Annotated in this window: 50 protein-coding genes, 1 pseudogene and 1 riboswitch; of the genes and pseudogenes, 18 read left to right on the forward strand and 33 right to left on the reverse strand. The window is 70.3% G+C overall.

The window, feature by feature from the left end; genetic code table 11:
* The 6 genes and pseudogenes from U9J66_RS23970 to U9J66_RS23995 all read right to left on the reverse strand — a co-directional run.
* A pseudogene (locus U9J66_RS23970) lies at positions 1–267 on the reverse strand (endolytic transglycosylase MltG); the annotation flags it as partial.
* Complete coding sequence (ruvX, locus tag U9J66_RS23975) at positions 264–752, reverse strand: Holliday junction resolvase RuvX (RefSeq protein WP_014911016.1); 489 nt, start codon at positions 750–752, stop codon at positions 264–266. The pseudogene U9J66_RS23970 and the gene ruvX, both read right to left, overlap by 4 nt.
* A 547-nt stretch (positions 753–1,299) precedes the next feature.
* Entirely contained in the window at positions 1,300–3,966 is a 2,667-nt protein-coding gene (gene alaS, locus U9J66_RS23980; protein WP_326338828.1) for an alanine--tRNA ligase, read from the reverse strand.
* 300 nt (positions 3,967–4,266) lie between these two features.
* Positions 4,267–4,818 (reverse strand): hypothetical protein, encoded by a 552-nt coding sequence (locus tag U9J66_RS23985; RefSeq protein ID WP_161112306.1) that lies wholly within the window; start codon positions 4,816–4,818, stop codon positions 4,267–4,269.
* Between the two features lie 112 nt (positions 4,819–4,930).
* Positions 4,931–5,221: a hypothetical protein gene (locus U9J66_RS23990; RefSeq protein ID WP_161110177.1), complete on the reverse strand. Its 291-nt coding sequence runs from the start codon at positions 5,219–5,221 to the stop codon at positions 4,931–4,933.
* On the reverse strand, positions 5,218–5,610 hold the full coding sequence (locus tag U9J66_RS23995) for a DUF948 domain-containing protein (protein ID WP_014908791.1): 393 nt from the start codon (positions 5,608–5,610) through the stop codon (positions 5,218–5,220). Before U9J66_RS23995 ends, U9J66_RS23990 begins: the two co-directional genes overlap by 4 nt.
* A gap of 391 nt (positions 5,611–6,001) precedes the next feature.
* Here U9J66_RS23995 and U9J66_RS24000 point away from each other — a divergent pair, with 391 nt between their 5' ends.
* Entirely contained in the window at positions 6,002–7,579 is a 1,578-nt protein-coding gene (locus U9J66_RS24000) for a serine/threonine-protein kinase (RefSeq protein ID WP_326338829.1), read from the forward strand.
* A gap of 27 nt (positions 7,580–7,606) precedes the next feature.
* Here the strand turns inward: U9J66_RS24000 and U9J66_RS24005 are convergent, their stop codons facing one another.
* Positions 7,607–8,971, reverse strand: a complete 1,365-nt coding sequence (locus tag U9J66_RS24005) for a replication-associated recombination protein A (RefSeq protein WP_014911843.1) — start codon at positions 8,969–8,971, stop codon at positions 7,607–7,609.
* Positions 8,972–9,017: 46 nt separating this feature from the next.
* Positions 9,018–11,048 (reverse strand): SpoIIE family protein phosphatase, encoded by a 2,031-nt coding sequence (locus tag U9J66_RS24010; protein WP_161110179.1) that lies wholly within the window; start codon positions 11,046–11,048, stop codon positions 9,018–9,020.
* Between the two features lie 574 nt (positions 11,049–11,622).
* Between U9J66_RS24010 and U9J66_RS24015 the strand changes: the two genes are divergently transcribed.
* Positions 11,623–11,763: a hypothetical protein gene (locus U9J66_RS24015; RefSeq protein ID WP_014911413.1), complete on the forward strand. Its 141-nt coding sequence runs from the start codon at positions 11,623–11,625 to the stop codon at positions 11,761–11,763.
* Between the two features lie 73 nt (positions 11,764–11,836).
* Here U9J66_RS24015 and aspS read toward each other — a convergent pair whose 3' ends face one another.
* Together aspS and U9J66_RS24025 are read right to left on the reverse strand one after the other, a co-directional pair.
* Positions 11,837–13,606 (reverse strand): aspartate--tRNA ligase, encoded by a 1,770-nt coding sequence (gene aspS, locus U9J66_RS24020; RefSeq protein ID WP_081536436.1) that lies wholly within the window; start codon positions 13,604–13,606, stop codon positions 11,837–11,839.
* Positions 13,607–13,794: 188 nt separating this feature from the next.
* On the reverse strand, positions 13,795–14,478 hold the full coding sequence (locus U9J66_RS24025) for an MBL fold metallo-hydrolase (RefSeq protein WP_326338833.1): 684 nt from the start codon (positions 14,476–14,478) through the stop codon (positions 13,795–13,797).
* Between the two features lie 454 nt (positions 14,479–14,932).
* On the opposite strand from U9J66_RS24025, the gene U9J66_RS24030 reads away from it, so the two are divergent.
* Positions 14,933–16,165 carry a DUF349 domain-containing protein gene (locus U9J66_RS24030; protein WP_014912189.1) on the forward strand — a complete coding sequence of 411 codons (1,233 nt, stop codon included), beginning with the start codon at positions 14,933–14,935 and terminating at the stop codon, positions 16,163–16,165.
* Positions 16,166–16,250: 85 nt separating this feature from the next.
* On the opposite strand, the gene U9J66_RS24035 is transcribed toward U9J66_RS24030, so the two are convergent.
* From U9J66_RS24035 to pyrR, 14 genes are all read right to left on the reverse strand, one after another.
* Entirely contained in the window at positions 16,251–16,916 is a 666-nt protein-coding gene (locus U9J66_RS24035; protein WP_161110181.1) for a DUF11 domain-containing protein, read from the reverse strand.
* A gap of 157 nt (positions 16,917–17,073) precedes the next feature.
* Positions 17,074–18,267, reverse strand: coding sequence for a methionine adenosyltransferase (gene metK, locus U9J66_RS24040; protein WP_014912028.1), 1,194 nt, complete (start codon positions 18,265–18,267; stop codon positions 17,074–17,076).
* A gap of 278 nt (positions 18,268–18,545) precedes the next feature.
* Positions 18,546–19,748: a bifunctional phosphopantothenoylcysteine decarboxylase/phosphopantothenate--cysteine ligase CoaBC gene (gene coaBC, locus U9J66_RS24045; protein ID WP_014909775.1), complete on the reverse strand. Its 1,203-nt coding sequence runs from the start codon at positions 19,746–19,748 to the stop codon at positions 18,546–18,548.
* 118 nt (positions 19,749–19,866) lie between these two features.
* The gene (gene rpoZ, locus U9J66_RS24050; RefSeq protein WP_017535137.1) at positions 19,867–20,133 is read right to left on the reverse strand and encodes a DNA-directed RNA polymerase subunit omega; all 267 of its coding nucleotides are present in this window, start codon (positions 20,131–20,133) and stop codon (positions 19,867–19,869) included.
* Between the two features lie 116 nt (positions 20,134–20,249).
* A complete protein-coding gene (gene gmk, locus U9J66_RS24055; RefSeq protein WP_017535136.1) occupies positions 20,250–20,840 on the reverse strand; it encodes a guanylate kinase in 591 nt (196 codons plus the stop codon).
* 326 nt (positions 20,841–21,166) lie between these two features.
* Positions 21,167–21,490: an integration host factor, actinobacterial type gene (gene mihF / locus U9J66_RS24060; protein ID WP_014909177.1), complete on the reverse strand. Its 324-nt coding sequence runs from the start codon at positions 21,488–21,490 to the stop codon at positions 21,167–21,169.
* A 372-nt stretch (positions 21,491–21,862) separates the two neighbouring features.
* Positions 21,863–22,570, reverse strand: a complete 708-nt coding sequence (gene pyrF / locus U9J66_RS24065; RefSeq protein ID WP_326338835.1) for an orotidine-5'-phosphate decarboxylase — start codon at positions 22,568–22,570, stop codon at positions 21,863–21,865.
* A gap of 297 nt (positions 22,571–22,867) precedes the next feature.
* Positions 22,868–23,803 (reverse strand): dihydroorotate dehydrogenase, encoded by a 936-nt coding sequence (locus tag U9J66_RS24070; RefSeq protein ID WP_161110183.1) that lies wholly within the window; start codon positions 23,801–23,803, stop codon positions 22,868–22,870.
* 75 nt (positions 23,804–23,878) lie between these two features.
* Positions 23,879–24,778, reverse strand: a complete 900-nt coding sequence (locus U9J66_RS24075; protein ID WP_017535134.1) for a dihydroorotate dehydrogenase electron transfer subunit — start codon at positions 24,776–24,778, stop codon at positions 23,879–23,881.
* A gap of 83 nt (positions 24,779–24,861) precedes the next feature.
* The gene (carB, locus tag U9J66_RS24080) at positions 24,862–28,170 is read right to left on the reverse strand and encodes a carbamoyl-phosphate synthase large subunit (protein ID WP_326338836.1); all 3,309 of its coding nucleotides are present in this window, start codon (positions 28,168–28,170) and stop codon (positions 24,862–24,864) included.
* Between the two features lie 15 nt (positions 28,171–28,185).
* Positions 28,186–29,328, reverse strand: a complete 1,143-nt coding sequence (carA, locus tag U9J66_RS24085; RefSeq protein WP_014912569.1) for a glutamine-hydrolyzing carbamoyl-phosphate synthase small subunit — start codon at positions 29,326–29,328, stop codon at positions 28,186–28,188.
* A 44-nt stretch (positions 29,329–29,372) separates the two neighbouring features.
* Positions 29,373–30,674, reverse strand: coding sequence for a dihydroorotase (locus U9J66_RS24090; RefSeq protein WP_014911684.1), 1,302 nt, complete (start codon positions 30,672–30,674; stop codon positions 29,373–29,375).
* A 173-nt stretch (positions 30,675–30,847) separates the two neighbouring features.
* Entirely contained in the window at positions 30,848–31,756 is a 909-nt protein-coding gene (locus tag U9J66_RS24095) for an aspartate carbamoyltransferase catalytic subunit (protein WP_017535131.1), read from the reverse strand.
* Entirely contained in the window at positions 31,756–32,427 is a 672-nt protein-coding gene (gene pyrR, locus U9J66_RS24100) for a bifunctional pyr operon transcriptional regulator/uracil phosphoribosyltransferase PyrR (protein ID WP_017535130.1), read from the reverse strand. The genes U9J66_RS24095 and pyrR overlap by 1 nt, the downstream gene beginning before the upstream one ends.
* 501 nt (positions 32,428–32,928) lie before the next feature.
* On the opposite strand from pyrR, the gene bldD reads away from it, so the two are divergent.
* Both bldD and U9J66_RS24110 read left to right on the forward strand, forming a co-directional pair.
* The gene (bldD, locus tag U9J66_RS24105; RefSeq protein WP_013154123.1) at positions 32,929–33,423 is read left to right on the forward strand and encodes a transcriptional regulator BldD; all 495 of its coding nucleotides are present in this window, start codon (positions 32,929–32,931) and stop codon (positions 33,421–33,423) included.
* Positions 33,424–33,706: 283 nt separating this feature from the next.
* Positions 33,707–34,315, forward strand: a complete 609-nt coding sequence (locus tag U9J66_RS24110) for a GNAT family N-acetyltransferase (protein WP_108914145.1) — start codon at positions 33,707–33,709, stop codon at positions 34,313–34,315.
* Here the strand turns inward: U9J66_RS24110 and metF are convergent.
* Positions 34,233–35,162: a methylenetetrahydrofolate reductase [NAD(P)H] gene (gene metF, locus U9J66_RS24115; protein WP_014912167.1), complete on the reverse strand. Its 930-nt coding sequence runs from the start codon at positions 35,160–35,162 to the stop codon at positions 34,233–34,235. The two genes, U9J66_RS24110 and metF, sit on opposite strands and share 83 nt — an antisense overlap.
* Before the next feature lie 411 nt (positions 35,163–35,573).
* Here metF and U9J66_RS24120 point away from each other — a divergent pair, with 411 nt between their 5' ends.
* The 4 genes from U9J66_RS24120 (at position 35,574) to U9J66_RS24135 (ending at position 40,164) form a co-directional block, all read left to right on the forward strand.
* Entirely contained in the window at positions 35,574–36,650 is a 1,077-nt protein-coding gene (locus tag U9J66_RS24120; protein WP_017535128.1) for a polyprenyl synthetase family protein, read from the forward strand.
* A gap of 148 nt (positions 36,651–36,798) precedes the next feature.
* A complete protein-coding gene (locus tag U9J66_RS24125; RefSeq protein ID WP_042283759.1) occupies positions 36,799–38,082 on the forward strand; it encodes a DUF418 domain-containing protein in 1,284 nt (427 codons plus the stop codon).
* Between the two features lie 67 nt (positions 38,083–38,149).
* Positions 38,150–39,043 (forward strand): SDR family oxidoreductase, encoded by an 894-nt coding sequence (locus U9J66_RS24130; RefSeq protein ID WP_161110185.1) that lies wholly within the window; start codon positions 38,150–38,152, stop codon positions 39,041–39,043.
* A gap of 149 nt (positions 39,044–39,192) precedes the next feature.
* On the forward strand, positions 39,193–40,164 hold the full coding sequence (locus tag U9J66_RS24135; protein ID WP_326338840.1) for a zinc-binding dehydrogenase: 972 nt from the start codon (positions 39,193–39,195) through the stop codon (positions 40,162–40,164).
* Positions 40,165–40,173: 9 nt separating this feature from the next.
* Here the strand turns inward: U9J66_RS24135 and thiE are convergent, their stop codons facing one another.
* Together thiE and U9J66_RS24145 are read right to left on the reverse strand one after the other, a co-directional pair.
* A complete protein-coding gene (gene thiE, locus U9J66_RS24140; protein ID WP_326338842.1) occupies positions 40,174–40,845 on the reverse strand; it encodes a thiamine phosphate synthase in 672 nt (223 codons plus the stop codon).
* Positions 40,846–40,921: 76 nt separating this feature from the next.
* On the reverse strand, positions 40,922–41,281 hold the full coding sequence (locus tag U9J66_RS24145) for an Rv2175c family DNA-binding protein (protein WP_014909486.1): 360 nt from the start codon (positions 41,279–41,281) through the stop codon (positions 40,922–40,924).
* A gap of 118 nt (positions 41,282–41,399) precedes the next feature.
* Positions 41,400–41,510: riboswitch (TPP riboswitch) on the forward strand.
* Here U9J66_RS24145 and thiO point away from each other — a divergent pair.
* The 7 genes from thiO (at position 41,479) to thiI (ending at position 49,521) form a co-directional block, all read left to right on the forward strand.
* Positions 41,479–42,747, forward strand: a complete 1,269-nt coding sequence (gene thiO / locus U9J66_RS24150) for a glycine oxidase ThiO (protein WP_326338845.1) — start codon at positions 41,479–41,481, stop codon at positions 42,745–42,747. (Overlaps the previous riboswitch by 32 nt.)
* Positions 42,738–42,950: a sulfur carrier protein ThiS gene (thiS, locus tag U9J66_RS24155; RefSeq protein WP_041561629.1), complete on the forward strand. Its 213-nt coding sequence runs from the start codon at positions 42,738–42,740 to the stop codon at positions 42,948–42,950. Before thiO ends, thiS begins: the two co-directional genes overlap by 10 nt.
* A 3-nt stretch (positions 42,951–42,953) precedes the next feature.
* The gene (locus tag U9J66_RS24160) at positions 42,954–43,742 is read left to right on the forward strand and encodes a thiazole synthase (RefSeq protein ID WP_014912804.1); all 789 of its coding nucleotides are present in this window, start codon (positions 42,954–42,956) and stop codon (positions 43,740–43,742) included.
* Between the two features lie 302 nt (positions 43,743–44,044).
* A complete protein-coding gene (gene pknB / locus U9J66_RS24165) occupies positions 44,045–46,009 on the forward strand; it encodes a Stk1 family PASTA domain-containing Ser/Thr kinase (RefSeq protein ID WP_014911144.1) in 1,965 nt (654 codons plus the stop codon).
* 137 nt (positions 46,010–46,146) lie between these two features.
* Positions 46,147–46,812, forward strand: a complete 666-nt coding sequence (locus U9J66_RS24170) for a response regulator (RefSeq protein WP_161110188.1) — start codon at positions 46,147–46,149, stop codon at positions 46,810–46,812.
* A 177-nt stretch (positions 46,813–46,989) separates the two neighbouring features.
* Complete coding sequence (locus tag U9J66_RS24175; RefSeq protein WP_014910132.1) at positions 46,990–48,015, forward strand: 6-phosphofructokinase; 1,026 nt, start codon at positions 46,990–46,992, stop codon at positions 48,013–48,015.
* A 216-nt stretch (positions 48,016–48,231) separates the two neighbouring features.
* A complete protein-coding gene (gene thiI, locus U9J66_RS24180) occupies positions 48,232–49,521 on the forward strand; it encodes a tRNA uracil 4-sulfurtransferase ThiI (RefSeq protein WP_014908828.1) in 1,290 nt (429 codons plus the stop codon).
* Between the two features lie 77 nt (positions 49,522–49,598).
* Here thiI and aroF read toward each other — a convergent pair whose 3' ends face one another.
* The gene (aroF, locus tag U9J66_RS24185) at positions 49,599–50,645 is read right to left on the reverse strand and encodes a 3-deoxy-7-phosphoheptulonate synthase (protein ID WP_014912155.1); all 1,047 of its coding nucleotides are present in this window, start codon (positions 50,643–50,645) and stop codon (positions 49,599–49,601) included.
* Positions 50,646–51,007: 362 nt separating this feature from the next.
* Here aroF and U9J66_RS24190 point away from each other — a divergent pair, with 362 nt between their 5' ends.
* Positions 51,008–51,652, forward strand: coding sequence for a molybdopterin-dependent oxidoreductase (locus U9J66_RS24190; protein ID WP_326338848.1), 645 nt, complete (start codon positions 51,008–51,010; stop codon positions 51,650–51,652).
* Positions 51,653–51,658: 6 nt separating this feature from the next.
* Here the strand turns inward: U9J66_RS24190 and macS are convergent, their stop codons facing one another.
* Genes macS through U9J66_RS24205 form a run of 3 tightly spaced genes read right to left on the reverse strand, consistent with a single transcriptional unit; the run spans position 51,659 to position 54,525 of the window.
* The gene (macS, locus tag U9J66_RS24195) at positions 51,659–52,756 is read right to left on the reverse strand and encodes a MacS family sensor histidine kinase (protein WP_442789872.1); all 1,098 of its coding nucleotides are present in this window, start codon (positions 52,754–52,756) and stop codon (positions 51,659–51,661) included.
* A 51-nt stretch (positions 52,757–52,807) separates the two neighbouring features.
* Positions 52,808–53,731 carry a hypothetical protein gene (locus tag U9J66_RS24200; protein WP_326338849.1) on the reverse strand — a complete coding sequence of 308 codons (924 nt, stop codon included), beginning with the start codon at positions 53,729–53,731 and terminating at the stop codon, positions 52,808–52,810.
* Complete coding sequence (locus U9J66_RS24205) at positions 53,728–54,525, reverse strand: alpha/beta hydrolase (protein WP_014909495.1); 798 nt, start codon at positions 54,523–54,525, stop codon at positions 53,728–53,730. Before U9J66_RS24205 ends, U9J66_RS24200 begins: the two co-directional genes overlap by 4 nt.
* A 417-nt stretch (positions 54,526–54,942) precedes the next feature.
* On the opposite strand from U9J66_RS24205, the gene U9J66_RS24210 reads away from it, so the two are divergent.
* Positions 54,943–55,773 carry a lysophospholipid acyltransferase family protein gene (locus U9J66_RS24210; RefSeq protein ID WP_017535119.1) on the forward strand — a complete coding sequence of 277 codons (831 nt, stop codon included), beginning with the start codon at positions 54,943–54,945 and terminating at the stop codon, positions 55,771–55,773.
* 84 nt (positions 55,774–55,857) lie between these two features.
* On the opposite strand, the gene U9J66_RS24215 is transcribed toward U9J66_RS24210, so the two are convergent.
* Together U9J66_RS24215 and U9J66_RS24220 are read right to left on the reverse strand one after the other, a co-directional pair.
* Positions 55,858–56,805, reverse strand: coding sequence for an ROK family glucokinase (locus tag U9J66_RS24215; protein WP_326338850.1), 948 nt, complete (start codon positions 56,803–56,805; stop codon positions 55,858–55,860).
* Positions 56,806–56,928: 123 nt separating this feature from the next.
* Positions 56,929–57,399, reverse strand: a complete 471-nt coding sequence (locus tag U9J66_RS24220; protein ID WP_326338851.1) for a hypothetical protein — start codon at positions 57,397–57,399, stop codon at positions 56,929–56,931.
* Between the last annotated feature and the right edge of the window lie 272 nt (positions 57,400–57,671).

Genomic DNA, 57,671 nt, shown 5'->3' on the forward strand with positions numbered 1-57,671 from the left:
CGCTTCGCCCTCGGCGGGCGGCCCGGGCCTGCGTCGGCGGCCGGGGGCCGGGGGGCCACCGGGGATGTCGCCGGTGGGCGGCCCCGCGCGACGGGCGGCGGCCGGGGGCTCCGCCCAGGGGTTCGGAGCCGGCTCGGGCCGAGCCCTACGGCCACGCGACGGGGGTTGCGTGGGAAGAGGATCGGTGAGCGGGTCGTAGTCGTAGCCGTCCTGACGGTCGGCACGGCCACGGTAGGGACTATCGGGGTAGTCATCCCTGTCGGTCATGAATCTCCCTGGCTGGCACGGACGATCTCGCCCGGAGGGTGGCCTGTCGACCGTTCCTGGTCCAAGGCGCTCTGCAAAAGCACGGTGGCCGCCGCCTGGTCGATGACGGAACGGCGGGCACGACCGCCTTTGGCCCCCTTCCGACCGAAGGACGCGCCGGAGAGCAGGTGCCCTTGCGCGGTCACCGTGGTGAGCCGTTCGTCCACGAGCCTGACGGGGACGGGGGCGAGGAGTCGGGCCAAGGAGTGCGCGAACTCGCGGGAGGACCGGGCCGCGGGCCCCTCCTTGCCGGACAGTGATGCAGGGTAGCCCACGATGACCTCGCGGGCCTCCCGTTCCAGAACGAGGACGGCGATGCGCTCGACGTCCCCACGACCGCGCGGGACCGTCTCCACAGGGCTGGCGAGCATACCGCTCGGATCGCTGACCGCGACCCCGATGCGCGCGTTACCAGGGTCGATCGCCAGGCGTACACCGTGTCTCACGAGGACGTCTCCCCCCGGGCGGGGGCATTGCTCAGAGGAGCTGTGCGGTCGACGGCACAGCACCGCTGTCGGGAAAACCTCAACACGGTGGTCCTGTTCATCATCTGGATCGCGGGAATCGCCGCGCAGAAAGCCATGTGATCGGCTGTGACGCGCCACAGTATGCCCGATTCGATGACGGCGCGCAGCCCGGGACGTGGACCTTCCCCTCGCGGAGCCGGCGGATCGGGCGTCGGTTCCCCGACGGGCCGATCACGTCGGGGCCCGAGGCGGACACGTACCGTCCGAGTGTAGGTCACCCCGGCCCCGGGGGAGGTGGAGGAGCGTTCACGAGGGGTGTCCGTTCTCGGGCGACGCGTCCGGAGAAAGGGGTGGCGGCGGAGCGCAGGCCGGCGTCGTCGTCCCCCGCGAAGAGGGACGACGACGTCGACGAGGTGACCGACACCACCCGTTCGTTCGGGGCCGTCCGTGCCACGGACGGCCCCGGTACGTTCGTCCGGCTACTCCGCGCGGCCGGTCGAGGGCCGCGCGGAGAACACCCACGGGGTCAGAAGGAGGCCACCCGGGCCTCGACCGCGCGCAGGGCCTCGTCGGCCTTGGCCGGGTCGCTGCCGCCGCCCTGGGCGATGTCCGGCTTACCGCCGCCACCGCCGCCGAGGGCGCGGGCGGCCACGCCGACCAGCTCGCCCGCCTTGATCCCGGCCTTCTGCGCGGCCTTGTTCGCGGCGACCACCACGACGGGACGGTCCTTGGGGACCGCGGTCATCGCGACGACGACGGGCTCCTCCTCGCCGAGCCGGCCGCGAACGTCCAGCACCAGCTTGCGCAGGTCGTCGCCGGAGGCGCCTTCGGGCGCCTCGGTCGCCACGACCAGGGCCGAACCGTGCCGGCGGGCACCTGAGGCGATCTCGCCCGCGGCCTGGAGCACCTGGGCCGCGCGCAGCCTCTCGATCTCCTTCTCCGCCGAACGCAGACGGGAGACCATGGCGTCGATCCGCTCGGGGAGCTCCTCGCGCGGCGTCTTGAGCTGCTCGGAGAGCTGACCGACCAGCGCCGACTCCTTGGACAGGCGCTTGAAGGCGTCCGCGCCCACGGCCGCCTCGACACGGCGAACGCCCGAACCGATGGAGGACTCCCCCAACAGCTTGACGATGCCGAGCCTGGAGGTGGACCCCACGTGCGTACCACCGCACAGCTCGATCGAGTAGTCGCTCATCTCGACCACGCGCACACGGTCGCCGTACTTCTCGCCGAACATGGCCAGAGCGCCCATGTCGAGCGCCTCGTCGAGGCTCTTCTCCTCGGTCCGCACCGCGATGTCGTCGGACAGGACGGTGTTGACCTCCTCCTCGACCTCGTTGATGCGCTCGGCGCCCAGGGCGTTGTCGGCCGTGAAGTCGAAGCGCAGTCGGCCGGGGCGGTTCTCCGAACCCGCCTGTCCGGCGGAGGGGCCCAGCGCGTTGCGCAGCGCCGAGTGGATGAGGTGGGTCGCGGAGTGGGAGCGTTCGATCGCCCGACGACGGTCGACGTCGATCCGCGCGCGCACCGCGTCGTCCAGGACGATCTCTCCCGAACGCACGGTGCCGCGGTGCATGAACAGGCCGGGCAGCGGCTTCTGGACGTCCTCGACGTCCACCACCCCGCGCCCGTCCACGGTCAGGGTGCCGGTGTCGGCGATCTGACCACCGCTCTCGGCGTAGAACGGGGTGCGGTCCAGCACGATCTCGACCTTGTCGCCCTCCTTGGCCGAGGGCACGCCCTCGCCGTCGACGACGATCCCGCGCACGCTCGACTCGCTCTCGGTGTCGCTGTAGCCGAGGAAGTCGGTGTCACCGGCGTTCTCGTGCAGGCCGGCGTACAGGGAGATGTCGGCGTTGCCGAGCTTCTTGGCCTTGGCGTCGGCCTTGGCCGTGTCGCGCTGGCGCTGCATGAGCTCGCGGAAGGCGGTCTCGTCCACGCTCAGCCCCTGCTCGGCCGCCATCTCCAGGGTGAGATCGATGGGGAAACCGTAGGTGTCGTGGAGCTGGAAGGCGTCGGCGCCGGAGAAGACCGTGCCCCCCTGGGCACGCGTGCGCTCGGCCGCGCGACCGAACAGGGTGGTGCCCGCGCGCAGGGTGTCGGCGAAGTTCCTCTCCTCGGTGTCGATCACACCGTGGACGACGTCGGCCTTGTCCAGCAGGTCGGGGTAGATGTCCTTCATCGCGTCGATGCTGACGGCGGTCAGATCGTGCAGGAAGAACGTGTCGGTGCCCGAGAGCAGGCGCAGGTTGCGGATGGAGCGGCGCAGGATGCGGCGCAGCACGTATCCGGCCTTCTCGTTGCCCGGCTTGACGCCGTCGCCGACGAGCATGACGGCGCTGCGGACGTGGTCGGCGACCACGCGGAGCATCACGTCGCGCTCGTGGTCATCGCCGTAGACGGAGCCGGTCAGCTCCGCGGCGCGGTGGAGCACCCGACCGATGATGTCGGTCTCGTAGATGTTGTCGACGCCCTGGAGGACCGCCGCCAGGCGCTCCAGACCCATGCCGGTGTCGATGTTCTTCTTGGGCAGCTCGCCGAGGATCGGGTAGTCCTTGCCGCTGCCCTCACCCCGCTCGTACTGCATGAAGACGAGGTTCCAGATCTCGATGTAGCGGTTCTCGTCCGCCGCGGGTCCACCCTCGACCCCGTACTCGGGGCCGCGGTCGTAGAAGATCTCGGAGCAGGGACCACAGGGGCCGGGCACGCCCATGTCCCAGTAGTTCTCCTCCTTGCCCATGCGCTGGATGCGTTCGGGGTCGACCCCGACGTCCTCGCGCCAGATCCGCTCGGCCTCGTCGTCGTCGAGGTAGACCGTGACCCAGAGGCGCTCCGGGTCGATGCCGAAGCCGCCCTCCTCGACGGGGGAGGTGACCAGTTCCCAGGCCAGCGGGATGGCCCTCTCCTTGAAGTAGTCGCCGAAGGAGAAGTTGCCGAGCATCTGGAAGAAGGTGGCGTGCCGGGAGGTCTTGCCGACCTCCTCGATGTCCTTGGTCCGGATGCACTTCTGCACGCTGGTGGCCGTGTCGTAGGAGGGCGTGCGCTGGCCCAGGAAGTAGGGCTTGAAGGGGACCATGCCCGCCGGTACCAGCAGCAGGGTCGGGTCCTCGGCGATCAGGCTTGCCGAGGGCACCACGGTGTGTCCCTTCTTCTCGAAGAAACCGAGGAAGCGGCGCACGATCTCTGCCGTCTCCATTGATGCCCTCCTGTGCTTGGCTCCGCCGCTGCTGTGGCGACGTCGTGTCCCTTCACGGGACCGTGATCACGCGTGGTCGATAGGGGCCCATCGTAGAGGGAACCGCCACGCGCGCGTGCATGGTTTCGTCTCGACCACCGGGGGTCCGTCATCGTTGACAACGGCGGCGGTCCACTTGTTCCCCCAGGCTATCGCCGTCGGGTGGTGCGCCCTTACCGTCGGGGCTCCGCCGCCCGTGAACGCGGAAGGGCCGCACCCCGGGGTGCGGCCCTTCGTGGTCGTCGCCTCGCGTGTCCTCGATCAGTGGACCCCGGGTCCCGGCGGCCCGGCTCCGGCCGTACCGAGTCCGTAGTAGGCGCGTGTGATCGGCAGGAGCATCAGGACGATCATCCCGATCGCGAAGAGCAGCGGGACGATCGCGCCGAATCCACCGGTCACGATGGAGAACAGCAGGATCAGGGCGGCCAGGATGTGGAAGACCACGATCGTCCACAGGATCGCCGCGCTGCGACGCCCCATCAGCGACGCGAGCACGATGGACAGGACGCCGTAGACGAACGGGATCAGTCCCAGGAGCCCGAAGAGGGCCCCGGCCTCGGAGGCCGTCAGGGGCAGTCCGTTCTCCTGCATCCCGCGCAGGAACTCCCTGCCCACGTCTCCGCCGCCGGCGGCCAGTCCCGCGACCCCCCACATGAGGAGGCCGAGGAGCAGACCGCAGGCGCCGCCGACGAACATCAGGACGCGCACGGTGATCGCGGTGCCGGGCATGGCGGGGGCCGGCGGCGGCCCTCCCGGCGGGTACGGGCCCGGCTCCCCCTGGTAAGGGCCGCCCGGCGGTTGCGGCGGATACATGATGTACGCCTCCGTCCGATCCAACGGTTGCACCGAAACCTTCTAGAAGGTTCTGTACCCATAGAGGTCGGGGAGGAGACGATCCCGGTCGTCCGCCGCTCCCGGAGGGCGGTCAGAGGCGCGGACGCTCCCGCCCCTCGGACTCGGAGGGGGTACCGCCACGCGGGAGCCGACGTTCCGGACCCGAGGCGTACCGCCTGAGCAGCTCGTCCTCCTCCTGACGGACCGCCTCGGCAAGGTCCTCGTTGAGTTCGCGCAGGGCGCCCTTGTACTCGCCGACGCGGCCCTCCACCCGTTCGGCGATCCCTCCGGGGGTCAGGGCGTTGCGCGCGCGGTTGACGCGGTGGACCACGTAGCCGCCGACGACGGCGCCGGCGGCGAGATAGAACAGTCGGCCGATCATCCGTCGGCCTTCCGACGGCTGCCCCGCATGACGGCCAGGGCCTTCCTGCGCCCCAGGACACGACGCAGGGCGTAGGAGAACGAGGCGACCTTCACCAGGGGGCCGGTGAACACCGAACGGGTCAGCGCGGTCATCGTGGAGACGTCCTCGGAGGAGGCCTGCACGTTGGCGGTGATCTCCTCGACCCGTTCCAGGGAGTTCTGGGTCCGTTCCACGGTGGAGGCCACGTCGTCCAGCAGCGGCGGGGTCCGTTCGCCCAGTTCGGAGACGACCTTGGTGGTCTCGTTGATGAGCTTGATCAGTTTGACGAGCGCCACGCACAGGAACGTGGCCAGCACCGCCCAGACCACCGCGGCGACGAGCGCGGCGACCTCTCCTCCGGTCAGCATTGAGGCTCCGTAGGCAGATAGCAGGGTTGCTTCGAGGGTGTGCGAGCGTGCCAGGAGCGTGCGAGGCGCCCACAGGGCACACGAGGGGTGGGGGACCGGGCCGTACCCGACGCGGGTTCCCCGGCCGTGTCCGATGCCGAGCCCGGAACGGGCCGGGGAACGGGCCGGTTTCGGCCGACCCTATCGTGTCACTCGGTGGGACGCGCGGGTACGCCACGGCGTGCCCCGGCCCGATGCGGAGATCGGTGTCGATGTTCTCGATCGCCGTCGAGAGGCGGGATACTCGTCTCTCCTCCCGAACTTCCGAATGGGAATCATTACAGAGCGGGATCTTCACTACGATGTCCGGACACCAGCCTTCCACAGGCCCGGCAGCACCGACAGGACACCCATGAGCCCTCGTTCTCGCCGAGAGATCTCCGTACTGGTACCCCCGGATCTCGCCCCCCTCTATCCGGACGACCCGTCTCGGATCGGCCCCTACCTGGTCCTGGGGCGTCTCGGCCAGGGGTCCACCGGTACGGTCTACGCCGCGGTGGACGCCTCCTCCCAGAACGCCGGCGACCGACTGATCGCCGTGAAGACGCTGAAGAACCTCGCCCCCGACCGGAAGAACCCCTTCCCGGGCCTGGCCGAGCGTCTACGACGGCTCTCCTCGGTCGATCCCGAGCGCGTGGTCACCCCTCTGACCTTCGACGCCCACGCCGACCCGCCCTGGCTGGCCATGTCCTACCTGGCCGGAGAGCGGCTCTCCCACTACGTGACCAAGCGGGGCGGCCTGGGATTCGGGAAACTGATCGCGCTGTCCATCGGCGTCGCCGAGGGGTTGGCCTCCCTGCACGGGCGCGGGGTGCACCACGGTTCGCTCCGCCCGAGCGAGATCCTCCTGGAATCGCGTGGACCGCACATCATGGAGTGCGCCGTCGCCGCCGACGCCGAGCGTCTGCGCGGATCGGGCGCCACGTGGCTGAGCCCCGAACGCTACCGGGGCGGGCCCGCGACGGCCGCCGCGGACGTGTTCGCCTGGGGCGCGGTCGTGGCCTTCGCCGGGACCGGACGGCTGCCCTTCGGCACGGGTGAACCCGAGGAGATCGCCGAGCGCGCGGCGGCGGGGTCGTTCGAACTGGAGAGCCTCCACAAAGGACTCCGGCCGGTGGTGGAACGGGCCCTGGATCCCGACCCCTCGCGCAGGCCGGGCCTGCGCGAGGTGATCGGCGCGGTCATCGCCGTCTGGCGGGCGGAGAACATCGATGAGGACGTCTCCCCCTCCCCCGGCGACCGCGAGGAGATCAACCGCGCCCTGGCCCGTGAGTGGCACGCGGTGGAGCCGCCCGCCCGGGTACCCGAGGTGATCCGATTGGAGGGGCGCGCCCCTCGAGAGCGATCCGGCCGGACCCTCTTCCTCTTGAGCGCGGCCGGTCTGGCCCTGGTCCTGATCGGTGGCGCCGTCTGGGGGGTCTCCCGACTGTTCGTCGGCGGCGCCGAGGCGGATCCGGTCTCCGAGGAGGAGGACACCGAGGTCGCCGAGGACACCGGGGAGACGGTCGAGGAGGCCCCCTCGACCCTCGTGGTCCGCTTCGATCCGGCCGAGCAGGAGGAGCCCGAGCCCGGGGTCGAGGAGCGTGCCTGGGTGTACACGCCGGTCTCCCGGGAGGGAGAGATCCCGCGCGGTCAGGGTGTGCCCTCCCACGAGGCCTGGGCCGAGCAGTGGGAGGAGGCGGGCGATCCGGGCGAGGCCGTCATCCGTCCCGACGCCGAGGTCCTGTGCGCCAGGTTCTGCGCCGCTCCCGACCACGTCTTCCTCGACGAGGAGGCGCGAGGCACCTGGAAGCAGACCGGCGCCGACCTCATCGACCATCTGACCTGGGGTCCGGTGATGATCGTGGAGATCACCTTCGCCGAGGACGAGGACGAGGACGAGGACGGCCCCCGTGAGGTCGTCCGGGTGACCGAGTTGTTCGCGGACTGATCCCGCCCGGAGGGAGCGTGTTCCGGATCAGCGGTCGCCGCCCCGGAGCACCTCCTTGATCCTCTGTAGGACCTCGCCCAACCGGCGTTCCGTGCCGTGCCGCGTGGGCCGGTAGTACTCGCGTTCGGTGAGCCCGTCAGGAGCGTGCCGTTGCGGCGCCACCCCGCCGGGGAAGTCGTGCGCGTAGCGGTAGCCCTGTCCGTGTCCGAGGTCCGCAGCGCCCTTGTAGTGGGCGTCGCGCAGGTGGGCGGGGACGGGGCCGGCCCGGCCGGCGCGCACGTCCGCGATGGCCTCGTCGATGGCGGTGATGATCGCGTTGGACTTGGGGGCCAGGCTGATGTGGACGACCGCCTGGGCCAGGTTGATCCGGGCCTCGGGCATACCGATGAGCTCGACCGCCTGGGCCGCCGCGACCGCGGTCTGTAGAGCGGTGGGATCGGCCATGCCCACGTCCTCGCTGGCGTGCACGACCAGGCGCCGGGCGATGAACCTGGGGTCCTCCCCCGCCTCCACCATGCGGGCCAGGTAGTGCAGGGCCGCGTCGGGGTCGGAGCCGCGCATGCTCTTGATGAACGCGCTGATCACGTCGTAGTGCTGGTCGCCGGAGCGGTCGTAGCGGACCGCGTGGCGGTCGACGGCGCGTTCCACGTGGGCGGCGGTGATCTCCACCGGAGCCCGTTCCTCGGACGTCTCGTCGCCGGAGGAGGTGGGCGGGCCCGCCACCAGGGCGGCCGCCTCCAGGTAGGTCAGTGATCGGCGTCCGTCGCCCCCCGCCAGTCGCACGAGGTGCTCGAAACCCTCCTCGGTGAGGGTGTGGCGCCCCTCCAGCCCACGTTCGTCGACGAGCGCCCGCTCGACCAGGGCCCGGACGTCATCGTCGTCGAGCGACTCCAGGGAGAGCAGGAGCGAGCGGGACAGCAGGGGGCTGACCACCGAGAAGAAGGGGTTCTCCGTGGTGGCGCCGATGAAGCTGACCCAACGGTTCTCCACCGCGGGCAGCAGGGCGTCCTGCTGCGTCTTGTTGAAGCGATGGACCTCGTCCACGAACAGCAGGGTGCGCGTGCCGTTCATACCCATGCGGCGTTTGGCCTCGTCGACGACGGCGCGCACGTCCTTGACCCCGGCGTTGACCGCCGACAGCTCCACGAAGCGACGTCGGGTCACCCGGCTGACGACGGTGGCCAGCGTGGTCTTTCCGGTGCCGGGAGGGCCCCAGAGGAAGACGGACATGGGCGCGTCGTCCTCGACCAGGCGGCGCAGCGGGCTGCCCTCGCCCAGCAGGTGACGTTGGCCCACGACCTCGTCGAGGGTACGGGGCCGCATGCGCACGGCCAGCGGCTCCTGTCCCCTGGCCGCCTCGGCACCGGCATCGTCGAACAGTGTTTCGGACACCCACCCAGAGTAGGCGAGACCGTGGGCGGCTCCGGCCGTCCCGGGATCAGCCGGGGGAGACCGAGAGGTTCTCGGGGCTCTCGGCCTGTTCGGGCGGGGGCGTGGCGCGCGGGGTCATCCGGGTGATCAACAGGGCGATGTCGTCACCGCGTCCGGCCGGTGCCATCTCCGCCAGGACCTGGGCCGCGGCCGTGGGGTCCTCACCGTGCTCGGCGAGGGCCTCCCCCACCTGGGCCAGGCCGTCCTGCATGGTCACCTCCGAGCTCTCCACGAGCCCGTCGGAGCACAGCAGCAGAGTCGTCCCCGGGGCCAGCACCCGCGTGGTGACGGTGTACTCGGTGTCGGGCAGGACCCCCAGGGGCGGTCCGGTCTCGGGCGACCACAGTTCGTAGGAGCCCTGGGTGGCCAGGACCGCCGGGGGCTGTCCGGCCCAGGCCGCCTGCATGACACCGCTCCCACGGTCGACCACCAGGTAGCCGCAGGTGGCGAAGACGATCTCACCGGTCTCGGTGAGCAACCGGTTGGTCTCGCCGAGGACGACACCGGGGTCGGACTGGTTGGTGGCGTAGGCGCGGAAGGCCACACGGATCTGCCCCATGGCGGCCGCCGCCTCGACACCGTGACCCTGGACGTCGCCGACGAGCAGCCCCACCTTGTTGTCGGGCAGTTCTATGACGTCGTAGAAGTCGCCGCAGATCCGCCACTCGGCCCGCGAGGGCAGGTACTTGGTGGCGATGTCCATGTCGGGGAAGCTGGCGACCTGGCGGGGCAGCATGCGTCGCTGGACCGCGTCGGCCAGCTCCAGTTCGGCCTGCTGGGCCTTGATCCGCTGGAGGGCCTGTCCGGCCAGCCCGGCGAAGGTGAGCATGAGGGCGCGCTCGTCGCGGCTGGCGTGGTGGGGGCGGTCCCACACCATCTGCCACACGCCGAGGGCGACCTTGCCGTCCCCGAAGATCGGCACGGTGGCCCAGGCCTGACCGCGTATGGAGCGCATCATCTCGACGGCGGCGGGAAAACGGCTGACGATCTCGGCGCGGCTCTCGAAGAACCGGGGCTGGCGGTCCTGGATGACGGCGCCCATCGGGTAGTCGGTGTCGTCGGCGCGACGACCGTCTATCCGGGTGACGTTGCCGCGTTCCAACGCGCTGGGCGAGGCGCGCAGCACCCCGTCGTCGACGTAGAGGGCGGCCGCGCTGAAGCCGCCGAAGATGGGCAGGAACTCCTCGCTGAGCAGGTCCATGACCTTGTCCACGGTGGTGGCCGAGACGAGTTTGGAGGACAGCTCGGTGACCAGACGACCGTGTTCGGCCTCGGTGCGGCGACGGTCGGCGAGCCTGCGCACCAGCTGGACGTGTTCGGTGACGTCGTCGACGATCCCGACCAATCTGGCGGGGTCGCCCGGGACGTAACGGGCGCGCACGTGCAGGGAGCGCTCGTCGCCCAGACGGTCGAAGACCCGGAAGCGCTGTTCGTAGTCGCGTCCGGCGAAGGAGGCGGACATGGCGTCGCGCACCCGGGCGGTGTCGTCGGGGTGGATGCGTTCCAGGATGCTCTCCAGGTCCCCGTCGTTCCCGGCCAGGAGGGAGCCGAGCGGGGTGGGGCCGAACAGTTCGCGGATCCGGCCGGATCCCAGGTCCAGGCTCCACAGGACGGAATCGGAGTTGTCCGTGCGCAGGTCGCCGACGACCCGCAGATCCGCCTCCTCGGTCGAGAGGGTGTGGAACAGGACGACCACCGACTCCGGTCCGGGCTCCTCCCGCAGGGGCCGGATCTGGACCTCGACCATCTGGGAGAACTTGTCGGTGACGGACAGCCGGAGACGGACACGACGGGGTTCCCCGGCGAGGGCCTTGTGCTGGGCGCGGGCCCCGCGTTCGGCCTCCTCGGCGTCCAAGAGCGCGAACCAGGCCGTTCCGATCAATTCGTCGGCGTCACGCCCGAACAGTTCGGTGAACGCGTGGTTGGCGTGCCGGATCACGCCGTCCGCCGCGGTCAGGGCCATGGGCTCCGGAGCGTGGCGGAAGGCCCCCGCGAGAACAGCCTCGGAGCCATCGCCTGAAGCGCTTTTTCCGTTCACGTATGACTCATCCTCATGTCGTCTCGGACGTCACATCCGCGCTCAGGCGCGGTCACCCCTGGAACGTTCCGATTCGGCTCATTGTAATGTCCGAAAGCAGACCCGGCCCGGGTAGGGGCCGGGGCGGACACGCCGGTGTCCCTCTCCCCTCGGTCGCGCCACCTCGCCCTACCGGTGTCGACCGTCCGACGACGCGGTGGATTTACGGTCGATTCCTTCCTCGGGCTCGCTCCCGGCCGACCTCGAGGCATGAATCGTTACGCTCGCGTGACTCGGTGGCGCACAAATGCACTCCATTCCCACCTCACCCTCGAATGGGGTGGATACCACTGATGCACCGTCTTCACTCCAGGACGCGTGCGATTCACGGTGTGGGAGGGTGATTCGCCCTCAACCGTAGGGGATGGCGGCCCCGGCCGCATCCGAGCTCGCCGCACTTCCCCATTCCGGTCGGGTTCTTTGACCCTTTAATCACCGCTTTCACCTCGGTGACCGAATGTGGAAAGTTCAAAGGAAGGTCATTACGGGCACCGAACCTGAAGCGGAGAACTCGCCGAACCCAACGAGGACGCGCATGCACCCTGTATCCCGCCATCCCGTCCCGAGGATCCCCCTCGACGGCATCACCCGGAACTGGACCTGCCGGCTCTGTAGCCACAGCAACCCCGACGACGAGGACATCTGCTGCCAACAGTGCGGAGGGGTCAAGCGCTGAGCCCTCTCCACGACGACGGGGCGGTACACGGGTCGACCCGCGCACCGCCCCGGTGGGACCGGAGTGAGCGGTCCTACTTCTTCTTCGTCTCCGGAGGCAGGACGGTCCGGATGTGGACGTCGCGCAGCTGCTGCTCCGAGACCTGGGCGGGCGCGCCCATCATCAGGTCCTGGGCGTTCTGGTTCAGCGGGAAGGCGATCGTCTCGCGGATGTTGGGCTCGTCGGCCAGGAGCATGACGATGCGGTCGATCCCGGGCGCGATGCCGCCGTGCGGCGGGGCACCGAACTTCAGGGCCTTGAGCATGCCGCCGAACTCCTCCTCGACGGTCTCCTTGTCGTAGCCGGCGATCTCGAAGGCCTTGTACATGATCTCGGGCGAGTGGTTCCGGATCGCGCCGGAGGACAGCTCGACGCCGTTGCAGACGATGTCGTACTGCCAGGCGAGGATGTCCAGCGGGTCCTGGTTCTCCAGCGCGTCCATCCCGCCCTGGGGCATGGAGAAGGGGTTGTGGCTGAACTCGATGTGGCCCTCGTCGGAGCGCTCGAACATCGGGAAGTCCACGATCCAGCAGAAGCGGTAGCACTTCTCCGCGAAGTGCCCCGCGCGCCGACCGGCCTCGACCCGGACCGGGGCCATGATGCGGTTGATCTCCGCGTCGTCCTCGCTGGCGCAGAAGAACAGCCCGTACCCGGGGCCCGCGCCCAGGGTGGTCAGCAGTTCCTCTTCGATCTCGGTGACGAACTTGGCGATCGGACCGGTGAGCTCGTTGTTCTCGCCGACCTTGAGCCAGGCCAGACCCTTGGCGCCCTGCTCGACGGCGTAGTCGCCGATGCCGTCGAAGAACTTGCGCGGCTTGTCGCCGACCTCGGGCACCGCCAGCGCGCGGACCTTCTTGCCCGCGAAGGCGCGGAAGTCGGTCTTGTCGAAGAGGGCGGTGACGTCGAGCATCTTCATCGGCACGCGCAGGTCGGGCTTGTCGGTGCCGTACCACTCCAGGGCGTCCCGGAAGGCGATCCGCGGGTACGGGGAGGTGATCTCCCAACCCTCGGAGAACTCACGGAAGACGTCGGTCATGACCTTCTCGATGACCTCGAAGACGTCCTCCTGCTCGACGAAGCTCATCTCGACGTCGAGCTGGTAGAACTCGCCCGGCGAACGGTCGGCGCGGCTGTCCTCGTCGCGGAAGCAGGGCGCGATCTGGAAGTAGCGGTCGAAGCCGGAGACCATGAGCAGCTGCTTGAACTGCTGCGGCGCCTGGGGCAGCGCGAAGAACTCGCCCGGGTGCAGACGCGAGGGCACCAGGAAGTCGCGGGCGCCCTCGGGGCTGGAGCTGGTGAGGATGGGGGTCTGGAACTCGTTGAAGCCCAGGTCCGTCATCTTCTTGCGGATGGAGGCCACCACCTGCGAGCGCAGCATGATGTTGCGGTGCATCCGCTCCCGGCGCAGGTCCAGGAAGCGGTAGGTCAGCCGGCGCTCCTCGGAGGTGTTGTCCTCGGGGAAGACCGTCAGGGGGAGTTCCTCGGTGCTGCCGAGGACCTCGACCTCTTCGGCCTCGATCTCGATCTCGCCGGTGGGCAGGTTGGGGTTGACGTTCTCCTGGCTGCGCGCGGCGACCTGGCCCGTCACCCGGACCACCGTCTCCTTGGGGAGACGGCTGAGCTGCTCGAAGACCGGGGACTCGGGGCGCGCCATGAGCTGGGTGACGCCGTAGTGGTCACGCAGATCGACGAAGAGCAGACCACCCAGATCCCGGCGGTTGTGCACCCAGCCGGAAAGGCGCACCTGCTGCCCGACGTGCTCCTTACGGAGCCGACCACACGTATGAGTCCTGTAACGATGCATGAGTTACCAAGTCCACTAACTACACAGCTGGGTGAGGATGCCTGAGAGCCCGGTTCCGGACCCGGCTGAAGGCATGGCATGCCCCCTGAACATCTGGAATCCTACCGCCAACCGCGCCGCCCGGCCCCAGGATCGGTTCCGGGCGACGAAGGGCCGACATGGCGAAGCGGTCGGGCCGCTCCGTCCCCTCAGGAACGGTCGGCGATGTCGCGCAGATAGGGGTTGGTGGCGCGCTCGCGTTCCACGGTGGTGCCGGGGCCGTGCCCGGGCAGGATCCGGGTGTCGTCGGGCCGTGCCAGGACCGAGCGGGTCAGGCTGCCGTTCATCGCCTCGGCGTCCCCACCGGGGAAGTCGGTGCGGCCGATCGAACCGGCGAAGACCAGGTCCCCGGCGAACATGACGGGGATGCCGTCCTCGGGGGTCACCGTGTAGACGACCGATCCGGGGGTGTGGCCCGGCGTGTGTTCGACGACGAACTCCATCCCGGCCGAGGTCAGGGTGTCCCCGTCCTCGACCCGGCGCAGGTCGGAGGGCGACGGGTAGGGGCCGGGGCCGAGCAGCATCCGGAGCTGGGCGGCGAAGCCGGCGTCGACCCCCGCGGCGGGCTCCTCCAGCAGACCGTGGTCGGCCTCGTGCAGGTACACCGGGACCTCGTGGGCGTCGCCGATCTCCGCGGCCGACCAGACGTGGTCGAAGTGACCGTGGGTGAGCAGGATCGCGGCGGGGGTCAGTTCGTGTTCGGCCAGGACCTTGTCCACCTGTCCGGTGGCCTCCTGGCCGGGGTCGACGATGACGCAGTCGCCGCCCGGGGCCGGTGCGATCACGTAACAGTTCGCTGAGAGCGGCCCGCTGGGGAGCGCGGCGATGAGCACGGCGTGGTCGTCCTGTCCTGGGTCGTTCGTGATGGTGGGCCGCCCGTACCGGACGGGCCCGGGCCTCCTGTGGGGAGAGAGCCTACCGAGACGGTGCGATGGCGGCCACTCGAAAGCACATATGAGAACGCGTTTGATCACCATTCGATCACCGCGCGCGCCCGGGCTCTTTGCCAAACCGCGTGGTAATGCCATATTGGTCACCGTCGCCGTGCTCGTCGGGCCCACGACCTGCGCCTCCTTTTTCGAAGGCGCCCGGGCCCGACCGATCGCACGGGACGAGAGGCAGACCCGAGGATCTGCGTTGACGCGGAACACGGCGCGTCGTTGTCCACCGGAACGTGGGGATATCGTGCTGGGGCACGGTGGTGTCCATCACGAACAGGCTCGGACATCGCCGCGACGACCCGAACCCGACCCCCCGCGGACGGGTTCACGACAGCAGGAGGACACGGTGACCACGGACCCTTGGGGCCGCGTAGACGACGATGGCACGGTCTATGTGCGCACAGGTGATGGCGAGCGGGTCGTCGGATCGTGGCAGGCCGGTGCGCCGGAGGAGGCCCTGGCCTTCTACCGGAACAAGTACGACGCCCTGGTGACCCAGGTGGAGCTGCTGGAGAAGCGACTGCGCAGCACCGATCTGTCGGCCTCCACGGCGATGAGCGCGATCGAGAAGCTGCGCGAGTCGGTCACGGACGCCAACGCCGTCGGCGACCTGGAGTCGCTGCTCGGTCGTCTGGACCGGCTGACCGAGCGCGCCCAGGAGCGCAAGGTCGAGCAGAAGCAGGCCCAGGAGCAGGCCCGCGGCCAGGCCCGCGAGGTCAAGGAGCGCATCGTCGCCGAGGCCGAGCGCGTCGCCGCCGAGACCACCCACTGGAAGTCCGGTGGCGAGCGGATGCTCCAGCTGATCGAGGAGTGGAAGAAGGCTCCTCGGGCGGACCGCCCCACCGAGCAGGCCCTGTGGAAGCGCATGTCCGCGGCCCGCAACTCCTTCTCCAAGCGGCGCAAGGCCTACTTCGCCAACCTAGACCAGCAGCGCGAGGGCGTGCGCGTCGAGAAGGAGCGCATCGTCGCCGAGGCCGAGGCGCTCTCGGGCTCCACCGACTGGGGGCCCACCGCCCGCGCCTACCGCGACCTGATGCAGCGGTGGAAGGCGAGCGGCCGCGCCGATCGGGCCAGCGAGGACAAGCTGTGGGCCCGTTTCAAGGCGGCCCAGGACACGTTCTTCGACGCGCGCAACGCGACGTTCGCCGAGCGTGACGCCGAGCTGCGGGTCAACGCCGAGGCCAAGGAGAAGATCCTGGAGCAGGCCCGGGAGGAGATCCCGGCCATCTCGGATCCGCGGCGCGCCCGCGCCCGTCTGCGCGACTTCCAGGAGGCCTGGGAGGAGGCCGGCGAGCTGCCGCGCGACACCCGGGACCGTCTGGAGGGCGCCTTCCGGCAGATCGAGGACGGGGTCCGCAAGGCCGAGGAGGCCGAGTGGGAGCGTACCAACCCCGAGGCCCGCGCCCGGGCCAAGGACACCGTCGACCAGCTCTCGACGGCGATCCAGGGGCTGGAGGCCAAGTTGGAGAAGGCCCGCGCCGCCGGTGACGACCGTCGGATCAAGGAGCACGAGGCCGCTCTGGAGGCGCGTCGTTCCTGGCTGGCCGAGGCCGAGCGGGCTCTGAACGAGATGAGCTGAGTCCGGCCCCCGCCGATCGACCTCGGACGGGCCGCGCCACGATCCCTCGTGGCGCGGCCCGTTCGCGTATCCGGCCCCGGTCCGGTCAGCGGTGGGCGTCCAGATGGTGCACGGACGCCCGGCCCGGGAAGGCGTGGATGTCGGGCACCTCTCCGGGGCCGTGCTCGGCGGACGGTTCGGGCTCGGGTTCGGGTCGGGGACGGCGGACGCTCCGGAGACGGAGGAGACCACCGGCCGCGACCGCGAGGATCAGTGCCGCGCCCAGGGCCGCGGCGATCCACATCAGGGGGATCTGGCGCGGTACGTGGTGGACGGAGGAGGCGCAGGAGACCAGCGCGGCCTCGGCGGAGGGGGCGAGGCAGACGGTCGAGACCGGCCGCGCTCCTCGCTCCGGTACCGCGACGACCTCGGCCGTCATGGTGAGCGTGGCCCTCTCCCCCGCCTCCAGCGGCCGTTCCCATGTCGCGCGTCCGGTCTCGACCCCTTCGGGGGCCGCTTCGACGTAGCGCATGGAGTCGGGCAGGAAGGACGTGATCCGGGCCTCGGGGAGCGCCTCGCCGCCCGAGTTGCGCACCTTGACGGTGTACTCGACCCGGTCCCCGGGGGACAGACGGTCCTCGGCCTCGTCCGTGACGGTGATGTGGAGGTCTCCGGCCCCCGGCACCGGCCCCTCTTCCTCCGGGATCGGTTGCCCGGGCAGGGCGATCAACGCGGCCAGAGCGACCGCCGACATCGTCGCCGGCACGGCCATGATGTTCCCCTTCCTCATAGCGACATATCAAATAACTAAAAGTACATAAGTGATAACACTTTGTAGCCGGTGCTGGATAGTCGCCATGCGGGGAATGTCCGGAACACACCGAAGGGGCGAACGCCCTCACGGACGCCCGCCCCTCGACGTGTTCCTCCTAGTGGCCCACGAACGACCGCAGCGCCTCGGCGCGGTCGGCGCGCTCCCAGGTGAACTGCTCCAGCTCGCGGCCGAAGTGACCGTAGGCGGCGGTCTTGGAGTAGATGGGACGCAGCAGGTCCAGGTCGCGAACGATGGCGGCCGGACGCAGATCGAAGACCTCCTTGACGGCCTTCTCGATCAGCTCCGGAGCGACCCGCTCGGTGCCGAAGGTCTCGATGAACACACCCACCGGGTGGGCCTTGCCGATCGCGTAGGCCACCTGGACCTCGGCGCGCTCGGCCAGCTCGGCGGCGACGATGTTCTTCGCGACCCAACGGGTGGCGTAGGCGGCGGAACGGTCGACCTTCGACGGGTCCTTGCCGGAGAAGGCGCCACCGCCGTGACGGGCGTAGCCGCCGTAGGTGTCCACGATGATCTTGCGACCGGTCAGACCGGCGTCGCCCATCGGACCGCCGATCTCGAACCGACCGGTCGGGTTGACCAGGAGACGGTAGTCGTCGGAGTCCAGACCGTAGGCGGCCACGACCGGCTCGATCACGTGCTCGCGGATGTCCGGGGTCAGCATCTCCTCGAGGTTGATGTCGGCGGAGTGCTGGCTGGAGACCACGACGGTGTCCAGGCGGACCGGGGTCTGGCCCTCGTACTCGACCGTGACCTGGGTCTTGCCGTCCGGACGCAGGTAGGGCACCGTGCCGTCCCGGCGGACCTGGGAGAGCCGCTCGGAGAGCGCGTGGGCCAGCTTGATCGGCAACGGCATGAGCTCGGGGGTCTCACGGTTGGCGTAGCCGAACATCAGGCCCTGGTCGCCGGCGCCCTGGCGGTTGAGGACGTCGTCCTCGTGCTCGACACGCGCCTCGTAGGCGGTGTCGACGCCCTGGGCGATGTCCGGGGACTGCGCGTCGATGGAGACGTTGACCCCACAGGAGTCACCGTCGAACCCCTTGGCGGAGGAGTCGTAGCCGATCTCGAGGATCTTCTCGCGCACGATGGCGGGGATGTCGACGTAGGTCTGGGTGGTGACCTCACCCGCGATGTGGACCTGACCGGTGGTGATCAGCGTCTCGACCGCGACCCGACTGCCGGGATCGGTGGTGAGCATCGCGTCGAGGATCGCGTCACTGATCTGGTCGGCCATCTTGTCGGGATGGCCTTCGGTGACCGACTCGGAGGTGAAAAGGCGGCGGGACACGTTGCGTGACTCCTTGCAGCGGCTGCTGGCTGACATGTGTCGGCGGTTCCGGCACGTCCTCGGCTGCCTGCCGGGGGCGGTCAATACCGACCGACGCGGTTGGTTATCGTCCACTCTAATGGGACCGGTGGGGACGGGCGCCCTGTGACCGGCGTCGCCGACCACGAACGGACACCCGTTGGCAGTGTGTCGTACTCGGTGGTAGGAATCCAGCGTGGCACCGGGGGATTTTTCCCGGATTCCGGCGAAGACCCACTGCTCCGAGGGTTCTCGTGACCTCAGCGGGCCCCGCGTGGGAGGCGTTCGACCACCAGATCCCAGACTCGATCGGCCAACGCCTCCTTGGGGCCTGTGGGAATGTCCACGACGGCTCCGTCCGAGGCCAGGACCGTGGCCTGGTTGTCCTCGGTGCCGAAGGCCCGGCCCCCGCCGACCTGGTTGACCACGAGCAGGTCACAGCCCTTGCGGGCCAGTTTGGCCCGACCGTTGGCGATCACGTCGTCGGTCTCGGCGGCGAACCCCACGATGGTCTGCTCCAGCCCCTCCCGTTCCCGGTCGACGACCAGCCCGGCGAGGATGTCGGGGTTCTCGACCAGTTCGATGGGGGCCGGGGCCGCACCGGACTTCTTGATCTTGGACGCGGCGCTGGTGACCGGGCGGAAGTCCGCGACGGCGGCGGTCATGACCACGGCGTCGGCGCCCGCGCGTTCGGCCGCCATCGCCTCGGACAGTTCGACCGCCGAGGAGACACGGACCACCCTCGCGCCCGCCGGATCGGGCAGGTCGACGTTGGCCGCCACCAGGGTGACGTCGGCGCCCCGGGCCGCGGCGGTACGCGCCAAGGCGTAGCCCTGCCGTCCGGAGGAGTGGTTGCCGATGAACCGTACGGGATCGATGGCCTCGCGGGTGCCTCCGGCGGAGATCACGACGCGACGGCCGGCCAGGTCGGGGGCGACCGCGCCGCGGCGCAGCACCAGACGGGCGGCCTCGAACAGTTCGGAGGGGTCGGGCAGTCGACCGCGACCGGTGTCGGCCCCGGTGAGACGGCCCACGGCCGGTTCCAGGACGACGGCCCCGCGCGAGCGCAGCGTCTCCACGTTGGCCCGGGTGGCGGGGTGCTCCCACATCTCGGTGTGCATCGCCGGAGCGAACACGACCGGACAGCGGGCGGTGAGAAGGGTGTTGGTCAACAGGTCGTCGGCGATCCCGGCCGCGGCCTTGGCCATGATGTCGGCGGTGGCGGGGGCCACGAACACGAGGTCGGCGTTCTGGCCGATCCGCACGTGCGGAACCTCGTGGACCCGGTCCCACACCCCGGTCTCGACGGGGCGGCCGGACAGGGCCGCCCAGGTGGGCTCGCCGACGAAGCGCAGGGCGGCGTCGGTCGGTACGACCTGGACACCGTGACCGGACTCGGTCAGCCGGCGCAGCAGCTCGCACACCTTGTAGGCGGCGATGCCCCCGCCGACGCCGAGGACCACCTGGGGAAGGGATTCTGTGTCACTCACACCCAGTGTTCTACCAGGCCGCGCCCGCCGCACTCCCCCTGCGGGGGTGCGACGGGCGCGGTCGGTCCGCCCCCTCGGGGACGGGGAAGGCTCAGTTGCCCTCGTAGGGCTCGGCCGTGAGAAGGCCGGCCTTGACCTCGCGCAGGGCGATGGACAGGGACTTCTCCTGGACCTGGGTCTCGACCAGCGGGCCGACGTACTCCAGCAGGCCCTCGCCCAGCTGGGCGTAGTAGGCGTTGATCTGTCGGGCCCGCTTGGAGGCCATGGTGACCAGACTGTACTTGCTGTCGACGCACTCCAGCAGGTCGTCGATCGGCGGGTTGGTGATGCCTTCGGCGACGGGCTCGGTACCAGCCACTTCGTTACCCCCAGGGACGGTCTCCGGCTCGTCGTGAAGCCGTGACGTGGATCGGATGGGACGGATGTCGGGCCCGGCGGAGGGCGACCGGAGGGTCGGTTCCGGTCTGGCCGCTATCACACCTTGGGCGCGGTCATCAACGCTAGCAGCTCGTCGCACACTTCCTGTACGGACGTATTGACCAGGGTCGTGTCGAATTCCTTCTCCGCGGCCAGCTCGACCTTGGCCGCCTCCAGTCTGCGCTGGATGACCTCGTCGGACTCGGTGCCCCGGCCGGTGAGCCTGCGGACCAGCTCTTCCCAGGAGGGCGGGGCGAGGAAGACGTGCAGAGCGTCGGACATGGACTCCCGGACCTGGCGGGCGCCCTGGAGTTCGATCTCCAACAGGACGGGGACCCCGGAGTCCAGGCGTTCCTGGACGGGGCCGCGGGGAGTGCCGTAGCGGTTGCCCGCGAAGCAGGCCCACTCCAGGAGTTCACCCTGTTCGATCAGACGGTCGAACTCCTCGTCGGTGACGAAGTGGTATTGAACACCCTCCCGCTCGCCGGGGCGGGGGGCGCGGGTGGTCACCGACACCGAAAGCCACACGTCGGGGTCGACCTCGCGCAGGTGGGCGACGACCGTGCTCTTGCCGACCCCGGAGGGGCCGGACAGGACGGTCAATCGTTTGGCGACGGGACGGGACTGGTCCGCGTTCTGCGCAGGCATGTGAGTCTCAGGTTTCCATTCGGCGTCTGCGCCGCGCGGCGGGCCACCGGCCGATCGCCGGCCACCGGAACCCACCTCGTGATCCGGCGCCTCGCCGCGGGGACGGCTCACGCGCACGCCGCGGGCGTGTCGCGTACGGTCGCGGGAAGATCCCTTTATACCACCGGGCCGCGGTGCGACGGACGGGGTGTGACCTGGGGCCCACCCGTTCCGCCGACCGCGGCCGCGGGGTTACATGCCTCACCGTCGGGTCCCCCGCGGGGAGCGGGGGACCGTCACGCGTCTATGGGGGACACGCCGTCCGGTGTCTCGACCGTACTCGGTCGTTACTTGGTGAGGTCGCCGAACTCGCTCTCCAGGGCGGCACGCTGGTTGGTACCCAGGCCCCGGACACGGCGCGACTCAGCGATGTTGAGCCGCTCCATGATCTGCTTGGCGCGAACCTTGCCGACACCGGGAAGGGATTCCAGCAGAGCCGAAACCTTCATCTTGCCGATGACCTCGTCCTTGAGGCTGTCGGCGAGCACCTCGGACAGCGAGATGCCACCGTTCTTCAGCTTGTTCTTGACCTCAGCGCGCTCTTTTCTGGCCTTGGCGGCCTTTTCGAGAGCCGCGCTGCGCTGCTCGGGTGTGAGGGGAGGAAGGGCCACGCCGGGTCACCTCGGTTTTCTACTCGTTTGTAGAGGGCGGACGCCTGCGCAAGTTAGTAGGTCTGACCCCTGTTAGGCAACGTAAAGTGCCCTTTCAAGGGCTATTTCATCGAAGGAACTACTCACCGTCACCAGGCCATTGCGGTCAGAGACGAAAATCAGGACTTAGGTCCCGATTGCCGAGCTGGGAAACCGTGCCACCAGCGCAGGTCACCCAGGGGTGACCCGGGTCACTCTTCGCGACGATTTCCTGGTTTTGGACACGCCTATTTCCTTACCGTCTGTGACCCACAACCGTGCGTGATGGGACGGCTGCGAACCAATGTGACGACCTGGATTCTCGACCGTTCCCTCCCCGCCACCGCGAACCCCTCAACCCCGGGCGCCGACCCGACGCACCGCCGCGGCGATGGAGGCCGCCGCCGCCCCGGGATCGGCCGCCCGGGTGATCGGCCGGCCGATGACCAGAAGGTCCGCCCCCGCCTCGATCGCCTCCTCCGGGGTCGCCACCCGGGACTGATCGCCCCGGTCCGCCCCGACCGGACGCACGCCCGGGGTGATCAGCCTGATGTCGGGGCCCACCTCCGAACGGACGAGCCCCACCTCCTGAGGCGAGCACACCAGCGCGCGGGCGCCGGCCCCCACCGCGAGCGCGGCCAGGCGGCGCACCGCGTCCCGCGCGGGCCCCAGCAGCCCCACCTGCTCCAGGTCCGTCTCGTTCATCGAGGTCAGCACGGTCACGGCGGCGATCTCGGTGTCCGGGGCCGCCTCGACCGCGGCCCGGACCATGTCCGTTCCCCCGCTCGCGTGGACGGTCAGGATCGAAGGACGCAACCCCGCGACGCTACGCGCCGCTCCGGCGACGGTCGCCGGGATGTCGTGCAGCTTGAGGTCGAGGAAGACACCGACCCGATTGGCCCCGCGCACGGCGCTGATCACCTCGGGGCCGTAGCGCAGGTACAGCTCCAGCCCCACCTTCACGGTGCTCACGTGCGGCGCGACCGCGGAGGCCCAGGTCGCCGCCGTCTCGATGTCGTCGGCGTCGATCGCGACGGCGATGGGCGCGGAAGGCGCGGTCATGTCGATCTCTCCAATCGTGTGCCCGGAGGATCCGGGGTCCTGCACTCGCCGCCGTTCGGCCGAACGTGCTTACGAATGCACATCCACTGTCATGTGCACACCATCAAGGTGTGCGGTTCCCAGGATCGGGCGCTTCATGCGCCCGATCCACGTCACTTCCACGTAACGGCCGCCCAGACGGCCGTAGCCGGTCTCACTCCGTGGACCCACCCCCGAAAGCCGGGAGCGTCCGTTCGGCCACACAGAGCCACCTCAGCGCCGTTCAGGCCGGTCAGGACGCCCCGAAGCGCCCGAGGTTCACATACCCGCCCTGTGGGCGATGCCCACCAGGTCCGCGACCCGGGTCACGTCCCGCGCCTCCAGCACCTCGGTGAACTCGCGCAGGATCCGCGCGCACGCCGAGGGGTCGGAGAAGTTCATCGTGCCCACCGCGACCGCGCTGGCCCCGGCCGCCATGAACTCCAGGACGTCGGTACCGGTCCGCACGCCGCCCACGCCCACGATCGGCACCTCGGGGAAGGCCTCGTGGACGCGGTAGACGCACCCCACCGCCAGCGGGCGGATCGCCGGGCCGGAGAGCCCGCCCATCCCCCCGGTCACGGCCGGGCGCAGCGTGCGGGTGTCCACGCTCATCCCCCGCAGGGTGTTGATCATGGTCAACCCGTCGGCCCTGGCCCCGATGCAGGCCTCGGCCAACTTCACCACGTCGGGGACGTCGGCGGCGAGCTTGGCCAGGACCGGAAGCCCCGAACGCGCGTGCGAGCGCACCGTCTGGACCACCGCCGCGGCCTGGGCCGGGTCGTCGGCGAAGTGCCGCCCGGAGGGGTCGGCCGGATCCGGGCAGGAGAGGTTGACCTCGATGGCGTCCACCCCGTCGGCCTCCGAGATCCGCCGGGCCAGCTCTCCGAACTCGGCGACCCCCGATCCGGCGATGGACACGATCGCCCTCCCCCCGCGGGAGAGCAGCCATGGCAGGTCCCGTTGGAGGAAGACGTCCACCCCCGGGCCCTGCATCCCGATGGTGCTGAGCATCCCGCTCGGGGTCTCGGCCATCCGCGGCGACGGTCGCCCCGCCCGCGGCTCCAACATGACCGATTTGGTGGTGACGGCACCGATCTCCGCCACATCGAAGAACTGCGCCAGCTCACGTCCCGACCCCGCGCATCCGGCGGCGGTCACCACCGGGTTGGGGAGCGTCAGGGATCCCAGTCTGGTCCTGAGGTCTGCGTTCACGTGCCTTCGCTCGCTCGTGGCCTTCTACGGCCGGTGACCGAGGTCGCCGGCCCTGTCATGGGAGAACCGTCCTCGTCAGGCGATGTCCCGGGTCGACTCCGCCGCCCGGGCCGCGCTCGACCCCTTCCAACCGGGCGCGCCCAGGGCGTCGAAGGGGATCGTGCCCACGTCGTCGAAGCGCACCTGTTCGCCCCGGAAGACCGGGCCGTCGACGCAGGAGCGCACCATCCGCGTGATGCCGTCCTCCCCCACCACCGGGATCACGCAGGTCATGCAGATCCCGATACCGCAGGCCATGGTCTCCTCCACCGCGACCTGGACGGGGACGCCGTGGTCGCCGGCCACCTGGGTGACCGAGCGCAGCATCGGCATGGGTCCGCAGGCGTACACCGCGTCGGAGCGGGCCTCCTCGATCACCCGCCCCAGGACGTCGGTGACCCGCCCCTTGGTCCCGAAGGAACCGTCGTCGGTGGTGAAGGTGGCCGTCTCGGCGATCCGGCGCGCGGTGATCGCGCTGAACACACGGTCGGAGGAGGCCGCTCCCAGGACGAAGTCCACACGGCAGCCCCGTCGACGCAGCGACTGGGCCAGGGGGAACAGCGGGGCGCTCCCCGATCCACCGCCCACCAGGACACAGTTGACCGGGTCCCTGGGCAGGGGGAAGGGACGTCCCAGCGGTCCGACCACGTCCAGCAGGTCCCGCGATCTGCGCTCGGCCAGCCATGCGGTCCCGGTACCGCGCACCGAGAACAGGAACTCGACGGTGCCGCCGTAGTCGGGCTTGACGTCGTGGACGGCGAAGGGGCGGCGCAGCAGCGTGCTGGAGTGATCGCCGCCCACCCCCACCGACACGAACTGCCCGGACCGGAACCGTTCGGCTATCCCCGGCGCGACGACGGTGATGGCGTAGTAGGCGTCCACCCTGCGCACGTTCAGCACGGGGCACCTGATCTGCACCGGTCCGTTGTCGCTCATGTCTCGTGGCAGCCTCTCTAGACTCATCGCCTCGTGGTCCGGGTGTCGCGGGATTCTCCCACGACACCCGGACCGGCTACAGCCTAGGAGCCCTGACGTTCCGCCGTGAGCGCTTGGGCGTGTTCCTGAAGGGAACGCACCCCGATGTCACCGCGCACGCGGGCCTCGATCGCCTGGACGGCGGCGGCCAGACCCTGCACCGTGGTGACGCTGGGAACGCCGCGCACGATGGCCGCGGTCCTGATCTCGTACCCGTCCAGACGCGGGCCGGCCTGGCCGGCGCTGCCGAACGGGGTGTTGACGATCAGGTCGACGGCTCCGTCGTGGATGAGCTGCACGATGGTGGGCTCGCCCTCAGGGCCGGTGCCCGCGCTGTGCTTGCGCACCACGGTGGCCTGGACCCCGTTGCGGCGCAGGACCACCGCGGTCCCCTCGGTCGCGAGGATCTCGAAGCCCAGGTCGGCCAGGCGCTTGACCGGGAAGATCATCGAGCGCTTGTCCCGGTTGGCGACCGATACGAAGATCCGGCCCTGCGTGGGCACGGTCCCGTTGACCGCGAGCTGGGACTTGGCGTAGGCCGGACCGAACTCGGTGTCCAGACCCATGACCTCGCCGGTGGAGCGCATCTCCGGGCCGAGGATGGTGTCGACGCCCTCACCGTGCTTGTCGATGAACCGGTTGAAGGGCAGCACGGCCTCCTTCACCGACACCGGAGCGTCGGCGGGCAGGTCGCCGCCGTCGCCCTGGGCGGGCAGCATGCCCTCGGCGCGCAGCTCGGCGATGGTGCTCCCGGCCATGACGCGGGCGGCCGCCTTGGCCAGCGGGACCGCCGTGGCCTTGGAGACGAACGGCACCGTGCGGGAGGCGCGCGGGTTGGCCTCGAGGACGTTCAGGACACCCGAGGCGAGCGCGTACTGGACGTTGATGAGGCCGCGCACCCCGGTGCCCCGGGCGATCGCCTCGGTGGAGTAGCGGATCCGCTCGATGTCCTCCCGGCCCAGGGTGATGGAGGGCAGGGTGCACGCCGAGTCGCCGGAGTGGATACCGGCCTCCTCGATGTGCTCCATGACCCCGCCCAGGTACAGGTCGTGGCCGTCGTAGAGCGCGTCGACGTCGATCTCGATGGCGTCGTCCAGGAAACGGTCGATCAGGACCGGGTGCTCCGGGCTGACCTCGGCGTTGCGCTCGATGTAGTCGGCGAGCATCGCCTCGCTGTAGACGATCTCCATGCCGCGGCCGCCCAGCACGTAGGAGGGGCGGACCATGACCGGGTAGCCGATCTCGTCCGCGGCGGCCTTGGCCTGCTCGAAGGAGTAGGCGGTGCCGTACTTGGGCGCGGGCAGCCCGGCGTCGGCCAGGACCTTGCCGAACTCGCCGCGGTCCTCGGCCAGGTCGATGGCCTCGGGGCTGGTGCCGATGATCGGGACACCGGCCTCCTGGAGGCGGCGGGCCAGGCCCAGCGGGGTCTGACCGCCGAGCTGGACGATGACGCCGGCGACCTGTCCGGTGGCCTGCTCCGCGCGCACGACCTCCAGGACGTCCTCCAGGGTGAGCGGCTCGAAGTAGAGCCGGTCGCTGGTGTCGTAGTCGGTGGAGACCGTCTCGGGGTTGCAGTTGACCATGACGGTCTCGAACCCGGCGTCGGAGAGCGCGAAGGAGGCGTGGACGCAGGAGTAGTCGAACTCCACGCCCTGACCGATGCGGTTGGGGCCCGAGCCCAGGATGATGATCTTGGGCCGGTCCCCGGTGGGTACCTCGGTCTCCTCGTCGTAGCTGGAGTACAGGTACGGGGTGCGGGCCTCGAACTCGGCGGCGCAGGTGTCCACCGTCAGGTAGACGGGGTGGACGCCCAGGGCGTGCCGGAGCTCGCGGACGACGTCCTCGTGCTTGCCGGTGATCTCACCGATCTGGACGTCGGAGAAGCCCAGCCCCTTGGCCTCGCGCAGCAGCTCCTCGTCGAGCTTGCCGGCCGCGGCCAGGACGCGGGCCATCTCCTCCAGACGGAGCATCTGGTCCAGGAACCACGGGTCGATCTTCGTGGACTCGTGGATCTCCTCGACGGTGGCGCCGGCGCGCAGGGCCTGCTGCACCTGGCGCAGACGGTGCTCGGTGGGACGGGCCGCCGAACGCAGCAGCTCCTCCTTGTCGCCGGGCTCGCCCGCCCAGGTCAGACCGACGCCGGCCTTCTCCAGGGAGCGCATGGCCTTCTGAAGGGCCTCGGGGAAGGAACGGCCGATGGCCATCGCCTCGCCGACCGACTTCATGGTGGTGGTGAGACCGCCGTCGGCGCCGGGGAACTTCTCGAAGGCGAAGCGGGGCACCTTGACGACCACGTAGTCGAGCGTGGGCTCGAAGCTGGCCGGGGTCTCCCGGGTGATGTCGTTGGGGATCTCGTCCAGCGTGTAGCCGACGGCGAGCTTGGCCGCGATCTTGGCGATCGGGAAGCCGGTGGCCTTGGAGGCCAGGGCCGAGGAGCGGGACACGCGGGGGTTCATCTCGATGACGATGACCCGACCGGTGGCGGGGTGGACGGCGAACTGGATGTTGCAGCCGCCGGTGTCCACGCCGACCTCGCGGATGACCGCGATACCGATGTCGCGGAGCTTCTGGTACTCGCGGTCGGTGAGGGTCATGGCCGGGGCGACGGTGATGGAGTCACCGGTGTGCACGCCCATGGGGTCGAGGTTCTCGATGGAGCAGACGACCACCACGTTGTCGTTGGTGTCGCGCATCAGCTCCAGCTCGTACTCCTTCCAGCCGAGGATGGACTCCTCCAGGAGCACCTCGGTGGTCGGAGAGAGCGCGAGACCCTGACCGGCGATACGGCGCAGTTCGGCCTCGTCGTGGGCGAAACCGGATCCGGCGCCGCCCATGGTGAAGGAGGGGCGGACCACGACCGGGTAGCCCAGCTCCTCGGCGGCGTCCAGGCACTCCTGGAGCGTGTGGCAGATGCGCGAGCGGGCGGACTCGCCGCCGATGCGCTCGACGATGCCCTTGAAGCTCTCGCGGTCCTCGCCGGACTGGATGGCGTCGATGTTGGCGCCGATGAGTTCGACGTCGTACTTGGCCAGGATTCCGGCCTCGTGCAGGTCGACGGCGGCGTTGAGCGCGGTCTGCCCGCCCAGGGTCGGCAGGAGGGCGTCGGGGCGCTCCTTGGCGATGATCTTCTCGATCATCTCGGGGGTGATCGGCTCGACGTAGGTGGCGTCGGCGATCTCCGGGTCCGTCATGATCGTGGCCGGGTTGGAGTTGACCAGGATGACCCGAAGGCCCTCGGCCTTGAGGACGCGACAGGCCTGGGTTCCCGAGTAGTCGAACTCGGCCGCCTGCCCGATCACGATCGGGCCGGAGCCGATCACGAGGACGGATGAAAGGTCACTACGGCGCGGCATGCTCTGTACCTCTTACTACTTGGCAGCCGGAGCGGGCTGGGCGGACATCAGGTCGACGAACTCGTCGAAGAGCTCGGCGGCGTCGTGGGGACCCGCGGCGGCCTCCGGGTGGAACTGGACGCTGAACACGGGACGGTCCAGCAGCCGCAGGCCCTCGACGACCTGGTCGTTGAGGCCGATGTGGCTGACCTCGGCCCGGCCGTAGGGGGTGTCGAACGGGGTGTCGAGGGGCGCGTCCACCGCGAAGCCGTGGTTCTGGCTGGTGATCGCGACCTTCTTGGTGCGGGTGTCGATGACCGGCTGGTTGACCCCTCGGTGTCCGAAGGGCAGCTTGTAGGTCCCCAGCCCCAGGGAGCGCCCCAGGATCTGGTTGCCGAAGCAGATGCCGAAGAGCGGTCTGCCGGCGTCCAGGACACCGCGCATGGCCTCGACCGGGCCGTCGGCGGTGGCCGGGTCGCCGGGGCCGTTGCTGAAGAAGACGCCGTCCGGGTCCAGCGCGAGGATGTCCTCGGCCGTGGCGGAGGCGGGCAGCACGGTGACGCGGCATCCGCGTTCGGCCAGACGCTGGGGGGTCATGGCCTTGATCCCCAGGTCGACGGCGGCGACGTGGAAACGGGTCTCGACGCCCTCGGGCGGCAGGACCTCGTAGGAGGCGTCGGTGCTGACCTCGGCGGCCAGGTCGGAGCCGGCCATGCGGGGCTGCTCCAGGATCCGCGCGAGCAGCGCCCGGGGATCGGTCTCGACCGTGCTGATCGCGGCGCGCATGGCCCCGCGGTCACGGAGGTGACGGGTGAGGGCACGGGTGCCCTTGAGGGCGATCCCGACCACGTTCTGGCGGCGCAGCTCCTCGTCGAGGGTGCGCTGCGCGCGCCAGCTGGAGGGGACCCTGGCCGGCTCGCGCACGACGTAGCCCGCGACCCAGATGCGTCCCGACTCGGGGTCGTCGTCGTTGACCCCGGTGTTGCCGATGTGCGGCGCGGTCATCGCCACGATCTGGCGGTGGTAGGAGGGGTCGGTGAGGGTCTCCTGGTAGCCGGTCATCCCGGTGTTGAAGACGGCCTCGCCGAAGGTCTCGCCGGTGGCGCCGAAGGAGCGGCCGTGGAACACACGTCCGTCCTCGAGCACCAGAATCGCCGGCCCGCCGATCTCCTCGGACACGTTCTCCCCCTCTACGGTGCCAGGGCTGACCTGGGCTTCGATACTCACTTGATCTTCCCTTCCAGGACGGTCGGCGCGCCGCGCAGGAACGTGGCGATGATCCGGCCGGGCAGGCTCATGCCCCGGAAGGGGGTGTTTCCGCTCTTGCCGACCAGGGCGGCCCCGTCGACCTCGACGGGGGCGGCCGGGTCGTACAGGACGACGTTGGCGGGTTCACCGACGGCGAGCCCGCGGCCGTGGTCGGAGACCCGGCCGATCCGGGCGGGCGCGGCGGACATGCGGTCGGCGACCTGTTCCCAGGTGAGCAGACCGGTCTCGACCATGGTCTTGTGGACGACCCCGAGCGCGGTCTCCAGCCCGACCATGCCCATCGCGGCGGTGGACCACTCGGTCTCCTTGGCCTCCACCGGGTGCGGCGCGTGGTCGGTGGCGACGATGTCGATCGTGCCGTCGGCCAGCCCCTCGCGCAGCGCCTGGACGTCCTCGGCGGTGCGCAGCGGCGGGTTGACCTTGTAGACCGGGTCGTAGCTCTCCACCAGGTCCTCGGTGAGGATCAGGTGGTGGGGCGTGACCTCGGCGGTGACGTCGCAGCCGCGCTCCTTGGCCCAGCGGATGATGTCCACCGACCCCTTGGTGGAGACGTGGCACACGTGCAGTCGGGAGCCGACGTGCTGGGCGAGGAGGCAGTCGCGGGCGATGATCGCCTCCTCGGCGACCGCGGGCCAGCCGGGCAGACCGAGACGGTCGGAGACGCAGCCCTCGTTCATCTGGGCGCCCTCGGTCAGGCGGGGCTCCTGCGCGTGCTGGGCGATGACCCCGTCGAAGGCCTTGACGTACTCCAGGGCCCGGCGCATGAGCAGGGCGTCGGAGACGCAGATGCCGTCGTCGGAGAAGACCCGGACGCCGGCGGCGGAGTCGGCCATGGCCCCGATCTCGGAGAGTCGTTCGCCCTTCAGGCCGACGGTGACGGCGCCGACCGGGCGCACGTCGCAGTAGCCGGCCTCGCGGCCCAGGTGCCAGACCTGTTCGACCACGCCGGCGGTGTCGGCGACGGGGTCGGTGTTGGCCATGGCGTGCACGGCGGTGTAGCCGCCCATGGCGGCGGCGCGGGAGCCGGAGAGGACGGTCTCGGCGTCCTCTCGGCCGGGCTCGCGCAGGTGGGTGTGCAGGTCCACCAGGCCGGGAAGGGCGATCAGACCGGTGGCGTCCACGACCTCGGTGCCCTCGGGGGCCTCCAGGTCGGGACCGATCGCGGCGACGCGCCCCTCGTCCAGGAGCAGGTCGACGGGGTCGCCGCCGAACGGGCGGGCGCCTCGGATCAGGTACGGTCCATGGTTTTCGGGCATGGAGATGTCGGCTTTCTCGTGTTCGTGAAGTTCGTGTGCTGTGCGGCGGTCGGCGCTCCGGGGCGGGATCGCGGGGGCCGTTCCCCTCACCGGGGTCCTCGGCGCGTCCCTCGTGTCCGTCCCGTCACCCGTGTTCGGGCCGGGACGAGGACCTTCCCCGGGGCGGGGCGCCGTCAGGAGCCGCCGAGCAGCAGGTAGAGGACGGCCATGCGCAGGCTGACACCGTTGGCGACCTGCTCGGTGACGGTGCAGCGGGGAGAGTCGGCGACCTCGGCCGAGATCTCCATTCCGCGGACCATCGGGCCGGGGTGCATGACGATGGCGTCGGAGGGCATCCGCTCCAGCCGTTCCCCGTCGAGCCCGTAGTTGCGGCTGTACTCGCGCACGGAGGGGAAGAAGGAGTCGCGCATGCGCTCGGCCTGGACCCGCAGCATCATGACCACGTCGGTCTTGGGCAGCACCTCGTCGAGGTCGTAGGAGACCTCGCAGGGCCAGGTGCCGACCGAGACCGGCAGCAGCGTGGGCGGGGCCACCAGGGTCACGTGCGCTCCCAGAGTGGTGAGCAGCAGCACGTTGGACCGGGCGACCCTGCTGTGCAGGATGTCGCCGACCACGGCCACGCGCAGCCCTTCCAGGCGCCCCAGTCGGGAACGCATGGTGAAGGCGTCCAGCAGGGCCTGGGTCGGGTGCTCGTGGGTTCCGTCGCCGGCGTTGAGGACCGATCCGTCGACCCAGCCGGCCAACCGGTGGGCGGCGCCGGAGGCGCTGTGTCGGATGACGACTCCGTCGGCGCCCATCGCCTGGAGCGTGAGGGCGGTGTCCTTCAGGCTCTCGCCCTTGGAGACGCTGGAACCCTTGGCCGAGAAGTTGATGACGTCGGCCGACAGACGCTTGGCCGCCAGTTCGAAGGACGTGCGGGTCCGGGTGGAGTCCTCGTAGAAGAGGTTGACGACGGTGCGCCCGCGCAGGGTCGGGAGCTTCTTGACCGCGCGATCGCCGACCTGGGCGAGTTCGGCTGCGGTGTCCAGGATGAGCGTGGCCTCGTCGCGGTCGAGGTCGCCGGCGGAGAGCAGGTGGCGCATCAGGCGTCCCCTTCCGTGGTCTCGGGGAGCGAGCGCGACCCCGCCCTGAGGGTTCCGGTGGAGGAGGCGCGGGCCGGGCCGAGCAGGACCGCGTCGTGACCGTCGGTCTCCTCGAGTTGGACGGTGACGCTCTCCCTCAGGGAGGTGGGCAGGTTCTTGCCCACGTAGTCGGCGCGGATCGGCAGCTCGCGGTGGCCTCGGTCGACGAGTACGGCCAGCTGGACGGCCCGGGGGCGACCGAGGTCGCCGAGGGCGTCCAGGGCGGCGCGCACTGTGCGGCCGGAGAAGAGCACGTCGTCGACCAGGACGACGACGCGGTCGTCGAGTCCGCCCGCGGGGATCTCGGTCCTGCCGAGAGCGCGCGCGGGTGCCATCCGCAGGTCGTCGCGGTACATGGTGATGTCGAGGGATCCGGTGGGGACGTCGAGTTCTTCGACGCGTTCGATCCGTCGTGCCAGGCGTCGGGCGAGGGGTGCTCCTCGCGAGGGGATGCCCAGGAGGGTGACGTCCTGTCCGCCCTTGGTCCGTTCGAGGACCTCATGGGCGATGCGGGTCAGTGCCCGGTTGATCTCGTTGCCGTCGAGGACGGCCCGGGTGCCTTCGGGCGCCTCGGGCGAGGACGCGGAAACGGCGGTTCCGTTGTCGTCCTTCGTCTGTTTTCGCGCATGCAAAGCGGTGACCCCTTCCCTGCCTCACTGAACAGGTCGTTAAAGGATGTCGATCGGGCCCACGCTACCAGCGCCGACGGTTCCCTCTTCGGGCACTCCCCACGCCTTGAGAATCACAGTGTGATGCTTGTCACATAAGCCCTTGAGGATTGCCCGACTAAGAGCACCCGTATCGTGACACTCCGGATACGCACCCCATTGGTGGGAAACACGAAATTCCCTGTAGGAGCGGGCTTTCCACCCCTCGAACGCGCCTCACTCGTCCCGACCGGTCATGAAATGAGAGACGTCTCACCTACGCACGGTTTGGCCACTGATTAGTCGCGTTTCACCCCAACGGCTTGACCTGGACACCGGCACCCCTCTACCGTCACTGTCTGTAACCAATACCGGGTGGGGTTGCACCCCGTGACCATCCGCTGGACCGCCCAGGCGGCCCGCCGAGTACGAGCGGACGTCTCCCCCACCACGCCAGCCACCGTCACGGCCGGGAGCGACAAGAAGATGCCATCCGAATACGCGAAGTCCCTCGGCGCGCGACTGCGTGCCATCCGCACCCAGCAGGGCCTGTCCCTGCACGGGGTGGAGGAGAAGTCCCACGGACGCTGGAAGGCCGTCGTGGTGGGCTCGTACGAGCGTGGCGACCGCGCCGTCACCGTGCAGAAGCTGGCCGAGCTGGCCGACTTCTACGGGGTGCCGATGTCGGAGCTGCTGCCCGGCGGCGCCGCTCCGACCCCTCTGGGTCCGACACCCAAGCTGGTCATCGATCTGGAGCGCATGCAGCAGCTCCCGCAGGAGAAGGCCGGACCCCTCTCCCGCTACGTGGCCACCATCCAGAGCCAGCGCGGTGACTACAACGGGCGGGTGCTCTCCATCCGTCAGGAGGACCTGCGCTCACTCGCGGTCATCTACGACAAGTCGCCGGGCGACCTCACCGAGGAGCTCATCAACTGGGGCGTGCTCGACCCCGAGGCGCGCCGCGCCGTCGACGCCTTCTGACCCCGGGCCACCGACGACACGAGACAGAGGAGCCGGACACGACCGCACCCGGTCGTGTCCGGCTCTCGTCGTGTCGGAACCCCCGAGAACGCGGCGAGGCCGGGCCGGGGCTTCCCCTCCCCGACCCGGCCTCGCCGGTGTCGACCGCACGTGGCGGCCGGACTATCGAACCTCTGTTCGACGGGCACCAGTTAACACTCCCTCGATCGAACCGTCAAGACGACCGCCCCACGCGTGCGCGAGGGGCCGGGCGTCACGGCACGACACGTCCTAGTGTTGGCCCGTGATAGACGACATCGAGCTGCGCGAGCTCTCGCCCGCGGCGTTCGCACACGCCGTACCGGCGCTCCTGGAGGTCTACACGGCGGCCATGGACCCGCCGCCCGGCCAGCTGCCGGGGCGCGCCGCCGTGATGAGGGGGCACGCCCACTACCCCGACTTCCGCTGTCTGGTCGCGGTGCGGGAGGAACGTGCCATCGGGTTCGCCTACGCCTTCCACGGCGCCGAGGGCCAGTGGTGGCACGACGTGGTCACCGAGGGTATGCGTTCACGGGGGCTCGGCTCCCGGGTGCGGCGTCATCTGGGGGACCCGTGGGAGATCGCCGAGGTCCACGTCCACCCCGAGGCCCAGAACCGGGGGATCGGTCGGCGCCTCCTGTACGCGCTGTGCGCCGACCGACCCGAACGTACGGCGGTGCTGTCCACCCGTACGGGCCCCACCCCCGCGCGTCACCTCTACCGTTCGTGCGGCTTCGTCGAGGTGATGGACCCGTTCTCCTTCCCGGGCAGCCCGGACCGCCCCTTCGCGATCATGGTCGCGCGGCTCCCGCTGACCCGTCCCGATGCCCGGCGACCTCGCGGTAGATCTCCCTGGTGGCCGTGGACTGGTTGAAGGTGATGAAGTGGATGCCCGGCGCGCCTTCGGCCAGGAGTCGCTCGCACATGTTCTGCGCGTGCTCGATCCCGAAGGCCCGTACCGCCTCGGCGTCGTCGCCGAAGCGTTCGAAGCGGGCGGCCAGCTCACGCGGGAACGGGGCGCCCGAGAGCTTCTCGGACCGTGGGATGGAGGACAGCTTCACCACCGGGAACACCTCGGGGATGATCGGCACCTCACAGCCGCGCGCGGCCACCCGGTCGCGCAGACGCAGGTAGTCCTCGGCGTCGAAGAACATCTGGGTGATGGCGTAGTCGGCGCCGGCCTCGCACTTGCGCACGAAGTGGTCGGTGTCGATCTCGACGTCGGCCGAACGCGGATGCTTGTAGGGGAAGGCCGCCACCCCCACACAGAAGTCCCCGCTCTCCTTGAGCAGCCGGACCAGCTCCTCGGCGTAGGTGAGTCCCCTCGGGTGGCTGACCCACTCGCCGTCGGGGTCACCGGGAGGGTCACCGCGTACGGCCAGCATGTTGGAGACCCCGGCGTCGGCCAGGCGGCCGATGAGGTGGCGCAGTTCGGCGACGGAGTGGTCGACCAGGGTCATGTGGGCCACCGGCATCAGAGTGGTGTCGGTGGCGATGCGCTCGGTGGTCTCCACCGTCAGGTCACGGGTGCCTCCACCGGCACCGTAGGTGACCGAGACGAAGGAGGGGCCGAGCGCCTCGATCTCGCGGATGGCCCGCCACAGGCGCTCCTGGGAACGCTCGTTGCGCGGCGGGAAGAACTCGAAGGAGAACAGCGGCTCGCCCGAGTCGAGCAGGTCTCGGATATGGCGCGGCCTGGGGGCCGGCCCTCGGGGCGCCACGGGGCGGGTCGGTGCAGCGAGCATGTACACCAGCCTAGGCCAGACCTTTCCGGAGACGGACTCGACGTCCCGAATCGCGAGACGGCTTATGCTCCGACAGTCTCACGTCCCACTATATGGACTCGACCAGAAAACGGACATACCACCCCGTGGGCATCGAGAAGGGAACGTTTCCCCTGGTGGACGGAGGGTTCCGCCACCCTTTCTCCATTGAAGGCCCCGCCGACCACGCCCCTTCTTGTCCATATTCCGGACGCTCACTTTTCTTCTCACTGATACCGCACCGATCACGGAGCGTGGTGACAGGGTCGACCATTCGTCCCCACGGCCCCGGCAGCACCACCCGTAACACCCGAGCGGCGGAACGGACCCGGAGGGCCCCCTTCCCCCACAGCGGCTAACCTGCTGGGTATGGCCCCTTCCTCTGCCCTCTCGACCGTGTCCGTCATCCGATCCGACGTGGACCGTGAACTGTCCGTCTTCTGCGCCGACCACCGCGGCCGCCTGCTGGAGATCGGTGACGAACTGGCCCCCGCCATGGACGCCCTGGAGACCATGGTCTCCGGCGGCAAGCGCCTGCGTCCGACCTTCGCCTACTGGGGTTGGCGCGGTGCCGGGGGCGCGGACCGTGACGAGCGGATGATCCGGGCCGCCTCCTCCCTGGAGTTCCTCCAGGCCTGCGCCCTCGTCCACGACGACGTGATCGACAACAGCGACACCCGACGCGGCCTGCCCGCGACCCACCGCCGCATGGCCAAGATGCACGCCGACCAGGGGTGGAGCGGTGACAGCGAGGGCTTCGGCCAGGGCGCCGCGATCCTCATCGGCGACCTGTGCCTGGCCTGGTCCGACGAGATGTACCAGGCCAGCGGTTTCGCCCCGGACACCCTCCAGCGGGGACGCGTCCCCTTCGACGCGATGCGCACCGAGGTCATGGCGGGCCAGTACCTGGACACGCTGGAGCAGGTGCGCGGCACCGCCACCCGTGAGGCCGCCCTCCGGGTGATGCGCTACAAGTCCGCCAAGTACACGGTGGAGCGTCCGCTGCACCTGGGGGCGGCGCTGGCCGGCCGCTACGAGGAGCTGGCCGGGGTCTACACCGACTACGGCATCCCTCTGGGGATCGCCTTCCAGCTCCGCGACGACCTGCTCGGCGTGTTCGGCGACCCCACCACCACGGGCAAGCCCGCCGGTGACGACCTGCGCGAGGGCAAGCGGACCCTGATCGTGGCCGAGACCCTCGAACGCTCCGGAAGCGCCGACGCCGAGCGGTTCCGCGAGCTGCTGGGCGCCCCCGACCTGTCGGTGGCCTCGGTCGAGTGGATGTGCTCCCTGATCGAGACCAGCGGGGCCCTGGCCGCCTGCGAGGCCCTGGTGGAGGACTACGCCGGACAGGCGCTCGCCGCCACGGAGCACCCGGAGTTGGCCGACGACGCCCGCGGGCCGCTGCGCGACCTGGTGGTGGCCGCCACCCGCCGCTCCCACTGACGACACGACCTGGAACCCGACCTCCGAGACCCCTAGGGGACGCCCCTGGGGGTTTCAGGGGTTTTCTCACATCGGTCCCCGTTGTGCGGTGCCCTCCGTTTCGCGTTGAATCGAATCTCACGATAGATCTCGAAAAGCGGAGCCCCTCATGCCCAGGCCCACGGCCTCGCGCGGTCCGACCGGAACCACCGAACGTGCCCTCGCCCCCGACCTCGCCCGCGGCTTCATGCTGTTGTTCATCGCGCTGGCCAACACGGTCTGGTACCTGTGGGCGCTACCGAGCGGCGGCGCCACCATGCATCCCCCCTCGGAGGACCTCCCGGACCGGATCGCGCAGTTCTTCACGATCGTCGTCGTGGACATGCGCAGCTACCCGATGTTCGCCTTCCTCTTCGGTTACGGGATGGTGCAGCTCGCCCGTCGCCAAGAGGCGGCCGGAAGCGACGCCAAGGCGGTCGCGGCCCTGCTGCGTCGCCGCAACCTGTGGCTGATCGCCTTCGGCGCGGTCCACGCCCTCCTGCTCTGGATGGGCGACGTGCTCGGCGCGTACGGTGTGGCCGGCCTGCTGCTGGGATGGCTCTTCCTCCGCCGTCGGGAGACCACCCTGCTGGTGTGGGGCTGGGTCCTGACCGGTCTGTTGGCCTCGCTCTCCGTACTCGGCCTCCTGTCCATGCCCTTCCTCGGTTCGCTGCCGGACGAGGACGCCGCCGGCATGGAGGCGCTCGCCGGCAGCATCGCCGACCCCTCGTTCCTCACCGCCGCCCTGGACCGGATCACGGTCTGGCCCGGAGTCGCCCTCCTTCAGGGCGTGTTCGGCCTCGCGATCCCCGCGGCGATCCTCTTCGGCTATCGGGCCGCGCGCATGCGCGTTCTGGAGGAGCCCGGTGCACACCTGCCCCTGCTGCGGCGGACCGCCGTCATCGGTATCTCCGTGGGTTGGCTGGGCGGTCTGCCCCTCGCCCTGTACCAGGTCGGTGCGCTGGACCTGAACGCCACGCAGGCCCAGATCCTGACCCTTCCGCACATGACCACCGGCATCCTCTGCGGTGTCGGCTATGTGGCGCTGATCGCCCTGATCGCGCACCGGATCCAGAACCGGGACCGCGAACCCGGCGTGGTGGTCACCGCTCTGAGCGCCACCGGTAAGCGTTCCCTGTCCGCCTACCTCGGTCAGTCGGTCCTGTGCGCGCCGATCCTGTCCGCCTGGGGGCTGGGTCTGGCCGCCTGGATGACGTCGTGGACGATGTTCCTGTACGCGGTCGGGGTCTGGCTGGTCACCGTGGTGATCGCCTACGGCATGGAGCGCGCCGGCCGTCGCGGACCGGCCGAGGTCCTGCTCCGACGTCTGTCCTACCGGCGGGTGAACACCCCTTCGCCCGCATCCGCCCCGGAAGGGGACGAGGGGCCGCACCAAGAGCGGACCACCCCCTGACCCGAAGGCGCAAAAAGGCGCGTGCCGATCAGTGCTCGGCACGCCGCCTTCCTCCAGGATGGCTGTCATGGGCGACGATCACATGACAAACCACACCATAGGGGTGACCGGGGCCACCGGTGCCCTGGGCGGACGCGTGGCCGCCAGGATCGCCAGGCTCGGGGCCAGGCAGCGTCTCATCGTGCGCGATATCAATCGGGCCCCGGAGTATCCGGGCAGTAGCGCGTCGATGGCCGTCTACGAGGACACCGCCGCCTTCGAACGGGCCTGTCGTGGTGTGGACACCCTGTTCCTGGTCTCGGCGACCGAGTCCGAGAATCGGATGGACACCCACATCAGCGCGGTGGACGGCGCCGTCCGGGCCGGGGTGTCCCGGATCGTGTACCTGTCGTTCCTGGGTGCCGGACCGGCCGCCACCTTCACCTTCGCCCGGACGCACTTCTTCACCGAGGCGCACATCCGCTCGACCGGAGTGCCGTACACGTTCTTGAGACCCTCCCTCTACCTGGATCTGATGCCCTCCTGGGTGGACGACCACGGTGTGGTGCGCGGCCCGGCCGGAGAGGGTCGCGTCGCCTGGGTGTCCCGGGACGACGTGGCGGACGTGGCCGCCACCGTGCTCACCGACCCCGTGGTGATCGCCGCCTCCGAGGAGACCACCTACGACGTGACCGGCCCGGAGGCGCTCTCGGTCGGGGCCACCGTGGAGCGGCTGGGCCGGCTCACCGGACGTTCGATCCGGTACGTGCCCGAGACCTGGGAGGAGGCCTTGGAGTCGCGTCGCGCGAGCGGGGCCCCGGAGTGGGCGGTCGAGGGGTGGGCCTCGTCGTACGCGGCGATCGCCTCCGGTGAGCTGGACGTGGTCTCCCCCACGGTGCCGGATCTGACCGGGCATCCGGCCCAGTCGATCGAGGGCTTCCTGCGTCGCCATCCCAGCGCGTTGTCGCACGTCCACGTCTGATCGCTCCGCCCCGGCCGTCGTGCTCCCGCACGGCGGCCCCGTCGTCTCCGAGGTTCCCCGAGGGAATCCTCCCCTCCCCCTTGACCTCAACATTGGTTTAGGTAGGAGGGTCGTTCTTGTAAGACGAACGACGGACCACGGAGTGTGCGATGCGAGCGGTGAGAGTGGACGGATTCGGCGGCCCGGAGGTCCTCGCCCTTCACGAGGTCCCCGAGCCCGAGCCCGGCCCCGGCGAGGTGGCCGTACGGGTGGAGGCGGCCAACGTCATCTACCTCGACACCCTGATCCGGAGGGGCCTCGCCCGGGAGTTCTTCCCGATCGAGCCTCCGTACGTGCCGGGTTCGAGCGTGGTGGGCCGGGTCGAGGAGGTCGGCCCGGAGGCCGACCCCTCCCTCGTCGGAGCCCTCGTGCTCTCCGAGACGGAGGAGGGCGGATACGCGGAGCGGGTCGTGGTCCGTGAGGACGGCCTGGTACGGGTGCCCGACGGGCTCTCCCCCCACGATGCCCTGGCCCTGCTGGTCGACGGAGCCACGGCGATGCTCCTGGAGCGCTCCGCCCGTTTCCTCCCCGACACCCGGGTACTGGTGCTGGCCGCCGCGGGCGGCGCCGCGAGCCTGGTCGTGCAGCTCGCCCGCCTGGCGGGGGCCCGGGTGATCGGCGCCGCGTCGAGCCCGGAGAAGCGGGAACTGGCCCGAGCCCTGGGAGCGGTCGAGACCGTGGACTACTCGGCCCCCGACTGGCACGACCGGGTCCGCGAGATCACCGGCGGGGCCGGGGTGGACGTGGTCGTCGACGGGGCCGGAGGGGCGCTGGGGGCGTCGGCCTTCTCCCTCGTGGCCGACGGGGGACGTTTCGTCAGCTACGGCACCACCGACGGGGAGATCGTCGAGATCGACGAGGCCGAGGCGTCTCGACGTCGGATCGAGACCGTGGGCCTGTTCGACATCCAACGAGAGGAGACCCTGGGCCGGAACGACCTGGCCAGACTCGCCTTGGAGGAGGCCAGGGAGGGCCGGATCCGACCGCACGTGGGGATGACCCTGCCCTTGGAGCGGGCCGCCGAGGCGCACCGGGCGCTCCAGGAGCGTCGGGTCGTCGGGAAGGTGCTCCTCGTCCCCTGACCCGAACGGTCAGGAACGGTCGGAGCGCGCGGTCAGCCTGGCCCGCAACGCGGCGGCGGCCGCGCGGGGGTCCTCCGCCTCGGTGATCGCGCGCACCACGACCACCCGACGGGCACCGGCGTCCAGTACGCGGTCGACGTTGTCGAGGTCGATGCCGCCGATGGCGAACCAGGGGCGGTCGCCGGCCAGCTCGGCGGACCGCTCGACCAGGGAGAGCCCGGCCGCGGGACGACCCGGCTTGGTCGGGGTGGCCCAGGTCGGCCCGACACAGAAGTAGTCGCTGCCCGCCTCGGCCGCGGAGGCCGCGGCGGCGTCGGCGTCGTTGTTGGAACGGCCGATGATCGGGTCGGCGCCGATGATGTCCCTGGCCATGGGGACGGGAAGGTCCCTCTGCCCCAGGTGCAGGACGTCGGCGCGCACCGAGCGGGCGATGTCGGCCCGGTCGTTGACCGCGAGCAGGGCCCCGTGCCGCTCGCAGGCCTCGCGCATGATCTCCAGGGCCGCGAGCTCCTCACGGGCCTCCAGACCCTTGTCCCGGAGTTGGACGATGTCCACACCTCCGGCCAGGGCGGCGTCGGTGAACTCCGCGAGATCGCCGCGCCCGGTCCGGGCGTCGGTGCACAGGTACAGAAGCGATGCGTCCAGGCGCTCGCGCAGGCTGGTTCCGTGGCTGGTCCTCACACCGTCCACCTTAGGGCCCGGAGATCGGGGACCCGAGGGCACCCCCGTGCGGAGCGCCCCGGGCCCCGGACCCGCCTCAGAAGGCCAGGCTCTGGGCGCGGCGCCGCACCTCGGTGCCCCGGTTCTCGCGCATGGCCTGGATCGGGGTTCCGGGCAGGGTGTCGTCCGGGGTGAACAGCCAGCGCAGGGCCTCCTCCGTGGAGAACCCGGCGTCGGTGAGCAGCACGATGGTGCCGGGCAGCCCCTTGACCAGGTCCTCCCCGTCCAGGAAGGCGGCGGGGATGGAGAGTTCTCCGCCCCGGACCAGACCCATCAGCCGCTTCTCGCGGATGAGCGTCTTGATCCGGTTGGGGCTCACGCCCAGCGGCCGGGCGGCCTCTCGCAGGGTCAGCCAGTCGCCGACCAGTTCGTCGATTTCACGGTCGCTTTGTGTCACCCTCCCAATCTGCCACACACGGCCGGCCACGCGGACCGTCCCGGCCGTGCCGGGTGACCTGGCCGAGGTCCCGACGCGCCCCCTTCGAAGGGCCTGTCCTAGGATGGGGTACCGAACAGACACGTCCCGCGGGAGCCGGGTGGACCCGGCTGAGAGGGAGACTGCCCGTCTCCGACCGCACGAACCTGATCCGGATCATGCCGGCGAAGGGAGTGGAGGAACGCACCGTGCGTACTTTCGAGGAAACCCCCGACACGAGGATTCGTCCTACCAATACCGTGGTCGTGGTGGGCGGTGGCGTCATCGGCCGCGTCACCGCGTGGCGGGCCGCCCAACAGGGCCTGGACGTCACGCTGGTCGAGCCCGATCCGGTGGACGAACCGTCCCACGCGCGTGCCGCCTCGACCGTCGCCGCGGGCATGCTGACCCCCGCCACCGAGGCGGTGTTCGGCGAGGAGGAGCTGATGGCCCTGGGCCTGCGCTCCGCGCGGATGTACGACGACTTCGTCGCCGAGGTGGAGGCCGCGAGCGGCCGATCGGTGGGTCATCGCCGCACCGGCACCCTGCTGGTCGCCTTCGACCGGGACGACCTGTCCGTCCTGCACGATCTGCACGCCCTCCAGGAACGGCTGGGGATCGCCACCGAACGGCTGGGCGGCCGTGAGTGCCGCAGGTTGGAGCCCATGCTGGCGCCTTCCGTGCGCGGCGGTGTCCTGGCTCCCGAGGACCACTCCCTCGACCCCCGGCTCCTCCTCCGGGCCCTGGCCGAGGCCGGGAGGCGCGCGGGGGTGCGCGAGGTCTCCGGGACCGTGGCGGAGGTCTCCTCCCCGGGCCCTGACGGGGCCCGCCTCGGGGTACGTCCGATCGACGGTCCCGTCCTTCCGGCGCACCAGGTCGTCCTGGCCGCGGGCTGCTGGGGCGACCGGATCACGCTGCCCGCGCCGGTGGTGCCGCCGCTGCGCCCGGTCAAGGGACAGTTGCTGCGCGCCCGCGTGCGCGCCGGAGAACCGCCCATCGTGGAGCGCACCGTGCGCGGCCTGGTCCGCGGATTCCCCGTCTACCTGGTGCCACGCGCCGACGGCGAGGTGATCGTGGGCGCCACCCAGGAGGAACTGGGCCACGACACCGCCCTGACCGCGGGGGGACTCTGGCAGGTACTGCGGGACGCCCGAGAGCTGGTCCCCGGGGTGGGCGAACTGGAGATCACCGAGACCTGCGTGGGCCTGCGCCCCGGATCCCCCGACAACGAACCCCTCCTGGGCCCCACGAGGGTCCCGGGACTGCACCTGGCCTCCGGCCACTTCCGCCACGGGGTGCTCCTGGCCCCCGTGACCGGAGAGGTCATGGCCGAGGCGCTCACCACCGGCACGCTGCCCGAGTACGCGCGCCGGTTCGCCGCCGACCGAGCCGTGCCCGGCGGTGACACGCGGGAGAAGCCGACGACGTGGGAGGAACAGTGGAACTGATCATCAACGGCGAGAGCCGCCAGAGCGAGGCCGCCACGGTCGAGACGGTCGTGCGCGACCTGACCTCGGCCGGGGAGGGGCGGATCCCCGGCGGGATCGCGGTCGCCGTCAACGACGAGGTCGTGCGCCGTACCGCCTGGGCCGAGACCGCCCTGTCCCCCGGAGACCGTGTGGACGTCCTGACCGCCGTGCAGGGAGGCTGAACCATGACCGACACCCTCGACGCCCCCACCACGATCGACGATCCCCTCGTCATCGACGGGGTCTCCTTCGGTTCCCGGCTCATCACCGGCACCGGCGGCGCCCCCTCCCTGGAGGTCCTGGAGGAGGCCCTGCTCGCCTCGGGGACCGAGCTCACCACCGTGGCCATGCGCAGGGTCACCCCCGGTACCCGTGGTTCGGTGTGGGACGTCCTGGAGCGCAACGCGATCCGGCCGCTGCCCAACACCGCCGGCTGCTTCACCGCCGTCGAGGCCGTGCGCACCGCCCGGTTGGGCCGTGAGGCCCTGGAGACCGACTGGGTCAAGCTGGAGGTGGTGGCCGACGAGCACACCCTGCTGCCCGACCCGGTGGAGCTGCTGGACGCCGCCGAGACCCTCGTGGACGAGGGGTTCACCGTCCTGCCCTACACCAACGACGACCCGATCCTGGCCCGTCGACTGGAGCAGGTGGGGTGCGCCGCCGTCATGCCGTTGGCCGCGCCGATCGGTTCGGGCCTGGGCATCCGCAACCCGCACAACCTCGAACTGATCGTCGAGCAGGCCCGGGTCCCGGTGATCGTCGACGCGGGCATCGGTACCGCCAGCGACGCGGCCCTGGCGATGGAACTGGGATGCGACGCGGTGTTGTTGGCCACTGCCGTGACCCGCGCTCAGGACCCCGTCCGTATGGCGACCGCGATGCGCGACGCCGTCCGGGCCGGGCGGGGCGCGCGTCTGGCCGGCCGTATCCCGGTCCGCCGTCACGCGTTGGCCTCCAGCCCCGACGTGGTCTGACACCCGTGCGTCGGGCCGGCGTGGATCGTCGGCCCGACGGACGGTTTGCGCTCGTCCCCTACCGTGGTGGGGTACGGCGGCCCTTTGGAGGGCGCCGCTCCCATCAGAACCGCCCAGGCGCGAACTCCCTCGACCGCACACGGAACGACCTTGTGCGACACGGACCGGGGACGCCGCGACCGTGAACCGCGGGGCAGAACCGACGCCGGATTCCGCTATCGTGTCGGTTCGATACCTGGTGTCGGGTACGCGCCACCGGCCGCGATCTCCCGCGCTCCCCGCAGCAAGGACACAACTCCGCCGTGGACATGACGAATTCCGACCCGCTTGTAGGCGCGACACTGGACCGTCGCTACTTCGTCGAGTCAAGGATCGCCGGTGGCGGCATGGCGACGGTGTACGTCGCCCACGACCTGAGACTGGACCGCAGACTGGCCTTGAAGGTCATGCATCCCTCTCTGGCCCAGGACCCCTCCTTCGTCCAGCGCTTCATCAACGAGGCGCACTCGGTCGCCAAGCTCTCCCACCCCAACGTGGTGCAGGTCTTCGATCAGGGCGAGGATCAGGGACACGTGTTCCTGGCCATGGAGTACGTCCCGGGCCGGACCCTGCGCGACCTCCTCAAGGAGCAGGGCAGGCTGGCCCCCCGGCAGGCCCTGAACTTCATGGCCCCGGTCCTGGCCGCGCTGGGCGCCGCCCATCAGGCGGGCATGGTGCACCGCGACGTCAAGCCCGAGAACGTCCTCATCACCGAGGACGGCCGGGTGAAGGTCGCCGACTTCGGTCTGGCCCGCGCCGTCGAGCAGTCCAACCAGGGACTGACCCGGACCGGCACCCTCATGGGCACCGCCGCCTACCTGGCCCCCGAGCAGATCGAGAAGGGCACCGCCGACGCCCGCAGTGACGTCTACGCGGCCGGCATCATGCTCTACGAGCTGCTCACCGGTGGACAGCCGCACACCGGCGAGACCCCCATCGCCATCGCCTACCAGCACGTCACCGAGGACGTCCCCCGTCCCTCCCACTTCCTGCCCGGGCTCCCGCCCGAGGTGGACACCCTGGTCACCAAGGCCACCGAGCGCGATCCCAGGTACCGTCCGAGCAACGCGGGCCAGTACCTGGCCAAGGTGCTGGAGGTCCTGCGCGACCTGCCGGAGAACCCCGCCCCGGCCCAGGGCCGGATGGCGCCGGTCGCCCCCACCGGGCCCTCCGCCGCCACCATGACCGCGCCCCAGTTGATCGCCGGCGGCGCCGGTCCGGGGACCGAGAACGCCACCATGGTCGTCGACATGGGCGCCATGGACGGCTATGGCGACGACGACCGCTACCCCGACGACGGGGAGCGTTCCCGTTTCGGCCGTAAGCCCCTGCTGATCGCCGGTGCCGCGGTCATGGCCCTGATCGTCGGCGTGGTCGGCTGGTGGTTCCTGCTCGGCCGCTTCGAGTCCGTTCCCGACGTGATCGGGTCCACCCCCGAGGCCGCGGGGACCGAGATCCGGTCCAGTGGTCTGATCTACAACCTCTCCGACCGGACCGTCTACAGCGACGACGCCGCCGCCGGCGAGGTGGGCGGTACCGACCCCGAGATCGGTACCCGGCTCTCCCCGGGCGACGAGGTGACGGTGTTCCTCTCCAAGGGGCCGCAGGAGGTGGACATGCCCGAGCTGGTCGGCGCCGACGTCGCCGACGCCGTCAAGGAGTTGGAGGACCTCGGGTTCGAGTCCGACAAGATCGCCCAGGAAGAGGTCGACGCCACCGACAAGGACCCCGGTGAGGTCATCTCCACCTCGCCCGAGGCCGGCTCCACCGCCGACCGTGAGGAGACGGTGACGCTCACCGTCAGCCGGGGCATCCCCGTGCCGAGCCTGGCCGGGGAGAAGCTGGAGGACGCCGAGGCCCAGCTGGAGGACCTGGGCCTGTCGGTCGAGGTCGTCGAGGAGGAGAGCGAGAACATCGACGAGGGCCGGGTGATCACCCAGAGCCCCGACACCGGCATCAACGTGGGCGCCGGCTCCACCGTCACCCTGACCGTCTCCACCGGGCCCCCCGGAGTGGACATCCCCAACGTGGTCGGCGAGCGGATCAACGACGCCCGCAAGACCTTGGAGGAGGCGGGCTTCGAGGTCGAGGTGGAGCGCATCCTGGGCGGCCGGATCGTGGCGCACCAGTCGCACAACGGCAAGGCGCCCAAGGGCACCGAGATCACGATCACCGCGACCCCGCGGGGGATCAACCTTCCCGGTGACGACGATGACGACGACGACTGATCCGGTCGGTCTTCGATGAGGGGCGGGGGGGCGCGGGCTCCCCGCCCCTCTCGTCTCTCCGTCTCCGGGAGGAACGGCGTGAACCGGCCACGCCCCGTCCTGCCGTTCCGGGCTTCTCTGGCACTACGCTCGGCGACATGAGCGGTGACGACATCCGAGTACTGGTGGTGGACGACCACCCCATGTGGCGTGACGCGGTGGCCCGGGACCTGGACGAGGCGGGCATGACCGTGGTGGGCACCGCGGGCGACGGCGCCAAGGCCCTACGGATCGCCCCGGCGGCCCGTCCCACCCTGGCCGTGGTGGACCTGCACCTGCCCGACACCGACGGGGTGCGGCTCACCTCGGCGCTTCTGGCCCTGCCCGAGCCTCCGAGGGTCCTGGTGCTCTCGGCCAGCGGGGAGAGCGAGGACGTGCTGGCCGCGGTCAAGGCCGGCGCCACCGGCTATCTCGTGAAGTCGGCCGGCCGGGAGGAGCTCTTGGACGCGGTGCGGCGGGTCCACGCCGGAGAGGCGGTCTACACCCCCGGACTGGCCGGTCTGGTCCTCGGCGAGTACCGCCGACTCTCGGCCGAGGACGAGAGCGCCCGCACCGGAGACGAGAAGAGCCCCCGACTCACGCCCCGGGAGACCGAGGTCCTGCGTCTGGTGGCCAAGGGGCTGGCCTATAAGCAGATCGCCCGAAGACTGACCATCTCCCACCGGACCGTACAGAACCACGTGCAGAACACCCTGACCAAACTCCACCTGCACAACCGGGTGGAGCTGGTGCGCTACGCCATCGACCAGGGGTTGGACGAATGATCTCGGGGACGGAACGGATATCACCGGTACTTTCGGTCTCCCCCGCCCCGGGGAGGGGGCGGGATTTCGGAGGTCCTTTCCGGCCCGGGGGTTGGCTCGGTCTCGTCTGCCCCACTATGGTCTAGACCATCTGGCGTCCGACGCCGTCAAGACACACAACGTCGAGGAGAATGTCGCATGCGAGTCGGTGTGCTGACCGGTGGCGGAGACTGCCCCGGTCTGAACGCGGTCATCCGCGCCGTGGTCCGTAAGGGCATCAAGGACTACGGCTACGAGTTCATCGGCTTCCGGGACGGCTGGCGTGGGCCCCTGGAGGGCGACACCATGCCGCTGGACGTGTCGGCCGTACGCGGCATCCTCCCCCGCGGAGGGACCATCCTGGGCTCCTCCCGCACCAACCTGATGAAGATCGAGGGCGGTGTCGAGCGGGTCAAGGACAACATGGCCGGCCTGGGCGTGGACGCCCTGGTCGCCATCGGCGGCGAGGACACCCTCGGTGTGGCCCGGCAGCTGCACGACCGCGGCGTCAACGTGGTGGGCGTCCCCAAGACCATCGACAACGACCTCAACGCCACGGACTACACGTTCGGGTTCGACACGGCCGTCAACATCGCGGTGGAGGCGATCGACCGCCTGCACACCACGGCGGAGTCCCACCACCGCGCCCTGGTCGTCGAGGTCATGGGCCGGCACGCCGGCTGGATCGCCCTGCACTCGGGTATGGCCGCGGGCGCCAACGTCATCCTCATCCCCGAGCGCCCCTTCGACATCGACGAGGTCGTCGCGCACGTCGAGAGCCGTTTCCGGACGCAGTACGCCCCCATCATCGTGGTCGCCGAGGGAGCCCACCCCAAGGAGGGCCAGATGGAGCTCCAGACCGGCGAGAAGGACTCCTTCGGCCACGTCCGTCTGGGCGGCATCGGACAGAACCTGGCCGACGAGATCGAGCGGCGCACCGGCAAGGAGTCCCGCTCGGTCGTGCTCGGCCACGTCCAGCGCGGCGGCACCCCCTCCGCCTTCGACCGGGTGCTCGCCACCCGCCTGGGCGTGCACGCCATCGAGGCCGTGCACGACAAGGCCTTCGGTCGGATGGTCGGCCTTCAGGGCACCGACATCGTCCGTGTCGACCTGGCCGAGGCCACCGACACCCTCAAGACGGTCCCCGCCGAGCGTTACCAGGAGGCCGAGGTCTTCTTCGGCTGATCCGCGCCACGCGACGGCCCCTCCCGACCCCGTCGGGAGGGGCCGTTCGACGTCCGAGGGGTGTCGGTCCTCTCGATCGGCGCCGAACGGGAATGTACCGAGCGCTCCGGAGATTGTTCGATACTGGAGGGAAGCGGTGGACACTCCCGGTCTCTCCATCGCGCCCCTCTCCCTCTCATCGGGTACCAAGGCACCATCTTTTCCGGAGGTAGCACCATGTCCGCGTCGCTGGAGTCCGCGCCGCTCCCCGTAACCGAGGTCGGTGCCGACGCCGGGCTCGGAGAGCTCTGCGTGCTGATGAAGCTCGGCGAGATCGTCCTCAAGGGCTCCAACCGCAAGCTCTTCGAACGGCGTCTGCACAACAACATCCGGGCCTCGGTCCGCGACCTGGGCGACATCCGGCTCTCCCAGCGCGGCGCCGGTGTGATCATCGTGCGCAAGCCCGGGGCCTCGGACCTGGAGATCGCCGAGATCGCCGACCGCATGGCCAACGTCATGGGCGTGGTGTGGGTGCACCTGGTCCGCCGGGTGCCCAAGGACATGGACGCCGTCGTGGACGTGTCCGTGCGCTCCATGGCCGACCGTGAGGGCACCTTCGCGGTGCGCGCCCGCCGCCGCGACAAGCGCTTCGAGATGACCTCCTCCGAGCTGGCCGGCCTCCTCGGATCCAAGATCATCGAGGCCCACGGCTACAAGGTGAACCTCAAGCGGCCCGACAACACCCTCTTCGTCGAGGTCGACAAGGACGAGGTGTTCGTCTTCACCGACGGCATCCCCGGCCAGGGCGGTCTGCCCGCCGGTATGAGCGGCCGCGGCCTGGTGCTGATGTCGGGCGGTATCGACTCCCCCGTCGCCGCGCACCGGATGATCCGGCGCGGCCTGAAGGTCGACTTCCTGCACTTCTCCGGGATGCCCTTCACCGGCCCCGAGTCCATCTACAAGGCCTACAGCCTGGTCCGTCAGCTCGACCGCTACCAGGTGGGCTCGCGTCTGTTCGTGGTGCCGTTCGGCAAGGCACAGCAGCAGCTGAAGAGCTCGGGCATCGAGCGATTGCAGATCGTCGCCCAGCGCCGGTTGATGCTCAAGACCGCCGAGGCCCTCGCCGACGACCTCGGCGCCGAGTGCCTGATCACCGGGGACGCCCTGGGACAGGTCTCCAGCCAGACGATGACCAACATCACCGCCCTGGACGACGCCGTGGACCTGCCGATCCTGCGTCCCCTCATCGGCATGGACAAGACCGAGATCATGGACCAGGCCCGCTCCATCGGGACCCTGGCCATCTCCGAGCTGCCCGACGAGGACTGCTGCACCATGCTGACCCCGCGTCAGGTGGAGACCGCGGCCAAGATCGGCGACCTGCGCCAGATCGAGAAGCGTCTGGACGCCGAGGAGCTGGCCGAGCACCTGGTGACCACGGCCCAGGTGCACAAGCCCAGCTTCCTGGGCGAGGAGGCCCCCGCGAAGGTGACCCCGACGGCCGCCGCCACGACCGTCACCGCCTGAGCCGCCCTCCCCTCGTACACCGGTGCCCCGGCCCCTCCCACGTGGAGGGTTCCGGGGCACCGGTGCGTTCGACGGTCCTACAGGGCGACCGGCTCGGCCGTGGGGGCCGGGGTGAGGGTACGGCCGCTCAGGGTGGCCAGGGTCGAGGCCAGATCGCGCAGCTCGGCCAGGTCCTCCTCGAGCAGGGCCTGCGGGCCGTCGCACAGCGCCGTCTCAGGGCTGGGGTGGACGTCCACGATGACGCCGTCGGCGCCGATGGCGATGGCCGCGCGGGAGAGCGGCAGGACCAGGTCCCGCTTGCCGCCGGAGTGGGACGGGTCGACGATCACCGGCAGGTGGGTGAGGTTCTGCGCCACCGGAACGGCACTGATGTCCAGGGTGTTGCGGGTGGCCTTCTCGAAGGTGCGGATCCCGCGCTCGCACAGGACGATGTCGAGGTTGCCGCGCTGGGCGATGTACTCGGCGGCCATCAACCACTCCTCGATGGTGGCGCTCATGCCGCGCTTGAGCAGGACCGGCTTGCCCGCGTCGCCCACCGCCTGGAGCAGGGCGAAGTTCTGCATGTTGCGGGTACCGATCTGGAGCATGTCGGCGTAGGAGGCGACCAGCTCGACGTCGGCGGCGTCCACCACCTCGGTCACGATGGGCAGACCGGTCTCCTCACGCACGTCGGCGAGGATCCTCAGGCCCTGCTCGCCCAGGCCCTGGAAGGCGTAGGGCGAGGTCCGGGGCTTGTAGGCGCCGCCTCGGAGCAGCGAGGCACCGGCGTCCCGGGCCATGCGGGCGGCCTCGAGGGTCTGCTCGGGGGTCTCGACCGCGCAGGGGCCGGCGATCACGGTCATGTTGTCGCCGCCGATCGGAACGCCGCGCACGCTCACGACCGTGCGGCTGTCGTGGTTCTCGCGGCTGACCAGCTTGTAGGGGGCGGAGATGCGCAGCACGTCGGCCACACCGGGCCTGGCGGCCAGGCCGAGGTCCTGGAACCTCTCGACGTCGCCGACCAGACCGATGATGGTACGGCTCACGCCACGGGTCACGTAGGCCTCACCCCCGGAAGAGGTGACCATCTCGACGAGCGCGTCGATGTTGTCGGAGGTGGCGTCCGGCGCCATAACGATGACCATGTGGGTTGTCCCTGTTTCGTCGGTTGAAGGGCGGAGCCGCGTGGCGGTCGTGCCCGGCCGGAAGGTCCCGGAACACGAAAGAGCCCCGGGCCTGTACCGGCCCGGGGCTCCTGAGGATCGTCTGTGTCAGCGCAGCGCTTTACAGGCGACCGGGGAGAAGGGCCGGTAGCCATAAAAGCGCCAAAAGTTCCGCTGCATGGCTGTGACTATAGCGCATCGTCACCGTCCGCTCGCACGACCGGGGGGAGTGAGCCACCTCTCATCGCGGCCTGGCAGGATGACGGACACGGCGCCCTCCCGAAGGAGCGGGGGCGCGAGGTCCGCGGTTCGCCGACGGATCGACACGGTCACAGGGGGGCGGATTGTCCGAAGGAACGGAGGCCGAGGGCCCGGGCCCCGACGCGCGGACGCGACGTCCGGGGTTGCCTCCCGGGCAGAGGGCGCGCCGGGAGCACAGGCCGGTGCACTACGGGCGGGTGCCCTCCTTTCGCCCCGAGCGATGGGACTTCCGGGTGTTCGGGACCACCGAGTCCCTGGGCACCTACGGCTGGAGCTGGGAGGAGTTCTCCGCGCTGCCCTCGGTCGAGGAGGTCCGGGACTTCCACTGTGTGCTGCGGTTCACCGTCCCGGACGTGCGCTGGACCGGGGTGCGCGCGAGCGACCTGGTCCGTTGGGCCCCGCCGTCGCCGGAGACCACCCACGTGATGGCCTGGGGCGAATACGGCTACAGCGCCAACCTGCGCATCGACGACTTCCTCTCCGACGGGGTGCTCCTGGCCACCCATCGGGACGGGGAGCCGCTCTCCCCCGAGCACGGGTATCCGCTCCGGCTCGTGGTACCGCAGCTCTACGGTTGGAAGAGCGTGAAGTGGTTGCGTTCGGTGGAGTACATGGTGGGCGACCGGAGGGGGTTCTGGGAGGAGCGCGGCTATCACAACCGCGCGGACCCCTGGGGCGAGGAGCGCTTCTCCGAACAGGAGGGCCCGGAGGACGGCCCTCCCCTGTAGAGGGGCTCACGCCCCCTGGCGCGGCACCCGCATCTCGAACTCGGTGCCCTCGTCGGGGGCCGTGTGGATCTCGGTGCTGCCGCCCAGGTCGCGGACGCGCCCCAGGACGGACTGGGAGACCCCGAGGCGTCCCTCGGCCCGGGCCCGTTCCAGTCGTTCCGGAGGGATGCCCGGGCCGTCGTCGCGCACGCTCACGGTGACCGCGTCGGGTTCGTCCTCGACGAGCACCCACGCCCGGGTCCCCGGCGGGCAGTGGCGTTCGACGTTGTGCAGGGCCGCGACCACCGCCGCGGTCAACTCGCGCACGACGTGTTCGGCCAGGACGACCGGGGTGGCGGGGGCCGAGACGGTGACCTCGACCGACTCCAGGGCACGCAGATGGTCGCGCAGGTCGACGGAGCCCGGGACCGCCTCCGGGGCCGTCGTCGCCGCCACCGAGGGGTCCGGGGCGTCGGTGATCAGGGCCCGGAGGCGGACCTCCTGCTCACCGGCCATGCGGCCCAGTTCGGCCGCCGGTCCGCCGATCTCGTCACCGCGTCTGCGCACCAGGGAGAGCACCTGGAGCACCGAGTCGTGGATGGAGCGGGCGAGTCGCTCACGTTCGCGGATCCGCGCCTCGAGGGCGACGGCCCGGGCGAAACGCTCCTCCGCCTGTTCGGCGACGTGGGCCATGTAGCCCACGACCAGTCCGGTCAGGAGCAGCAGGACCACCCCGCGCGCGGTCGCCGCGGTGATGGCGGCGCCCATGATCGTCCGCAGGACGATGTCGGCCGCGCCGTAGGCGAGGGCCACCGCGATCGCGCCCCTGCGCCCCAGGACGACGCTCACGGACAGGGCCGCTCCGGCGAACCAGTAGGCGCTCAGCGGCGGGGCCTGGGTCAGGTAGAAGGGCGTGGCCGCCAAGGCGGTGGCGAACAGGCAGCCGAAGGAGACCGCCAGATCGGCCCAGAGCAGGCGGCGGGTCCGACGTGCCGGATCCGCGTAGGCCCGGGTGGTCACCACCGTCCACACGGACATCACCACGAGCACGACCCAGGCCGCCCACGGCGTCTCCAGGTAGCGGTGGTGATGGACGACCAGCACGAAGGCGTGGACCAGGGCCACGGCGCGGTAGAGGGCCAGAGCGCGCCAGAGGGGGACGTCGAAACCCAGGGGTCAGACCACCGCCCCGTCGTCGGGACCGTTGTCCCCGGAGGGGCGCGAGTCGTTCATGCGCAGGATGAGCATCACGAAGCTGCCGAGGAAGACCAGGACGCCCAGGAGCATCATCCAGTTGGGCAGGGACAGTCCGAAGAAGGCCGCGCCGAACAGCACGGCGGGAACGCCCAGGAGCCCGAACCAGGCGGCGATACCGGCCCGGTCGCCCTGGAGCAGGGGCGGGGGCGGCGGGGGTTCGTAGTGCCCCTCCAGCTCCGCCTCGGCCCGGCGACGCTCGGCCTCACGGGTCTCGTCGTCATCGTCATCGATGTCGCGCGGAAGGCCGGCGAGGATGTCGCTCGGCCGGACCCGGGACTCGTCGGGGGCGCCGAGGTTCTCTGCGTCGGGCCAGGCCACCCGTTCGCGTTGCTCCCCCTGACCTTCGGGTTCGTCGTAGAAACGGGCGACCAGGTCGTTCCAGACCTCGTCGTCCCCGGAGTCGCCCGGGGCGTCGTCGTTCCCCGGACCGGTACCGAGGTCCGTGGGTCCTCCGTCCAGGAGGTCGCCTCCGACCCCGGCCTCTCCCGTCTCCCGGGCGGAGGGTCCCTCTCGACCGCGTTCCTCGTCGCCCTCGACGCGGGTCTCCCCGCGCGGGGCCAGCAGGTCGGGCCCGTTCTCGTCCGGCCCCAGATCGGGAAGTTCGGAGCCCAGGACCCGCTCGGCGGCGGTGCGCTCCTCGGCGTCGACGTAGAGGTGATCGGTGGGCGGGTCGTCGCCCCGACCACCGGTGGGTTCCAGGACGTCCTCCTCCAGTGGGACCGCGTAGGCGGCGATCCCGCTGCGCCTGAGCGCCTCCAGCATGAGGTCGGCGTGTGAGGGCGCGAGCAGGATCAGGGGGACGTAGGCATCGGCGAGCAGGCCGTTGCCCCGACGTTGTGTCATCGGTCGGCTCCTTCCTCGCTTCTACTGTGCTCTCGCACGAAGGCGAGGCTGCCTTCGAAGATCGTGGCGGCGTCGTGGTCGAGTGTCGCCACGTGGTAGCTGTCGTGAAGCAGGTGGATCGTCAGCCGGGCGTCGACCGCTCTCCTGGCGAGGATACGCAGACTGTTCGGTCCGACGACGTGGTCCTGAGTGCTTCTATACGCCAGAATCGGCCCCCGCAAACCGGACATGCCCTCCTGAACCGTGCGCCACAGCTTCGGGAGTGTCGCGGCCGAGGCGGTGGGGATCCGGTCGTACCCGCCCTCGGAGACCCTCTCCAACGACACGTCGCTGGAGATACCGGGGGTGGAGGGCAGCAGACGGGCCGCCACGGAACGGAACGGTTCGATGAACGCGAGCCTGCGGTCCTCCATCGCCAGGGAGGGGTTGACCAGAACGACACCGGAGACGAGGTCGGGGTGATCCTGGAGCAGTCGGAGGGTGAGGGCCCCTCCCATCGACAACCCCATGACGAACACCTCGTCGCAGCGTTCGGCGAGGTCCAGCAGCGTCCCCTCGACGGCCGCGTACCAGTCGTCGGTGCCCGTGGCCGCCATGTCCTGCCAGGTGGTGCCGTGACCGGGCAACCGGGGGAGCTCGACGGTGAGCCCGGCCTCGGCCAGGTGCTCCGCCCAAGGACGCATGGAGTGGGGAGATCCGGTGAAACCGTGACAGAGAAGCACACCGGTCGAGGAACCGGAGTGGCTGAAGGGCTCGGCCCCCGGGATCAGGGGGATGGCACTGGTCGGTCTCACTGATCTGCTCCCGGGATCGTACGACGACGGTGGGACTCGGGGCCCCAGCCGTGAGGCTAGCCGCTCGGAAGAGCGTTCGCCATCGAGGAGACGGTCGCGTCACGCGGGACCCGGGATGGTGAGGAACACGGCCCCTTCCGGTGATCCCCCTCCCTTCGACGCGGGTCACCCTCCGAAGGGAGCGAACCGGTGAGTATCCTCGACTGTGCCCCGCGGTACGGCTCCCTCCCCACGTGATGGACACCGAGGACGGTTCCGGACGCTTTGGCGGTAATACGCACGTGGTGGAAGGATGGCTTCGTCAACCTCCCCCCGCGGTTCCGCGGGGGTTTCCTGACGTTGTCGGCAGAGCGGGACAGTGAGACGTGGCAGGCCCTTGCCCCAAGCTCCCCGCGTGTGCAGGGGTGATCTGAAGAGATGTTCTATTGGGTGGTCAAGGCGATCCTGGGGCCGGTCCTGGCCGTGTTGTGGCAGCCTCGCGCCGAGGGCGTGGAGAACGTGCCCAGGCGCGGTCCGGCCATCATGGTCAGCAACCACCTGTCGTTCTCCGACCACTTCTTCGGGCCACTGCCCCTGCCCCGCAAGATCACCTTCCTCGCCAAGGCCGAGTACTTCACCGGCACCGGTGTGAAGGGGTTCGTCAGCCGGGCCTTCTTCACCGGCGTCGGCCAGATCCCGATCGACCGTTCCGGCGGCAAGGCCAGTGAGGCGGCCCTGCGCACCGGTCTTCGCGTGCTCAAGCGCGGTGACCTGCTGGGCATCTACCCCGAGGGGACCCGCTCCCCCGACGGCCGGCTGTACCGGGGACGCACGGGCGTGGCCCGTCTGGCCCTGGAGGCCAAGGCCCCGGTGGTCCCGATGGCCATGATCAACCTGGAGAAGATCATGCCCCCCGGCCGCACCGTCCCCAAGCTGGGCGTGCGACCCAAGGTGGTCTTCGGAGAACCACTCGACTTCTCCCGGTACTACGGCATGGAGAAGGACCAGCGGGTCCTGCGCGCCGTCACCGACGAGATCATGTACGCGCTGATGGAGCTGTCCGGCCAGGAGTACGTGGACCGCTACGCCCAGTCGGTCAAGGCGGAGCTGGAGGCCGAGGCCAAGGAGGCCCGGCGCGAGCAGAACGCCGACGACAAGGACCGCCGTCGCACGAAGCGGGCCGCCAAGAAGGCGGAGCGGGCCGAGCGCAAGGCGGCGAAGAAGGCCGAGCGGGCCGCGAGGAAGAAGGGCTCCGACGAGGACGCCTGAGCGCGGAGGACGCCGTACCCGAAGGGGGCGGTCACCGGAAGGATCCTTCCGGTGACCGCCCCCTTCGGGTGTTCGCGGCCTCGATCAGCGTCGGGCCAGGTCCGCGGCCCCGACGATGCCCGCCTCGCCGCCGAGCTCGGCCAGGCGGACCTGGGCCGGACGACGGTTCGGACGTCCCGAGAGGTTGCGTTCGAAGGCCTCGCGCGCCGGGCCGAGGATGATGTCCCCGGTGTCGGAGACCCCTCCGCCCAGGACGAAGCACTCGGGGTCGAGGATGGCCGCGAGGTCGGCCAGGCCGATCCCGACCCACTCCCCCACGCGTTCGAAGCAGCCCAGGGCGCCGGTGTCGCCCTCCAGGGCCGCGCGGGTCATGCACTCGCCGTCGACCCGGTCCGCGTCCCCACCGGCGAGCTCCAGCATGCGGGCCGCCCGTACGGGGTCGGTGCGGGCCAGGTCCCGTCCCTCGGCGACCAGGGCGGTGCCGCTCGCGTACTGCTCCCAGCAGCCCTGGTCCCCGCAGGCGCACCGGCGGCCGTTCTGCACCACCCGGTAGTGGCCGACCTCGGCGGCCACCCCGTAGCGGCCGCGGTGGAGCCGACCGCCGAGGACCAGGCCGCCTCCGATCCCGGTGCCCAGGGTGACGCAGACGATGTGGTCGCTGCCGCGCCCCGCGCCGAAGCGGGCCTCGGCCCAGGCGGCGGCGTTGGCGTCGTTCTCGATGACCACGGGCAGTTCGATCCGTCGCCGGACGCGTTCCTTGAGCGGTTCGTCGCGCAGCCCCAGGTTGACGGCGACCTGGACGGTGGCCCGGTCCTCGTCGACGAAGCCGGCCACGCCCACGCCCACGGCCTCGACCGTGTCGTCGGGCCTACGGCCGCGCAGTTCCTCCACGGCCTTGGCCACGACCTCGGCGAGTTGGCCGGGGTCGCCGGACGGGGTCGGGTACTTGACCTTGTCCAGGATCTGTCCGTCGGGGTCGACGACACCGGCGGCGACCTTGGTTCCACCGATGTCTACGCCGATGGTCAGCATGGGACAGCTCCTTCGCACTTACGCCCGAACTCTGACATAAGTCTCAAGGTTCATGGCAGAGGGTTTTCAAATGGTGTAAACCATTCGATTAAACCAGGCATGCGAGGCCCCGTACACTCCGCGTCAGTCCCGCTTCTCCACGGCGTCCCGGGCGTCGCCTTCCGAGGACTCCCGGCGCACGCGTTCGTCGCGCTCGCGGTCCTCTCGTTCCCGCTCCTCACGCTCCCCGCGGAGACGCTCGGCCTCCTCGCGCCCCTCCTCCAGGGTCCGCTCGACCACGCCCCAGGTCCGCCCGAGGGCGTCGGCCAGGGTCAGCCCCGCCCGCCCCAGATGGCCGGCGACCTCGGGGGCGCTCGTACGGACGATGTCGACGAACTCCTCCAACGGAGGGCGCCGCTGATCGGTCTCGATCCGGATCGCCTCCTCCCACACGTCCTTCTTGGGCGGTGGGGAGGCGACGGCGCCCACACCACGCTTGACCCCCTCGACCAACAATCTGCGTTGCAGGGTGTCGACCAGGCGCAGGGCGTCGTCGATGAGGTCGGGGCCGTCGGATCGGGAGCGATCCCGTGCCGCGCCGTTGTTCTCGGTCATCTCTGGAGAGCCTCCTGTCGTGCCGTGGCCTCACGTTAACCGCCCGACAGGGGCGCCGGCAGACCTCTCAGGGCAGGTTCAGGGGGGAACCAGGGATGACTCGGGGACCCGACCACGTTGAAGGAAACGGGAGGATACACACCCATGGCCCCATGGATCGCTCATGGAGTCATAAAGAGCGACCCGAGTCCGAGGTGCGCCGAGAAGGGGGCAGACGATAGTCTCGGCTCCGTATATCCGCGCCGGAGACCACTCGGACACCCGCCCGACCT

The sequence above is a fragment of the Nocardiopsis sp. LDBS1602 genome (genome assembly GCF_035818715.1).
GTDB classification, from domain to species: domain Bacteria; phylum Actinomycetota; class Actinomycetes; order Streptosporangiales; family Streptosporangiaceae; genus Nocardiopsis; species Nocardiopsis alba.

What these genes read in the sequence shown, in the direction of transcription:
- aspS (WP_081536436.1), bottom strand. Translation starts at nt 13,606, where the DNA reads ATGCATCGTTACAGGACTCATACGTGTGGTCGGCTCCGTAAGGAGCAC.
- U9J66_RS24015 (WP_014911413.1), top strand. Translation starts at nt 11,623, where the DNA reads ATGCACCCTGTATCCCGCCATCCCGTCCCGAGGATCCCCCTCGACGGC.
- carB (WP_326338836.1), bottom strand. Translation starts at nt 28,170, where the DNA reads ATGCCGCGCCGTAGTGACCTTTCATCCGTCCTCGTGATCGGCTCCGGC.
- U9J66_RS24090 (WP_014911684.1), bottom strand. Translation starts at nt 30,674, where the DNA reads ATGCCCGAAAACCATGGACCGTACCTGATCCGAGGCGCCCGCCCGTTC.
- U9J66_RS23990 (WP_161110177.1), bottom strand. Translation starts at nt 5,221, where the DNA reads ATGATCGGCCGACTGTTCTATCTCGCCGCCGGCGCCGTCGTCGGCGGC.
- U9J66_RS23985 (WP_161112306.1), bottom strand. Translation starts at nt 4,818, where the DNA reads ATGTATCCGCCGCAACCGCCGGGCGGCCCTTACCAGGGGGAGCCGGGC.
- U9J66_RS24000 (WP_326338829.1), top strand. Translation starts at nt 6,002, where the DNA reads ATGAGCCCTCGTTCTCGCCGAGAGATCTCCGTACTGGTACCCCCGGAT.
- U9J66_RS24130 (WP_161110185.1), top strand. Translation starts at nt 38,150, where the DNA reads ATGGGCGACGATCACATGACAAACCACACCATAGGGGTGACCGGGGCC.
- U9J66_RS24210 (WP_017535119.1), top strand. Translation starts at nt 54,943, where the DNA reads ATGTTCTATTGGGTGGTCAAGGCGATCCTGGGGCCGGTCCTGGCCGTG.
- U9J66_RS24170 (WP_161110188.1), top strand. Translation starts at nt 46,147, where the DNA reads ATGAGCGGTGACGACATCCGAGTACTGGTGGTGGACGACCACCCCATG.
- U9J66_RS24175 (WP_014910132.1), top strand. Translation starts at nt 46,990, where the DNA reads ATGCGAGTCGGTGTGCTGACCGGTGGCGGAGACTGCCCCGGTCTGAAC.
- U9J66_RS24035 (WP_161110181.1), bottom strand. Translation starts at nt 16,916, where the DNA reads ATGGCCGTGCCGGCGACGATGTCGGCGGTCGCTCTGGCCGCGTTGATC.
- gmk (WP_017535136.1), bottom strand. Translation starts at nt 20,840, where the DNA reads ATGCCTGCGCAGAACGCGGACCAGTCCCGTCCCGTCGCCAAACGATTG.
- thiI (WP_014908828.1), top strand. Translation starts at nt 48,232, where the DNA reads ATGTCCGCGTCGCTGGAGTCCGCGCCGCTCCCCGTAACCGAGGTCGGT.
- U9J66_RS24095 (WP_017535131.1), bottom strand. Translation starts at nt 31,756, where the DNA reads ATGCGCCACCTGCTCTCCGCCGGCGACCTCGACCGCGACGAGGCCACG.
- alaS (WP_326338828.1), bottom strand. Translation starts at nt 3,966, where the DNA reads ATGGAGACGGCAGAGATCGTGCGCCGCTTCCTCGGTTTCTTCGAGAAG.
- U9J66_RS24135 (WP_326338840.1), top strand. Translation starts at nt 39,193, where the DNA reads ATGCGAGCGGTGAGAGTGGACGGATTCGGCGGCCCGGAGGTCCTCGCC.
- pyrF (WP_326338835.1), bottom strand. Translation starts at nt 22,570, where the DNA reads ATGACCGCGCCTTCCGCGCCCATCGCCGTCGCGATCGACGCCGACGAC.
- aroF (WP_014912155.1), bottom strand. Translation starts at nt 50,645, where the DNA reads ATGGTCATCGTTATGGCGCCGGACGCCACCTCCGACAACATCGACGCG.
- bldD (WP_013154123.1), top strand. Translation starts at nt 32,929, where the DNA reads ATGCCATCCGAATACGCGAAGTCCCTCGGCGCGCGACTGCGTGCCATC.
- U9J66_RS24160 (WP_014912804.1), top strand. Translation starts at nt 42,954, where the DNA reads ATGACCGACACCCTCGACGCCCCCACCACGATCGACGATCCCCTCGTC.
- U9J66_RS24075 (WP_017535134.1), bottom strand. Translation starts at nt 24,778, where the DNA reads ATGAGCGACAACGGACCGGTGCAGATCAGGTGCCCCGTGCTGAACGTG.
- U9J66_RS24200 (WP_326338849.1), bottom strand. Translation starts at nt 53,731, where the DNA reads ATGACACAACGTCGGGGCAACGGCCTGCTCGCCGATGCCTACGTCCCC.
- U9J66_RS24120 (WP_017535128.1), top strand. Translation starts at nt 35,574, where the DNA reads ATGGCCCCTTCCTCTGCCCTCTCGACCGTGTCCGTCATCCGATCCGAC.
- U9J66_RS23995 (WP_014908791.1), bottom strand. Translation starts at nt 5,610, where the DNA reads ATGCTGACCGGAGGAGAGGTCGCCGCGCTCGTCGCCGCGGTGGTCTGG.
- U9J66_RS24220 (WP_326338851.1), bottom strand. Translation starts at nt 57,399, where the DNA reads ATGACCGAGAACAACGGCGCGGCACGGGATCGCTCCCGATCCGACGGC.
- U9J66_RS24125 (WP_042283759.1), top strand. Translation starts at nt 36,799, where the DNA reads ATGCCCAGGCCCACGGCCTCGCGCGGTCCGACCGGAACCACCGAACGT.
- U9J66_RS24215 (WP_326338850.1), bottom strand. Translation starts at nt 56,805, where the DNA reads ATGCTGACCATCGGCGTAGACATCGGTGGAACCAAGGTCGCCGCCGGT.
- thiO (WP_326338845.1), top strand. Translation starts at nt 41,479, where the DNA reads ATGCCGGCGAAGGGAGTGGAGGAACGCACCGTGCGTACTTTCGAGGAA.